The following is a 57,671-nucleotide window of genomic DNA, read 5'->3' on the forward strand; positions in this document are numbered from 1 at the left end:
AAAAGAATACAAATTTACTATATAAAAGCATACATTAAAGGAGGCTACTTCATGTTATCTACACCAATCGGAAGATTAAGAGCAATCGGCTTAATTGAGGGGATTTCTTTCCTATTACTATTATTTGTAGCAATGCCATTAAAATATTTTGCAGGGTTTGCAACAGCTGTTAAAATTACAGGCATGGCTCATGGCGTTTTATTTATTCTATTCATCTTTGCGGTAATTCAAGTAACAATCGTACACCGTAAATCAATTTTATGGGCACTTGGGGCATTCGTTTCATCAGTTATCCCATTTGGTACTTTTGTACTAGATGCAAAACTAAAGAACGAACAACAATAATAAAAAGGTAGTTAACAACTGTTAACTACCTTTTCTATTTATAAATTTGGAATTTCCCAATCAATTTCTCTTTCGCCCATATTAACTAAAATCGTATTTACTTTAGAGTACGGCTTACTTCCAAAGAAACCTCGTCTTGCTGATAATGGACTTGGATGTACGGACTCGATAATATAATGATTCGTATTCGTAATTAACTTTTTCTTCGCCTGTGCATGACGTCCCCATAATATGAAAATAACTGGTTTTTTACGATCATTTAATAACTCGATTACGCGATCTGTGAAATGCTCCCATCCTTTTCCTTTATGAGAATTTGCTTCACCTTGACGAACCGTTAACACAGTATTTAATAATAAAACTCCTTGCTCCGCCCACTTTACTAAATAACCGTTATTCGGAATTTCATAACCATATTCATCTCGAAGTTCTTTATACATATTTAGCAATGATGGCGGCGTTTTAATATCAGGTTGTACCGAAAAGCTTAAACCATGCGCTTGATTCGGTCCATGATATGGGTCTTGTCCTAAAATAACGACCTTTGTATTTTCATAACTTGTATACTCTAGAGCGTTAAAAATATCTTCTACCTTTGGATAAATCACATGCTCCTCATACTCTTCTTTTAAAAAGTTAGCTAAATTTTGATAGTATTCTTTCTCAAATTCTGGCCCCAGTAATGGTCCCCAATCATTCTGCAAAATGTTTTCCATGCCTTCACTTCCTATCCAATTAATTCACCATATCCTGCCTTGTAAATACTACAAACGAAATGATAAGAGATACTACTGCCCAAACCGTTAAATTTATTAAAGAAAATCCCATTGATAATCCTTGTAATGCAGGCAGTTTTCCTGATAAATAATCCGTTAGCGATAAGTTGACACTAAAAATGTATTTCGCACCTTCCCAAGACGTTGCGAATGAACTTAAAATGCCGCCTGCAATTAACGCAGCTAACATAACGCCCATACCAGCTGGTGTATTACGAATTAAAACAGAGACCATAAATGATATAGTTCCAACAACGATAGCAACAAACCAAGCTAGTCCGTACGCCATTAAAATGTATTGCCACTGCGGAATAAGGTGGACAAAGTTCGTATTTAACGTTTCCTTATCAATGACGAATCCTGTTAACACAGGTAAATTCCATCCAGAGTATCCAAATACAAGCCCTGATAATGCGTAAGCAAACAAACCGACAAGAAGCAATATGAGCGAAATGAAAAATAACATCGTCACATATTTACTAAGGAGTATTTTCCAGCGCCGAATTGGCCTCGTCAGAAGCATTTTCATCGTACCATCGCTTCGTTCTCCTGAAACAATATCAATGGCGACAATCATAACGAGCAATGGAATAAATAACGTTATTCCTTGTTCAATAAACGCCCTCACAAATGTCGGTGCTCCTGGCGCAGTCGGATTAATATTATGATCTAAATAATATTGTTGTTGTTCCACTCTTACTTTTAACCAATCCCGCCATTCTTCTGGCAATCTAGAATTGTTCAAGCGGTTTTGTGAATCAACAATTTGTTGCTGTAATGATACTTTCCAATCGGTCGTACCAAGCCTTTTTTGCGTCGTTTCTATTTCACGATACTGAGCATACACAAAAAGTGGAATCAAGATTGCTAAAATAAGCATGACAACAACAATTCGTTTCTTACGATAAATCTTTTCTGATTCATTTAAAACTAGATTCGCAAATTCACGCATGTTGCTCACCCCTTGTGAGTTCAATAAATAAATCTTCTAGCGTAAATACAAGCTCTTTGACGCTATGTACATCTATCCCGTTTTCTACAAAATGCTTATTCCAAACATTAATAGACGCAACATCCATACGACATAATAAACGCTCATCTTCTACACTAACTTCCTCTATCTCTTCAGCAGCGTCTAACATGTCTTTCGCTTTGGAAATCGGTGTAACGACCCATTCCACACGATCACTCGCTGTTTTGATCAACTCTTCAATAGGTGCAACTGTTATCATTTTTCCTTTATGAATAATAGCAACACGGTCGCATATCAGTTGCACTTCACTTAGCAAGTGACTCGAAATAAATACACTCATATTTTCTTCTTTTACAAGCTTATGTATAAATTCCCTAAGTTCTCTAATCCCAGCTGGATCTAAACCATTCGTCGGTTCATCTAATATGAGCAATTTCGGGTTTCCAAGCAGCGCCTGTGCAATTCCAAGACGCTGCTTCATACCAAGGGAATATGTTTTTACCTTATCGTGAATACGCTCATCTAAATGAACCATTTTTGCAATTTCAATAATACGTTCATCTGATATATCACCAAGCATGCGCGCAAATTGCTTTAAGTTTTCCCATCCCGTTAAATATGTATAAAGCTCTGGGTTTTCAACTATACTTCCAATTTGACGCATCGCTTCTCTGAAATTTTCCTTAATAGAATAACCACCGATAGAAATAGTACCTTCTGTCGCTTTAATCAGTCCGACTAACATTCGAATTGTTGTCGTTTTCCCGGCTCCGTTCGGTCCTAAAAAGCCAAACACTTCTCCTTGTTTTACATCAAATGAAATGTCCTCTACAAGCGTCTTCTTTCCAATTACCTTCTTCAAGTCTCGTACAGAAAGTATCGTCGTCATTTTATCCCTCCTTGCTCTAGTTTTAATTTACTTACGACGTTTTGGACTAATCGCTCTGCCATATATGTGTAGCCTACTTCATTCGGATGAAAATGATCGGAGTATAATAAATCTTTCCCACGATTTTGGAATAAATCAAATGTCGGTGTAATATATACATTTTTATCATTTAATGCTAACTTCTCTAAAGAAGCATTCCAATCAACAACAATATTTGATGAACCTCTTAAATCTTCTACATCCTCAAAAGGATTGTATAAACCTAGCCAAAAAATAGGACTATCTGTGTTTAATTTACGAATTTCTTCTATAATTTTCTTCGCTTCATTTTGAAACGTTTCCGTATCAGGACGATACGTCTCTAAATCTATCTTTCCGAGCGATTCCCATCCTGGGAACAAATCATTTCCTCCAATTGTTAAAACAATTACATCTGCTTGCTTAATTGAATATTGAGCTCCGCTGCTTTCGATTTGTTTTAATAAATCGGGCATTTTCGCACCACTAACTGCCAAATTGCTTAGTGCAACTTTTTGTTTATAATCTTTTTGTAAATTCTCTTTCATTCGTCCAATATAGCCAATTCCTTCTTTATCACCAACGCCGCGCGTTAACGAATCACCTAAACTAACTACTTGTAACGTTCCTGTTTTCTTTTTCTCTTTTTCCAATACGTCAGTCTTCGTAATTAATTTTGAAGCTTTCGGATTTAATACATCATTTACACCCGAAACAAAACCGTATGCAAATAAACAGAAAGACGCAATTGTAATGAGTAGAATTACTTTTACTAATTTTGATCTCATATCAAAACCCCTTTTAGCCCCTATAGATTGTCCATAATTATACCAAACGAATTTTCGAAAAGCGATTTTCACACCTTTTCTATTATGTCGTTTCCCTATCTACCAAACCTGGTAATAACTCTACATGTTTCACATCTATTTCCTCATCATTAATCTTTTCATATAATAATTCAAATGCCTTTACACCAACATTTTTACTAGAATGCGAAATCGTCGTAATACCTAATATATTTGCCACCTCTTGATCATCACATCCGATAATCGTAATATCCTCTGGGATACGAATTCCTTGTTTTTTCGCCTCCGTTACCATTCCTGCAGCAATATGATTGCAAGATACAAGAAAAGCCGTCGGTTTTACAGACATACGAGCCCATTCCCTGACTACATTGCGCCCATCTTCCACCGTAAAACAGCCCTTAAACTTCCAGGCATCTAACGGTGTTACAACAATCTGTTGAAGTGAATCTTCATACGCCTTTTTTCGCCTCTGGCTATTAATACTATTACTTCTTCCAATGCAATATCCGATACGTGTATGACCAGCATCTATTAAGCTTTTCATCCCGCGCAAAAATACTTTGTAGTAATCAATATGTACACTCGAAATGAATTTTGAATCTATTTCTTCACACATCACAATTGGACCAAACTTCGTATACTCTTCAAGTTTTTCCTTACTATTTGTCCGTGAACATATAATTACTCCATCAAGCTTTTTCATTTTTAACATATGTAAAATTTCAAGCTCTTTTTCCTCGCTATAATTTGTCTGGCAAAGCATCATATTATAATTGTTCTTTGCGGTTTCCTTTGATATCCCCCCAATAATGGCACTGTAATATTGATCATTTACGTGCGGCAATAACACGCCAATTACATTCGTTTTTCCTTTCACTAAATGAATCGCATTCACATTTTGCGTATAATTTAATTCTTCAATAATCGCTAAAATCTCTTTTCGTTTCTGTTCATTCACATACGGATGATTATTGAGTACACGTGAAACAGTTGAAACAGATACACCAGCAAGTTCAGCAATCTTTCTTATATTAGTCATCTCATTCTCCCCTTCCCCTCAAAAATTCTCGCTTGACCTGGTAAGCTTTCCACAGTATATCCTTTCTTAGCAAATACATTTTGAAAGGATATACAACTATGCTTCGATTCAAACTAGAATATATATTTTTCATTGGCGGTTTACTCATTCTCGCCATCGGTATTAATATGATGACGACAATTACTTCCTTTGGACTTAGCCCTTATGATTCCTTCTTTATTGCACTATATCAAAATTTTGGGATAAGTATTGGTTTTTGGATTTTCATGATTAACTTTGTTTTTACCCTGATCGTACTCTTTTGGGACAAAAAACAAATTACAATCGGCACAATTGTCACAATGATTCTTATTTCTCTTTTTGTTGATTGGGTTGGTTCTATTACGACTATTATGGACATTATCCGCTCTCTTCCAAAATATATAACACTTGTTTGCGGAAATCTATTTGTCGGAGCCGGAATTGGTCTTTACGTCTCTACTAACCTTTGCGCAGCACCTCAAGAGGCTTTCGTTTTAACTGTTGCTGAGAAAAAGAAATGGACATTTAGAAGAACAGAAATTTCATTAGCTTTTTTATTTTTAACATTAAGCTTCTTATTAGATGGGCCAATCTATTTTGGAACAATTATCTTATCCTTTACAACAGGTTGGATTATTCAAGCTTTTATTCAAGTTGGTACGCAAATTTTAAATAGAAAAAAACCTATTAAGCAAGCCGCTTAATAGGTTTTTTCGTTTTATTAGAAGAGATACTACTTAGCATCTCCTTCAATTCGATAATTTGCTTTCACACAATCTATTTCTTCATACGATTGCAATGTATGTAGAATGTACTCATAATCCGCAAGAGAAGCACGATGCGTTACGATTACGATTTCTGCTTTCCCTTTCTCTTCAAGTGGCATTTGAATAATCTTTTCAAAACTAACACCGCGCTCAGAGAACAATGATGTGATTTTTGCAAACACACCAATTTCGTCTTTCACATGAAGTCTTAAAAACTTTTTCACAACAATTTCATCTGGCTCTTTTAGTACCTTTTGATATTGCGGGACTACCGCACTATTTCCGTTTACACCAAGCCTAATATTTTGCATTACAGCAACTAGGTCAGAAACAACAGCTGTCGCTGTCGGTAAACTTCCTGCTCCCGGTCCATAAAACATCGTTTCTCCTACCGCTTCACCATACACATAGACAGCATTATATTCATTTTGCACTGCCGCAAGAGGGTGTGCATTTGGAAGTAAAGTTGGCTCAACTGTAACCTCTAATTTCTCGCCATCTCGCTTTGCAAGACCAATTAATTTAATTGTATAGCCTAAGCTCTTACTATATTCAATATCTTCTGCTGTAATAGAAGTAATTCCTTTTACCTTCACATCTCCAAGCTCTACATTTGTAGAGAAACCGAGGGTAGCCAAAATCGTCATTTTTCTTGCTGCATCTAAACCTTCTACGTCTGATGTTGGATCTGCTTCTGCAAATCCAAGCTGCTGAGCTTCTTTTAACACGTCGTTATATGCTCTCCCTTCGTCTGACATTTTCGTCAAAATAAAATTTGTCGTTCCATTTACAATTCCCATTACTTTCGTAATAAGATCTGAGGAAAGTCCTTCTACGATGCTTCGTAAAATTGGAATCCCTCCAGCTACACTTGCTTCGTAAAATAAATCAGCCTTATTATCTTTTGCTACCGCTAAGAGTTCCGCTCCGTGTAACGCCATTAAATCTTTATTTGCAGTCACAACGTGCTTCCCGCTTTTTAAAGCTTGTAAAATATATGCTTTTGCATCATCAATGCCGCCCATTACTTCAATGACAACATCAATATTAGGATTATCTAAAATTTCATTCACATCTTGTGTTAATAGAGTAGAAGGCACGTCTACTTCTCTCTCTTTCTCAATGTTTTGCACCAATACTTTCGTTACTTTCACTGGACAACCTACTTGGTGTATAAGTCGTTCTTGATGATCTGTAATAATACGAACTACACCACTACCAACTGTCCCAAGACCTAATAACCCCACTTGAATGTCTTTCATAATACTGTCCACCCCTCAAAAATTGTGTTTAGATGCCATTATATAGACAAAAAATCTGAAAAACAATGTATTTTGAATATTAAGAAAAATAGAGGTTAATCTTTACAAATAAAACGCTACCACGTGTTATACAATCATTATTTACAATATATAAGGGGTTTCTTGATACACATAATAATTCAGCCAATTAGAGAATAATAAATTCCCATGACTCCTCCACCTAACAAGTGGCTTCTCATCTGGATTATTATGTTTAAAATAATTTTTTGGCACATCAATATTTAACCCTCTTTGGCAGTCCCGTTCGTATTCTTGCTTTAACGTATCACAACTGTATTCACTATGTCCGAGTGCGAAAACTTGCCTTCCCTCTTGCCCAATAGCAAGATGAACACCTGCTTCTTCAGAATTGGCTAATAACGTTAATTCTTTCACCTTTTCAATATCACTCTCTCTTACTTCTGTATGACGAGAATGCGGAGCAAAAAACACTTCATCAAACCCTTGTAACAATTTAACATGTTGCTCGCGAACCTCATGTTCAAATACACCAAACATTTTTTCCGCAAGAGGATACTTCGGCACACCATAGTGATAATACAAACCTGCTTGTGCCCCCCAGCAAATATGAAGCGTAGATGTTACATTCGTTTTTGAATACTCCATAATACGTCCAAGCTCTTCCCAATAATCTACCTCTTCAAAAGAAAGAGTTTCAACTGGTGCTCCTGTAATAATGAGTCCATCAAATTTTTCATCCTCAATATCACGAAATGTTTTATAGAAGCTCGTTAAATGGTCCTGCGCTACATTGCGAGACAGATGCGATTCCATATGAAGTAAATGCACATCTAATTGCAACGGCGTATTTCCAATTAAACGAAGTAATTGCGCCTCTGTTTCTTGCTTTGTGGGCATTAAATTTAATATAGCAATTTTCAAAGCACGTATATCTTGTGTTACTGCTCGCTCCTTCGTCATTACAAAAATATTTTCCTTCTGCAATACTTTGCGAGCTGGTAAATCTTTATCAATTATGATCGGCATGTTGTTTGCCTCCGACTAGCGCCGCTTCTAAATCTGCAATAATATCAGAAACATCTTCTATACCGACCGATAAACGGATTAAATCAGATGTAACGCCAGCTAAACGCTGATTTTCTGCGCTTAATTGTCTGTGCGTCGTACTAGCAGGATGTATTACACAAGTTCTTGCATCAGCTACATGCGTTACAAGAGTTGCAAGCTTTACATTTGCGATAAATTCTTTTGCTGCTTCTAATCCGCCCTTAATACCAAATGTTAAAACTCCACTAGCACCTTTTTTCAAATACTTTTGTGCTAACGAGTAATTTTCATTACTATCTAATCCTGGATAATTCACCCATTCAATGCGATCATGATTAGCAAGCCACTTAGCAACTTCGAGAGCATTTTCACTATGACGCTCCATTCTTAAATGCAATGTTTCCAGGCCAATGTTGCTAATATATGCATTGAATGGGCTCATACAGTTTCCGTAGTCTCTTAATAACTGAACGCGTGCTTTCACAATATACGCTGCTGCTCCAAAATTTTGAACATAGCTTACGCCATGATAACTCGGGTCAGGTTCGACAAGCTCAGGGTATTTTCCATTTGTCCAATCGAAGTTCCCTCCATCTATTACAATCCCGCCTAGAGAACTTGCATGGCCATCAATATATTTCGTTGTAGAATGGACAATGATATTTGCCCCATGTTCAAACGCCTGGCATAAATAAGGCGTCGCTAATGTATTATCAACGATAAAAGGTACTTCTAATTCTTTTGCTGCTGCTGAAAGTTCTTTGAAATTCAAAACGTTCATTGCTGGATTTCCTAACGACTCTGCATAAACGAGTTTTGTCTTATCATTAGCAAGTGCCGCAATTTCATCTGCCGTTAAATTAGGATTAAAGAACGTAACATCTATGCCCAGCTTTCGCAAACTCACTCCAAATAAATTAAACGTTCCTCCGTAAACAGTTGAAGAACAAAGCAAATGGTCTCCACTACTGCAAATATTTAAAACCGCAAGCATAATGGCTGCCTGCCCAGAAGCTGTTGCAACAGCCCCTACACCGCCTTCTAAATCTGATAACTTCTGCTCAAATGCAGCTAGAGTAGGATTTCCAATACGCGTATATATATATCCTTCTGCCTCTAAATTAAATAGTGCCGCTAAATCATCTGACGTATCGTATTTATACGTTGTACTTTGATAAAGTGGCAAAACACGCGGTTCACCATTTTTTGGCGTATAGCCACCTTGCACACAAATCGTTCCTTTCCCCCATGACTCTCCCATCTCTCATTCTCCTTTCTTTTATCCCGCTATTTGCGGGTAGTAAGACTCCCACCTCCAAATTCGGCAAATGCGAGGAAGTTAGGCGGGAGATAACTGCCCGATTGATGAAGGCCAATAATTAGCGGGGGAGGGGCAAAACCCCCACTGATTAAAGTTTCACTTTATCCAAAATAAAAAACTGCCCCTTCCCTGAAAACAAGAAAGGAGCAGTTTGAAAACACGCTCTAAGGCTCTTTCTTATCTCTCAGGACTATTACCTGCAGGATTTGGCACAATTCCGTTATACGGCTGTTGCCAAGGTTTCATCGGGCCTGTCCCTCCACCTTTTCTTGATAAGACTATGCAATTACCGTTGATTTTATAGCAATAATTTCCTGATGTCAAATAGTTTTTCTGAATGTTCTAAATTAAATGCAAGGAATTTAATACAAACAATAAAAGAAATATATTCCATATTCATTTGAAAAAGACCTTTTAAAAACTCCAATCCATATATAGAATTAAATAGGTGGTTTAACCGCGTTGGTTTCAAATTTTCATGAGATCCCAATATATTGAATAAGCCACCCTCTCAAAAAGATACTATATATATTCAATTCATTTCACACTAGCATATTTAATCCTTTCTACAGGAAAACTTACATAACGGAGGTAGAACATGACAAATAAAAAAGACATGCACCATATACTCGTCCTATATGGCATTCTTTTAGGCTCTATAGTAGGAGTCACGGTCTGGTCATTTTTAGTCACAATAAATATCGGAATTCACTTTATTTGGGGATACTTACCTACTCTTTTCTCTTCTCCCCCTTATTACACCATTTGTGTAACAATCATCGGTGGTATCCTCGTTGGTTTAACACAAAAATACTTCGGTACATATCCACGTCTTATGCCGGAAGTGATGGCTGAATATAAAAAAACAGGTAGAATTGAATACCGTTTTGTACATAAAGCTACTTTAACTGCGATTATCGTTTTAATATTTGGAGCTAGTTTAGGACCAGAAGCTGCACTTGTTGGAATTATCGGTGGACTTTGTACATGGGTAGGAGATCGCTTTAAATTTGCTTTAAAGGGAATGAATGAACTAACAGAGGTTGGAATTGGTGCCACTTTAAGTGTTATTTTTAATGCACCATTATTCGGTTATTTAGCTCCCAATGAAAATGAGGATAAGCAAATTAATGAATTTTCGAAAGGAAAAAAAGCAATCGTATATTTAGCTACCACTTTTGCTGGTTTTTCCGTTTATTTATTGCTTAGTAAACTCGATAATCGTGGATCCTTTATTGTTGATTTTGGGGAAGGGTCTCTTGCTCTTAATGAATGGATCGCCTTTCTACCACTTGCTAGCATTGGTGCTATAGTTGGTTTCTTTTACTTCAAATTAGAATTCACATTAGAGAAATTAATCCACCCCTTCAGGGAATACAAGGTATCACTTGGAATTATAGGCGGTATTTTATTAGGGGTTACAGGAACTTTTCTCCCGTACACGTTATTTTCAGGGGAACATCAATTAAAAGATTTAGTCGTTGAATGGAGCCATTTATCCTTCTGGGTACTACTTCTTTCAGGAGTTTTAAAATTATGTATTACTGCCGTATGTTTAAATACGGGTTGGCGCGGCGGACATATTTTCCCAATTATATTTGCTGGATCAAGTATCGGATATGCTATAGCTTCTATTATCCCTATAGATCCAATAGCTTCTGTAGCCATCGTCACGACAGCTATTTCAAGCTATGCATTAAGAAAACCAATAGCTATAACATTACTATTACTCATGTTTTTCCCGCTCAATTTATTATTACCGATGCTCGGGGCAGCAGCGATTGGGAATGCATTTCCGCTTCCTAAACATAACGAAACTACAAATTAATATAAAAAAACAGCATTAACATTTAAATGTTAATGCTGTTTTTTCGAGTGACGATTATATTTTTAATTAAAATTTACTTGCTACTTTAGCCGCTTCTTCAAGACCTGCTGCAATGATCTCTTCTGCTTGATCTGGGAATTGGTTATGTCCTTCAATAACTACCGTTTCCATATTTGTTGCGCCGAAGAAGCCCATCATGCTCGCTACATATTTTACAGCCATTTCCATTTCAGCTGCTGGTCCTTCAGAATATACGCCGCCGCGTGCATTTAATAACGCAATCTTCTTATCTCCAATAAGCCCAACTGGACCTTCTGGTGTATATTTAAACGTTTTACCAGCACGGTTTAAATAATCAATATACGTGTGTAATACGGCTGGAATCGTTAAGTTCCATAATGGGAAACCGAAAACTACTTTATCAGCTTCTAGAAATTGATTTAAATACTTATCAGCAACTGCTACCACTTTTGCTTCTTCTTCTGTTAAATCAAATCCTCTACCTGCTTTGAATGTACCATTAATCATATCTACGCCTACATATGGTAATTCTTCTTTATATAAATCAAGTTCTACCACTGTATCATTTGGATGCGCTTCTTTATAGTTTGCTAAAAATGCCTCGTATAATTTCACACTAACTGCTTGTTCCGCTGGGCGGTTGTTTGCTTTTACAAATAAAACTGTTGCCATTGTTTTTCCTCCTACTACTCACTCTTATGTTGTTATATATCACTTACGAAAAAGGGTACTCCCTTATAATTATTGTTGCTTACAAATACATTTTATCTTTATATCAAGACAATTACGTCCTCACATAGACGTATTTTTCCATAAAAAAAGTCCACCTTCTAAAGGCGAACTAGGTCTTACGACTTTTGTCTTATACAATTCCATTTTTCACTGCATATAATGCTGCTTGTGTGCGATCGGATAAATGTAACTTACTCAAAATACTACTCATATGAGCTTTTACCGTTTTTTCTGTAATAACTAAAACAGAAGCAATTTCTTTATTACTCATCCCTTTCGCCAATAACTGCAATACTTCATTTTCTCTCGCTGTTAATACATCCACTTGAACGGAAGGTTCTTCTTCTTTCTCTTCCTGTGGTAATGTTTGAGAAAGAAGGGCATTTGCTATATCTGGATGTAATTGAATATTACCTTTATACGCGCTTCGAATAGCTTCAACAAGCTGATCTGGTTCGATATCTTTTAAAATATAACCGCTCGCCCCAGCTTTTAGTGCCGGCAATACATGAGCTTGATCAGAAAAACTAGTCAATACAATTACTTTCACGTTTGGATATTCTTTTTTAATACAAGCTGTTGCCTCAATTCCATCCATCTCAGGCATATATAAATCCATTAATACGACATCTGGACTCGTTTCGCCTACTTTCACTAGCGCCTCTTTCCCATTATTTGCTTCACCAACTAATTCAAAATCTTCCTGTGTGCTTAGAAAAAATGCTAATCCTTTTAAAACAACTGTATGATCATCAACTAACAATACTTTTATTTTCACAAACTTCCCTCATTTTCACATCATAATGGTACGTTTACTTTTATACTCGTTCGTTTCTTACTACTTACAATTTTAATTGTTCCACCAACTAATTCTACTCTTTCACGCATCGTAGTCATACCGAGTGATTTCTTCTCTTTTATATCCTTTTCTACAAACCCATTTCCTTGATCGACTATTTCTAATGATACATTTTTCTCCGTCACTTTGAAATAAATCGTCGCTTCTCTTACATTCGCATGCTTACTTACGTTATTTAAAGCTTCTTGTCCAATTCGCCATAGCGCTTCTTCTACTACACGCGGCAAATCACGTACACCTGTAACTTGTTCCCGAATTTTCAATCCTAAACTTTCACCATATTGCTTTAAAGCTGGTAATAACCCTTTCTCTAATCCAGCCGGACGGAGCTGCCAAATTAATGTCCTCATTTCTTTTAAGGCACCTTGTGCTAATTCACGCATCTCATACAAAGACTGATCTACCTTTTCATTTTGACCCTTTAAGACAGCTTCAGCGCCTTTCGTCATAAACGTTAATGAAAACAACTTTTGTGAAACAGAATCATGTAAATCTCTAGCTAAACGATTACGCTCTTCCATTCGTACAAGTTCGCGGCGTTTTTCATTTAATCTTAAGTTCTCTATCATTAATGAAATATGATTTGCTAACGCTTGTACTACATCTATCGTATTTATATCAAATTCTCCATTATTAGAACTTACACTTAATACTCCAAATATATGATCTTGAATATGTATCGGAATAGCGATAACTGTCCTATTGGGATGCTCTATATTACCAACCTGACGCTTCGACAAGACAGATTCTTCTTTTTCCAACGCTTCCTGTGCTACTGCCCTCAAATCATCTTGTAGTTCACCTTTCTTATAAGAAGCTCTCACAGCGAGTTCATTTTCTTCTCTAATAAAGAATACAACTTGCTCCCATAGAAATAAGCTCCCTATTTGCATTACAATCTCTTCTGGTAATGCATTAAATTTATGAATTGTCCTTAAAGCTTGAATAAAGCGTTCTAACTTTACATAATAATGAGCTCTTCTCTTTTCATTTTCATACAGTTTTGTACGCTTTAATGCCGTTCCAATTTGAAAGGCAACTGATTGTAATAGTACTAATTCTTCTTCCGAAAAATGCGTTTTACCTGGGCTAGCTACATTTAACACGCCAAATTCATCTTCTCCCGCTTTTAGCGGTACTGTCGCATGATGTACAATCCCTTCTGTATCTCCCCAGTTGTATTCAATCGCATTATTAATTCTCTTACATTCAATAATATTAACTGCTCGCTCTAGTTTTCCTTCCACAAAGCGGTGTAAGCACCAGCAATTCCCCTCACACATCGGTCGTTTATTTTCGAATTTCAATCCCTCTGGTAATTGGTAATCAATTAATTTTGTATATCTACCATTTTCATCCGCAAGGAAAATCCACCCTGTCGTTAAACCAGTTACATTCAACAGCTTTTCCAGCACAGCTTGAAGTACGTGATATGTATCATTTGAGGTATTCAACGTTTCTGCAATCTCTTTTAATATAACTAATTCATTTGTACGATTCTCTTGAAACATAATTCGTCTCCTACATACAAGATTTTAAATAGTACTTAACATAAATCATCTACTTTTCACTTTGTACTTATTCGTAACATTGATATAATGGTGAAAACATAGTTTTCATTATATCACTTGAGGGGGCTTTCATAATGACATTGAATAAGGCACTTACTATCGCTGGTTCTGACACAAGTGGCGGTGCTGGTATACAAGCAGATTTAAAAACATTCCAAGAACTTGGTGTATACGGAATGACATCTCTTACGACAATCGTAACGATGGATCCACATAACGGTTGGGCACATAACGTATTCCCAATCCCAGCTTCTACATTAAAACCACAATTAGAAACGACAATTGAAGGCGTTGGCGTAGATGCTTTAAAAACGGGTATGCTTGGATCAGTAGAAATTATCGAAATGGTTGCGGAAACAATTGAAAAGCACAATTTCGAAAATGTAGTAGTTGATCCTGTTATGGTATGTAAAGGAGCGGATGAAGCGTTACATCCTGAAACAAATGACTGCTTACGTGACGTTCTTGTTCCAAAGGCATTAGTCGTAACGCCAAACTTATTTGAAGCATATCAATTAAGTGGTGTGAAAATTAATTCTCTTGAGGACATGAAAGAAGCTGCAAAAAAAATCCATGCTTTAGGCGCTAAATACGTACTGATTAAAGGTGGTAGCAAACTAGGCACAGAAACTGCTATTGATGTGTTATATGACGGCGAAACATTCGATCTTCTAGAATCAGAAAAGATTGATACGACAAATACACACGGTGCAGGTTGTACATATTCTGCTGCAATTACAGCAGAACTTGCAAAAGGAAAAACGGTGAAAGAAGCAGTAAAAACTGCGAAAGAATTCATCACAGCTGCAATTCGTCATTCATTTAAGATTAACGAATATGTAGGACCAACACATCACGGTGCATACCGCAAATTCGTTGCACCGAAAGAACTTGTCTAACATAACGCTTTTTATTAATAAATTTAAAAATAGATTAAAACCCACAGAACCTTTATTGTTCTGTGGGCTTTAATTACTTTACAGAAATCTTTTAAAGTACTCCCCGAATTCCTATGATGCTGAACTAACCTTGTTTCTACCATTTCTTTTTGAATAATATAACGCATCATCCGCTGATTGAATAAATTGCTCAGGTGATTTTTTATATTCTGAAAGCCCAACAGAAACTGTAATTTTAATTTTTTCCCCATTTTGCAGTTGAAATGAATGCTTTTCAACTGCTAGTCGAATTTGTTCCCCTATACGAGTTCCAAATGCTACTCTCTTTTTTGGTAACAACAGAGCAAACTCTTCGCCACCCTTTCGAAAGACTAAATTTGGGAATGGTGCATTTTCTAACAAAATACGCCCTAGTTGTTTTAACACTTCATCTCCAGCAGGATGACCGTACGTATCATTTACATACTTAAAGTGATCAATATCGATAAGTAATAAACAAAGTGAATCATTTTTCATATGCTTGCTACCAATATGACGATTCATCTCGAAATCAAACTGTCTTACATTTCCTAGATTCGTTAATGCATCTATCGTTGCATAATGCTTCATCGTTTGAAATAATTCATTGGATTGCAATACATAACTTGCACTTACAAATGTGACGTATGCCGCTACAATACAACAAACTAAATATAATGCCACTACATATATATCCTTAAATAAAATATAAAGTGGTAGTATTAAAATAGATAAACTATATACATTAAACCATATCCATTTTGTAAATATAGAAATCTTCATCCGCCAAATGAGAGTAACACCAATCCCTATTGCCACGATAGTATAGCAAGCCAATTCAGAGGCTAAAGAATACTCAGTAAAAAATACCCGTGTTATTAAAGTGATCATAACTGTTATACTACTAGCTATCGGGCCACCGATTATAATCGCCAAAACAACAGCTAAATAACGTAAATCCAACATAATATCTTCAATATGTACACCAAAATGCATCAATAATATACTTAATATCCCAGTTAAAATACCGACCAAACATTTCTGCCAAAAAGAGAATCCTTCTTTTAATGGCTTATCTCTTAAAAGCTGAGCACCTACAAAGATAAAGGACAGAATGATTGTCATATTTACAAATAGATCTCTAAACATAAAATAATCTCCCTACTTTTTCTTTTCCTTCTATCCCTTTCTATATGTTATTGTATTACGAAATCCCTATAATTCCCAAACTTTTTATTTTATTGTTCCACGTGGAACAGCAAAATAAAAAAGGAGACGAAATTTCGTCTCCTCCATTAACAACATCGTGATATCTTTCCGCCTTTTGCATTAAATCTAGCTTCTTGTGCCTCAGCAAAAAATTGCTTTTGACATAGAATTTTCTCTTCTGGATGATTTATTTTCATGTGATTTACATACGTTTCATAACTTGGAACTCCGACAAGTAAACTAATAAATTGCTTTCTCTTTCCCCATACGTTCCGTAAATTTTTAAGCATAGTTCCTCGACTCACTTTCATCTTTTGGAATATATGGTGCCTCTTTTAACGGCATTGGCTTATTTCTTAATACTTGAATCCAAATTCGAAGTGCAGAAATTAATACAGCAATTACAACTATCATAAAAATTCCACAAAGTGCCGCATCAATATAGTCATTAAAAATAATTTGTTTCATTTGTGCAACATTTTTAGCTGGAGCTAATACCTTACCATCATCTAATGCTCCCTGAAATACTTTCGCATGTGATAGAAATCCTATTTTAGGATTTTCATGAAATAACTTTTGATAACCAGCTGTCATCGTTACAATAAGTAATCCTATAGTCGGAATAAGCGTTACCCAAACGTATGCCTTTTTCCCCATTTTGAATAAAATTGTCGTTCCAAGTAATAGTGCAATCCCCGCTAACATTTGATTTGCAATACCGAAAAGTGGCCATAGCGTATTAATTCCACCGAGAGGGTCAACCACCCCTTGATATAAGAAGTACCCCCAGCCTAATACGCATAACGTTGTAGCAACCACATTCGCTATTGTGGAATCTGTTTTCGCAAACGGCTTGTACACATGCCCTAAAATATCTTGAATCATAAATCGTCCTACACGTGTTCCAGCATCAATCGTTGTTAAAATAAATAGTGCTTCAAAAAGAATGGCAAAATGGTACCAAAATGCCATCATCGCCGTTCCACCTATTACTTGTGAAAATATATGTGCCATACCAATTGCTAATGTTGGTGCGCCACCTGTACGTGATAAAATGGTCTGTTCTCCGACGTTAACAGCAAGTTCTTTTAATTCATTCGGTGTAATAGCAAATCCCCACGAAGAAATAACTTGAGCCGCTTGTGATACATCTGTTCCGATCAGCGCTGCTGGACTATTAATTGCAAAATAAGTTCCTGGTGTTAATACACAAGCTGCAATCATAGCCATCGCTGCTACAAATGATTCCATTAACATTGCCCCATAACCAATTGGCTGTGCATGACCTTCTTGCTCAATCATTTTCGGCGTCGTACCTGATGAAACGAGAGCGTGGAATCCAGAGACAGCACCGCAAGCTATTGTAATAAATAAGAACGGAAATAAATTCCCGGAGAAGACAGGGCCTGTTCCATCAATAAACTTAGATACTGCCGGCATCTTCAAATCTGGAGCTACAATTAAAATACCAATTGCTAATCCAAGTATCGTTCCTATTTTTAAAAATGTACTTAAATAATCACGTGGTGCAAGGAGCATCCAAACTGGTAATGCCGATGCAATGAATCCATATACGATAAGCATAATAGCAATTGTTTCACCACTAAAAGTAAACATACTTGCAAGTGTTGGATTTTCTGCTACATACTGTCCACCACTAAGCGATAGGACTAGTAGAACAATACCGATTACTGATCCTTCCCCTACTCGCCCTGGTCTAATGTAACGCATGTAAACTCCCATTAAAATAGCAATTGGAATTGTTGCTGCGATTGTAAACATTCCCCATGGGCTTCCAACAAGTGCCTTCACAACTACTAAAGCTAATACTGCTAATAAAATTATCATAATACCTAAAATACCAATCATCGCAATTAATCCTGTAACAGGACCAATTTCATCTTTAATCATTTCTCCTAATGATTTACCATTACGTCTCATTGAAGCAAATAAAATTACAAAATCTTGTACAGCTCCGGCAATAACTACCCCAACAATAATCCAAATAGTCCCAGGTAAATATCCCATCTGCGCCGCCAAAATTGGTCCTACTAAAGGACCTGCCCCTGCAATCGCAGCGAAGTGATGTCCGAATAAAACCCATTTATTTGTTGGAACATAATCCTTCCCATCATTTAACGTATGAGCAGGCGTTTGCCTATTATTATCTAGGCCAAAAACTTTCCTTGCTATAAATCTACTATAAAAGCGATAAGCAATCGCATACACTGATACAGCCGCAACTAATAGCCATACAGCATTAATTGTCTCACCTTGTGATAAAGCTATTACACCAAAAGCAGATGCTCCTACTGCTGCAATAACTCCCCAAAGTAAAATTGATTTCAATGTTTTCACGTACAATCCCCCCATTACTACTTCTTAGAGGAGATTGTACTAAATTTTCTGAATATTTAATTTGAATCCTCCTTATCATGAAGGATTTCTAGGCTATTATGTTAAAATTCTCTCATTACTTGTCATAGCTCAATTTTATTTCGAAGCCGTTTTACATAATTACGGCTTACTGGAATCGGTTGCTCATCGTACCTGTCTAAATGCAAATTATACGTGCCATTATAATAAGGTTTAAGTTCTTGTACATATGACATATTAATTAAATAGCTTTTATGTACACGTAAAAAATCATATGCATTTAGTTTATTTTCTAATTCCTGGAGTGTGTATGTTGAAATATACTGATTATTCGTTGTATAAATTGAAACGGTTTTATTTTCCTTATTTTTACTAATATATACAATATCCTCCGGGAGAATATATCTAATCCCCTCATGGCCTTCTATCGGCAGTTTACGCAGATGACTCTTTGCTTTCTCACCTTGTTCTTTTCCCATTTTATATAAAATGAATTGTAAATCTTCTTCACGAAATGGTCGTAATAAATAATAAAACGCTTGGAAACGAAAAGCTGTAATTGCCTCTTCTATATCCTCACCAATAAAAATAAATTTCGTATAACAATTCACTTCTCGTAACAAACTCGAATATTCAAAACCAGTACCATCCATTAATTGCGAATTTAAAAAAACAAAATCAGGTGTATGTTTTTTCATTATTAGCAAAGATTCTGTTCCAGTTTTCGCTTCAAAACATTCTACATTTCGAATGTTTTCAGTAAAGTTCTCAACTAATTTTCTTCGCTCTTCTGTTTCTTCCATGATAAGTAAGATTTTCATTTATCCAGCCACCTAATTCCTTTGTCCATATGTCTTGTTGTATACATTCGCTTTAGTAAGAAACATTCCCTTTTTCTTACTATACCATTATTTATCTAAAAAAACAGAAAAAAGGAAACCACTTTGGTTCCCCTTTTCTTTTATCCCGATTGGTGCGGGCTAATAATCAGTGGTTGATGGACAAAACACCACTGATTAAGGTTTCTCTTTATACTAATTCCCTCTGTTTCGTTTCTTGACCAAGTATAACTACAGCAAGTGCCCCAATTAAAATTGATCCACAGAAAATCGTAAATATTAGCGATAGTGAAGCTTGTGAAGCAACTAAATACCCTACTAATAGTGGTCCAAGAATACCACCAATACGCCCAAATGCAGCTGCCATTCCTGCACCTGTACCGCGAATAGTTGTTGGATACTGTTCCGGTGTATAAGCGTATAATGCACCCCAAGCACCTAAATTAAAGAAGGATAGTAACATACCCGCCACTATTAATGCTGTTAATGAATCCGCAATTCCGAACACATAAGCACTACATGCTGTACCAATTAAATACGTAACCAATACAAATTTACGACCAAGACGTTCAATAAACCATGCAGCTGTGAAATATCCTGGAAGTTGAGCTAAAGTCATAATGAGCACGTACTGAAAACTTTTTATTAAACTAAAGCCTTTCAGTACCATTACACTAGGTAACCAAAGGAACATTCCATAATAGGAAAAGACCACACAAAACCATAGAATCCATAACATAATTGTTGCTTTACGATATTCTCCAGACCAAACCGATTTTATATTTTCAATAACAGATGGCCTTTTTGCAACCTTTTGGAATCTTGGAGAATCGGGTAAATTCCATCTTAAATATAAAGCATATAACGCTGGAACTGCACTTAATACCATAGCAACTTCCCAACCGTATTTAGGAATAACAAAATATGAGATAAGAGCTGCGATTAACCAACCACCAGCCCAAAAGCTTTCTAATAGTACAACTATTTTTCCACGTTCGTGCGCTTCAACACTTTCTGATACAAGAGTAGATGCAACTGGAAGTTCCCCGCCAAGTCCCATACCAATTAAAAAGCGTAAAACGAGGAACATCGCGAATGTCGTCGTTAAAGCAGTTAAACCACTACCGATAGAAAATAGTAATAATGTAATAATAAAGACCGATTTCCGTCCTATTTTATCTGATAGTATCCCAAAAAGGAGCGCTCCTACTGCCATACCAATTGAATTAACGCTACCTATCCAACCCATTTCTTGAGTACTTAATCCCCAATCTTTTTGGAGTGCTACGATTACAAATGAAAGCATTCCAACATCCATTGCATCAAATAGCCAGCCAAGCCCTGCTATACCAAGTAGCTTTCGCTTCGAAATTTCTTTTACCTTGCTCACAAGAAGTCCTCCTTACACAGGTGTCTTTACACATCATTTTACATGTGTGTATTGCATAAGTAAAATACTTTCTTATAAAAATTCTCCTTCATCATTCCCAAAAAGTAAAATGTTTATCAAAAATAAACAAATAAAAAAAAGTAGCGATGTTCCGCTACTTTTTTGAACGCATTACTTCTTTTAAAAATTCAGCTAATACTAACTGACGACGCCAACGTGTTGGATTACTACATAATCTGTAAAACCACTCTAAATGAATAGATTGAATCCATTTTGGCGCACGCTTTACCTCTCCAGCCCACACATCTAAACTACCGCCTACTCCAACAGCCATTTTCGTTTCTAAACGATGCTTATTGTTTTGGATAAAGTTTTCTTGTCTTGGAAAGCCAAGTGCAACAAGTAATAGATCTGGTTTTGCCTCTTGAATACGTGAAACAATATTCTCTTCTTCTTCTTGTTTAAAATATCCATCTTGTATCCCCACGATAGATGCAGCCGAATATGTCTTCGTTAAATGATCAGCCGCGGCTTGTACAACATGTGGTTTTGCACCTAATAAGAAAACAGATACTGGTTTATTCTCTTCTGATAACTTCGCAAATAAATTACACATTAAATCAAAACCTGCTACACGTTCTTTTACAGGTGTACCAAGCATACCACTTGCTTTTACAACCCCAATACCATCAGGTGTAATTAAATCGGTATTTAGTAATGTTTTATGGAACTCTTCATCCTTTTTTGCACACATAACAATTTCAGGATTTGCTGTTACTACCTGAAAAGTATGAGTTTGCTCCAATTCTAGTTGTTCCTTTAAATATTGGACCGTTTCATCCATTGTCATTGTAGAGAAAGGAACACCTAGAATATCAACCGTTTGTACTGCCATAATTAACTATCCTCTCTATCATTAAAGGTTTTTTGCTATTAATTGCTTATATGTTTCTTTCGTATCTTCATATAATTTTTGAAGTGAGAAGTTCATAGTAGCATGCTCATAAATATGCTTGCCCATTACTGATAACTCTCCAGTTTTCCACTTATCATACGCCTCTTCTAATGCCGATGCCAATGCTTTTCCATCACCAGTTGGTACAATCCACCCATAAGTTTCATCTGCAATTAACGGTTCGATTTCTCCAGCTCTAGTCACAATTGATGGTACACGTTGATTTGCCGCTTCTAATAAAACTAATGGAAATCCTTCACTATGGGAAGTTAACAAATTGACATGTGATGAAGCAAATAATTGTTTCACATCTTGACGATGCCCTAAAAATTCAACTTTATCATTAATCCCTTTTTCAGTAGCTAACGCCTTTAGTTCTCTTTCTAACGGCCCATCACCAACTAATAACACTTTAATTTTCTCCAATTTTGTTTGTTGTAACGCATCGAATAAAACTTCATGTCCTTTAACAGGATGCAAACGCGCTACTTGGATTGCCGTAAACACATCTTCATCAATATTAAACATTTCCTTTTTATTATAGCCATCTGCTTTTTCCTGATCATATTCAATCCCGTTATAGATAACATGCATCTTTTCATTTGAAATACCTAATGCGGCTAAGCTTTTTTTCAACCTATTCGTTACAACAAAAAATAAATCTATATTTTTTAAAGCTTTCAAATTTAATTTAGTAAAAATCCAGCCTTTTAAGCCTTGTTTAGTAAAGTCTTGAAATGGATCACTATGAATTGTCGTAACCCATTTTGCCACGAATTTCTTCTTCATTAGAGAAACAAAGAAATTCGCCCTAGGACCGTGTGTATGAACTACATCAAATTTTTCTTTATTAATGAATTCACTTATGTTCTTTAAAATGGATAAATCATAGCGAGATTTTTGTGAAAACACATGAACTTTTATTCCTAGCTCTCTTGCTTCTTTCGCAACAATTCCATCTTCAAATACTGCTAATTCTACTTCACCATCCGGAAACTGATCGAGCAGTGAAATAATATGTGTTTTTCCTCCACCATCTTCTGCCCCTGCATTCATATGCAATATCCTCATATTTTTTCCTCCTTTAAATCCTCGCTACATTTCCATCTATCTTTATTTTACTGTACTAAAAAATAAAAGCTAACAAAAGTTAGCTTTTATTTTTATCATTCAATTTCTAAATCTACAATTAGACAAGCTAACACCACTACAAAGTAAATCCCTACTCCTGGTGCTGTCAAAATATGTCCTGCAATATATGCAATACCTAATGCTAATACTAAGCTTGCTGTAATCATTCCATATTTCACATTAAATATTTCCTTAAATCTTGTAACAAATGCTAGTAGGATTCTTACGCCGTAATAAATAAATGGAATCATCATTAACGCAAAACCAATAATTCCGAAATCATAAAACCAATCATGGAAGTCCATTTCGATTAGCTTCGGATCTGGCTCTTTTTGTTCATTATACTTAAAGTTACCTGCGTAACCCATTCCAAATAATTTTTGTGACATTGGCGCTTCTTTAAAGAACTGCTTATGTCTCTCTTCATATACTTGACGTCCACTGAAAATAAGATTTTCTTGATTTTCTTTCTTTTGCTCTTTCTCAAGCTCTTTCTTAACTTCAGCTTCTACCTTCGCCTTTTCTTCTGGTTTTTCAACTTTATGTTGTTTTTCTTCTTTTTTAATTTTCTCTTTAATTTCTTTTTCTTTTTGACCTTGCTGCGCTACATTTTGTTCTGATAAATAGTTGTTATGAATACCCATATTTTGTGCTAATGGCGTCATTTTAAACGTTCCAACAACACCAGCCAATAGGACAATAGCAATTAATCCATTAAGTACAAGAGACATTTTGTTTGGATTTCTTCTATCAAATAATAATTGTAGTACGATAATCCCGATTGCTGCTGCTAACGTAGCACCAATTGAGCCCATCCCTACTTTCGTACCGACTTGAATTAACGAGTAAATCATTAGAAGCGATGGAATCCAATATAAAACGTGTTTCACGCTCTTTGTTTTTTGAATAGAATATAGTACCACAATAGGGAAAATAATAGCTAAGATTGACCCTAGTTCATTACCTGCATAGAACCACCCTCGGGAACCAACTTTCATCCATTGATAACTACCAAAGTCTGTAGATGTCGAAATAGAAATAACCATAATAGCGTTAATGATTAATGTTGAATACACAATACTATTTCTGACTTTGTCACTAATATTTACTTTCTTTTTCAATGATTTTAAAGCTAAAATGTATGATCCTAGCATGATATATATATATAATGCCTTCGCAACAAACTTAACTTCTTCACCAAGTACAATAGGATTCTTAACTAGTTTATTATTAATAAACCCTATCCCTAAAACTACTGCTAATAGTATTAAGTAAATTAAAAACTTCCTATTTTCCTTCTCTTTTGCCTGAATTAAAATGTAAATACCACCAACAGCCATAATAAGAAATCTTACCAAAATTCCAACAGTGGCATTTGACTTTAATAAAACGATGCTAAGAGACGTTAATAAATCTAAAACAGGCTGTAAAATAATAAAAAAGAGCAAAAAATGCTCAAATCTAACCCTAGCTTGATTTGCTAACATTCCAAGACCTCCATACAAAATCTTCACATTATCTTTTAATCATAGTTTTCTACTGTTTAAACACACCTAGCAATTATAACATAACTCATATTTAAATTGAGAACTATTTTTCATGCCGAAACTAGTCAAATCCAGCATTATTAGTAACCGAAAACATTGTCCTTTAGCTATCCTTCCCTATCCCTATAAAAACTATCTAACACATATGCACTTATTTTCGACCGTACAGAAATATTTTTTTATCATTTTATACAAATGTACAAAGCGGACTTATCTTATTGTACCATCCCTCCAACTAAGCTACATCAAAAAACTATACTATTAATCTTTCCACACTTTTTCGCTTTACTTTATTGCTACTTATCAAGCATTTTCAAACGCTTTCTTTAGCTATTTCATCCATTTTTCTACATGTAGCGAAAAGTAATTGTTATTTCCAAAACTTTAGTGTATATTTTTTCTCTGGAACATCTTTAAGAGGAAGGAATTAAAGCCATGTTATTAATCGATATATTTACGTTTCTTGGCATTATCGCCGCTGCCATTTCTGGTACATTAGTTGGTTTAAAAAAAGATCTAGATTTATTTGGTGTCCTTTGTTTAGCTGTAGCTACTGCGCTCGGCGGCGGTATTATTCGTGATATTATGATTGGTAACCTGCCTCCTGTCGCATTTGTAAAACCCATTTACTTTTTCGTAAGTGTACTATCAGCATTATTCACATGTATGTTTTTCGAGCGCATTAATAAACTTCAAGTCGTTATTATGCTTTCTGATGCTGTTGGTTTAGGGGTATTTACAGCTATTGGTGCAAATGCAGCAATGTCACATCACGTTGACGCCTCGTTTTTAGTCGTTTCAATGGGAGTTATTACAGGTATTGGGGGCGGTATTTTACGTGACATTTGCGCTCAAGATATCCCGTATGTATTCCGAAAAGAGATATATGCAATTGCTTCTATTCTAGGAGCAGTTAGTTTCTTAATTACACATGCAATGGGGGCACACATATTAGCTTTCTATGTCTGTTTATTAATAACATTCGTTATTCGTGTAGTCACCGTAATATATAATGTACATTTCCCAGTTTTCTTTAAAACACATGCAAAAATTAATAAAGGCCATTAAGAGAATTCTACATAGAATTCTCTTAATTTATATGCAATTCCATATACTATAGAGTAATTGTATATAAAAATATATAATTACATTAGAATAAAAAAATGAAAACGTTTTATAAACAGGGGGAAGAATGATGCTTGGGGTTTTTAAAAAAAATAAAACAAACACCAGTATAATTGAATTAAGCAAAGGCCAACAAATCATATTTAACGTGCCTGCTAATTCTGAACTAAAAACTCAAATGGATATGCTACATATTTCAAAGGAAGATTTACAAATTGTTAAAGTATTACAGCCATTTATTTATGAGGAAATAGATTGGATAACAGAAAAATTCTACACCAACATCACAAAACAACCTAATTTAATTGCTGTTATTGAACGCTACAGCTCTATTCCTAAATTAAAACAAACTTTAAAGACACATATTAAAGAATTGTTCAGCGGGAATATGAATGAAGATTTTATTGAACAACGTGTTAGAATTGCAAAAAGGCACGTACAAATTGGTTTACATAGAAAATGGTATACCGCTGCTTATCAAGAATTATTCCGCTCCGTCATAAAGATTTTGCAAACGAAAATTTCAACGATAGACGATTTTTCTTATTCTATAAACGTAATAAATAAATTATTCACATTAGAACAAGAACTTGTTATTGCAGCTTATGAATCCGAATATGAAAGAATCCAAAAAGAACATGAAAAAGAAAAAGAACTGACAACTATGACGATTACACATATTGCAACAGAACTAGCGGCAGTATCTGAAAAAACAAGCTCTTCTATTCAACAGTTAACATCTAAATCAGAAAGTATCGTAGGAATTGCAAAAACAGGTACATCATTAGCTACGACATCAGAAGAAAAGGCCAATAAAGGAAAAGAACAATTAAATCTGCAAAACAAACGAATGGAAAGCATCCAAACGAATATGGAAACTATCATTACTGATACTCATGAACTTCTTGATATTTCTAACAAAATTAACGAAATCATTGATATTGTAAAATCAATCGCCGAGCAAACAAATTTACTAGCATTAAATGCTGCTATTGAATCTGCACGTGCTGGCGAATTTGGTAAAGGTTTTTCAGTCGTAGCGGGAGAAATCCGAAAGTTATCAGAGCAAACGAAAGAATCAATTTCCAACGTTACAAAACTCGTTGAAAAAACTAATGAACAAATTATACACGTCTCTTCTTCCGTGGAACAAATAAGCTCTCTCGTATCTGAAGGGACAGATAGTATGCATGCGACAGATCAATATTTCCAAGAAATCGTAAAAGATATGTCTAACTCTAAAGAACAAAATAAAAAAATTGAAAATGAATTAGAGACTATCTCACAAGTAATGAAGAGTATTCAAGACGATTCCTCAACAATGGCCTTAACAGCGGATAATTTACAACTAGAACTAAACCGATAAGACAAATCGATACAAAGTGGAGATTCGTCATCTCCGCTTTGCATTCATCCTTATCATCCATCTACAAAAAAAGAATCCAAAATGGATTCTTTTATTTTCTGAAAAATATTTTTTGGCAATAAAAATAACTCATATAAACACCAAAGCTTTGTAAAATAAACAAAGCTGGCATAATAATATTATAATATGCCATATCTACTCGGAAGAGCCTTAACGACACGTATCCGATAATTAATAATACAAACAACATATATCCTTCATTTTGCTGTTTCTTAATTAGAAAATGTAATAAAGCTATGGCCATAAATAATGTCACCACTATATATATAAGCTTTTCACATTTAAAAATAATAGAATTTATTCCCTCGTCTGAAAGCTGGTTAATAACTGGTTTTAACAGTTTAAATCTTTCTACTTCCATTTCTTTTAACTCTTGATCAATGTGCTCTTTTACACTTTTATTTTTGGATGTTTTTTCTTCATTTTGACTTTTTCCAATTAAAACAGATTGAACATAAGTCTGATTAGAAATCGTATACTGTGACATTCCCATCATCTTGATACCATAGCTCACACCAAAATGAGTACTATAAAACAGAATAAGTATTCCCATCATTTTTAATAGTAATTTTTGTTTCGTTGCTGATTGAAATAATTCAATTAACAGCACATATACAACTATAAAAATAGGTAAAAATAACCCCATTGGGAAAATCATATTGCTAAGCGCAAATAAAATGGCTGAAATTACCCACATATAAGGATGGTCTAATCCCTTATATAAAAATATGTAACAAGCACAATAAAATAAAAATATTGCGAGTGATTCCGCCGTTAATACAGAACTCATAAATATATTTGGAATATATAAAGCGTAAAACATTGATGCAATACGACCACACTCTTCTCCAAAGACCATTGACGCAATGCGATAAATGAAAAATGCAGTTCCTGTACAAAATAAAATATTAAATAATTGTAAAGCGAATACCGTATCACCAAATATACGAATGATGATCGATTCATAAATAATAAAAGGTAACTGTGCTATATTTTCTATATTATTGCCAATTGCAATCTGCTTTGCAGACTCATACATAGCCTTCATATCACCTATCATTGGAACATCTACAAATAGAACTGTGATAAGTCTTACAACTATAGATATGCTCATAAGAAAAACAAGAAATTGTTTATCTGTAAAACGATATTGCAAAATTGATGCTACTAACAAAATAAGAATAACAAAAATCACTAATACAATTGTTATACTTGTTGTGCTTCCTCCAAAAAATTGCTTACTTGTTTCAAAAGCCGACCAACAACTATAGACAAAAAATGCGAGCATCGCACCAATCATTATTTTACTGAAGAAAGACGAAAAATTTGTTCTTATATGATTCATATGTCCATTGCACCTCTACTTCCATTCATAACAAAACGATTCTATCATGAATAAGCACAAGGTTAATAGGGAATTTCTATGACAAATACATAGTCATTACTTTTTCACTTGCAATGTAAGCGAATCCTCTTTTACACTACATTTTATATATGATAAATTTTCTTTCAGTTACATGAATACAAATACAGAAATTTCAATAAAGTGAAACTTTAATCCACGGGGGTTTTGTTCATCCCCCACTGACTATTAGCCCGCAAATAGTGGGATAATCCTCTTTTGGAACACTTTACTTCATTAAATATCTAATATGGGTACTCCACTTACACATGTCACTCTGATTGAAAACAGAAAATAGGGGATGAATATATGGAAAAGAAATTCATGCGAGAATCAAAAGCAATTAAAACAACACGTGTTTTTCCTAACGATTTAAATAATCACCAAACACTTTTCGGGGGGAAATTATTAGCAGAAATTGATAGTATAGCTTCAATTGCAGCTGCGAGACACAGCCGCAAACATTGCGTAACAGCATCTATCGATTCCGTTGATTTTTTAACTCCAATTCACCAAGCAGATTCTGTTTGTTATGAAGCATTCGTATGTTATACAGGAAAATCTTCAATGGAAGTTTTCGTAAAAGTAATTGCAGAGGATCTACTAGCAGGCGAGCGTAGAATGGCCGCAACGTGTTTCATTACATTTGTCGCATTAAAAGACGGAAAACCTTCATCTGTACCACAAGTAATTCCTGAAACAGAGGAAGAACATTGGCTACATACAACTGGTTCAGAGCGTGCCGAAAATAGAAAAAAAGGACGTTTAAAAAGTAAAGAAATGGCTGAAGTGTTAACTTTAAGTAAGCCTTGGAATATTTAATTGCACTTAGCACAGGCAAACATACCCATATGTTTGCCTGTGTTTTTTAATTTACCTTGAATTAAGATACACATAATCCTTATTGACAATGAGCCACTAACTTGTCCTTTATTTTGCTATACTATTAGTGTTATAGTATATAAGGCTTACTAAAAATGATACTGCCTATTAATGTATAAAGGATGGTGCAATATGTCTGTTGAGGTACCCATTGTAATACCTAAAACTTTAATTATTATTCCCGCTTATAACGAAGAAGAAGCGATTGCAGATACATTAACAAGACTTTTAGAACTAAAAGAACACTTTTCAACGTTAGATATTTGTGTAATTAATGATGGTTCACACGATAAAACTGCCAAGATTGTAACAAAATTCCCAGTCCATCTTGTAAACCTACCCTATAATTTAGGTATAGGATCAGCTGTACAAACCGGCTATAAATATGCTTATGAGAATGATTATGATATCGCTATTCAATTTGATGCCGATGGACAACACAATCCTGAAGATTTATACAAAATTATCCAACCTATCGCTGAAAATCAATGTGATATGGTGCTAGGATCTCGATTTACAGAAAAAACTGCATATAAAGGCAGTCTTTCAAGACGAATTGGAATATTTTACTTTACCGCTTTATTAAAATTACTAACGAAACAAACTTTTATGGATCCAACATCTGGATACCGTGCTATCAATCGGGAAGTCATTAAAATTTTCGCGCACAACTATCCGAAAGATTATCCAGAGCCCGAAGTTCTCATTCACTTAAAAAAGAAAAACCTTCGCATTAAGGAAATATCAGTTAATATGCAAGAAAGACAGGGTGGACAATCTTCTATTACACCTTTAAAATCTGCATATTACATGATTAAAGTAAGTTTAGCTATATTAATGCAAAAAATTGTGAAAGGTTGATAATATATGCCTATAATTACCTTTTCATTTATCTTTATCCTATTGTTATTTTTCTTAATTATTAACTCAATACGTCGTGGTGCTTTAGACACAAAATATTCGATCTTGTGGATTTTTGTTTGTATCGCGATGGCGGTTCTAAGTTCTACAGATAAAATCATAAATTGGATTGGGAAGCTATTACACGTAGAATACCCACCATCTGTTTTATTCCTGTTCGGACTTTTATTCTGCTTTATTTTAATTTTTGATTTAACCCGCAAGGTTTCTAAGCAGCATCACCAACTTGTAACATTGACACAAGATTATGCACTGCTAAAACAAAAATTAAATAATAAAGAACAAAATGATTCTTTACACGATGCATAATTAAAAATGACCTGCTTTCTAAAAATAGAAAGCAGGTCATTTTTTTAAATATATCTCTTAGATAAAATATTTTTATAAATCCAATCGAATTATATAACTTTCATACAATTTTTTCTTATTATAATTCCTTATTTCATGCAACAAAATATATAAATATTTCTTTTCATGTATCTATTTTAGGAATGGTCTGCTAACCCTCATAACAGTTGCGACAACACCTACACCTATCATTATAAATAGCATTGGCATCAATGGAAGTGCATAACGATCATACGCAAAGTACAAGCTATTAAAATACGTTTGGAATAGAATGTTTATCCATAGGAATGAATACTCTCTCCATCTTCTCCAACAGAATGCAAATGCTAGGATTGAGCAAATTATGAAGCCTGTTTTAATTGGTTCATAAATTTTCTTCATATCTTCTCCAGATATATCAAAAATACTAATTGTAGTTCCTGGATAATAATATGCCTTCTCCCAGAAAATTTGTGGTTTCAAAATTAAATAACTTTTTAGCATTGACCATTTATCTGTATGCCACCATTCCTTAATACGGTCCATCGCTACTTCTTGTTGCTTCTCCATTAATTCATGCGCTTCTATATCTGGATACTTAGCAAGGATTTCCGCATCAATCTCTTCCATACTTTTTCCACCTGGATAACCCTCACCTTGATATGTGCCAAGTAGTAACGGATTCCCTGCACCCGATGTAAGTGGTATAAATTTATGGAATTGAATATAATTACGCGCCCACCAAGGACCCAGTACAACAAATAGCAGCAACACACTAATAAGAGCTTGTTTTATCATTAGACGGAATGGATAACGCTTTGTTAGAAGGTATACAAATAAAAGAATTGGATATAAAGCGATTTGTACCCTGAAATATAATGTTACAAAGTAGAATAATAAAATAATATAAAAATCTTTCATTGAATGCGTATCTGCTAATTTTAAGCTCCAATATAACAGCCCCAATGAGAGAAATAAAAACGGACTTTCTGTCAACGTCAAGTTCTCTACTACGACTTCAGGAGGATATAACGCTAATAACAATGCAGCAATTAATCCTACTGCTGGATTTAAAATATATGTACCAATCTTATAGGTCATATAAATACTTAAAATACCAAAAGTTATCATAACTAATTTGACACATAAAACACCTAAGCTTCCGTGCCCAAATATGAAGAATATGCCCGCTAATAAAAATACTTGCCCAGGCATAATATGGATAGTTGGTTTTGTCGGATCATGATACGTTAACATACCAGTTTCTAAAAAATTGACAGCATTTTTTTGATACATTAAATCATCACTACCAAGTGTTAAATCACTTCCATATGTTGTTAAAGTCATTAACCGAAATATTAGGCCAATAACTAAAATAATACCCAATATTATTAACTCAGGTCTTCGAATATACTTTTGTAACATTCTAAAGTTTCCTCCCTTTTATTACAAAACATTTATTTTCCAAAAGAAAATAGACGCATACATCTTTTCATTATAACTAATTTTAGTATGTGACTTCTATATTTTTAATAATAATTATGATATATATAAAGTTGATTTACAAACTTTATATGCGGTAAACTTATACAGATGTTCTTATGATCTTCTTCCTTACAAAAAGATTTACATAATAAAATTTGAGGAGTTTAAATTCTATGATGGAACAAAACCAACTCGTCTCAGTTGTTATACCTCTATACAATGCAGAGAAATATATTGAAGAGACAATCCAATCGATATTAGATCAAACATATAAAACTATTGAAGTTGTAATTGTAGATGATGGAAGCAAAGATCAATCACCTTCCATCGTAAAAAATCTTGTACAAAAGTACCCAGGACAAATAAAATACGTCCCTCAAGAAAATCAAGGTGTTTCTGTTGCTCGTAATACAGGAATTGAAAATGCTAGCGGAGAATATGTTGCTTTTCTTGATAGTGATGATTTATGGCATCCAACAAAAATCGAAAAACAAGTTGAAAGCATGCATAAAAACAACATGAACGCTTGTTATTGTGGCTATATGAACTTTTACGAAGAGACTGGCGAAAAAGTTGAGCACACGACAAACTTTATTAAAGGTGATATGACAAAAACCTTCTTAACGCATCAAGTTGTTGCGCAAACAAGTACTTGGATTTTCAAAAGATCTATCGTGATGGATCATAACATTCGTTTCACACCAGGATGTAGCTGGGGAGAAGACTTAGAATTTCTATTTAAATTAATGAGTGTAACAGATGTATGCTATGTAGATGAATATTTGACATATTACCGAATCTTATCAGAAGGAAATCTTTCTTCAAAGTATAAAGATTATGAATTAAAAACAGCAAAAGAATTAGAAGTATTTAATCGAATGAAGGATTGGGTTCATAATAAATCAAAAGACTTAATCGTGAATGATTCTACAGAACTTCTTGAAATCCTTGAAACTTATCTATTCCCATATACAGTCATTAATAACGCTTGTATATATATTAAGGGCAACTCTAAATTAGATAAATCACAAGTTCAATTAATCAAGGGCGATATAAATAAATATTGTCGCAAAATTTATTCGAAAAATGGAAAACGAAGCAAGAAGTTATACGCGATGCTTTGGTTTGTACGAATCAAGTTTATGTTTTCTTAAATTAAAGGTACGCTTCTAAACATTCTTTCCGTAAACAAATCAAATTTACAAATAGGACGAAGCGCGTCCTGAAGAATAGAAAGGTCTTGTTCCATGAAAACAAATAAAATCCTTAAAAACGCCTCCTACCTCTTTGTAGGAAATATTACTGTTCGTTTTGTACTTGCTATTGCGACCATTTTCTTTGCAAGATATGTTTCACCAAAGGAGTATGGGATGTTTACAACTGCTTTAGCAGTTTCCGCTGTTATTTGTTATTTTACAGATGCAGGTTTGACACATACATTTATGCGTGAAGGAACGAGAAGCAACGCTAACATTAGCGTACTAATTAGTAGTTATTTACGTATTCGTTTAGTATTAGCTATCGTAATTTCTGTGCTCTTCGCTATTTTCGCTCAGTTCTTCTATCCCGATGCTTACTTACGTGCGATGGTATATTGGGTTGTACTGCCGACAATGTTTGGAGCCACTTTACAAGGTGTTGGGATGGCTTACTTCCAAGTAACAGAACGCATGCAATTTACAGCGATTATTTCTGTAATACAAGGTGTAACAGCCGCAGCTGCTCTTCTACTAGGAATGTCCTTTAAATGGTCACTTATGATGGTTGCTGCCATGTACGGGATATCCAGTCTCGTAACAGGACTCATCGCCTTTATAATGGTAATTCGCCATACAACAGTTCATAAGGGCTGGGATAAAGGTATTTTAGATCAATTGCTTATTTTCACAATCAATGGCATTATCATTATGCTCTTACCACAGTTAGGGCCCATTATATTAGAAAAAGTTTCAACGTATGAGCAAGTTGGATTCTTTGGAGCTGCTTCTAAAATACCTGCTGTCCTTTATCAAATACCTGGTGTAATTGCAGCAGCTTTTTATCCAAAATTATTTGCTTTTGGAAATGAAAAGAATATTGATGAACATAGAAAACTATCTCAGTTTGAATTAAAACTTATGTCTTTCTTAGGAATGGGAATCTCCATTCCATTTATCGCTGATCCAAGCTTTTGGATTGTTACTTTATTAGGTGAACAATATGCACCAGCCGGTGATGCTCTTGCAATTTTAGCCTTTATGGTCATTTTACAATCTATCAACTATCCACTTGCTGATAATTTAACAACTATTGGTCAACAGTGGAAGCGTGCGACAACGATGGGAATTGGATTAGCTGTCGCTATCGTAAGTTACATCGTATTAGGTAGCCAATTTGGAATGATGGGAGCTGCGGGAGCTGCTATCATTACTGAGGTTACTTTATTAATCGGATTTACTTTATTCGTTCGTAAAGGATTTACTTTACTATTCAAAGGGATTGTATTTAATACACTAGCATTTATAATCAGTTACGCCCTATACCGCACAGTATTAATTAACTTACCACCACTGGTAGCTCTAACACTTACTGGTATATTGTACGGTATTATTGGCCTTGCAATTGATCCACAAATACGCGGGTTGATTTTAGGATTTATAAATAAAAAGCTAGGTAAGAAAATAGCATAAAAGCCAAGTTCTTTTTCATCTTTATGAAAAAGAACTTGGCTTTTTATTTATTACCCTCTACATATAAAATCGTTTCTTTTGTTCCTTCATAACACCAGCTCTTCTCGACGACATTTTTCATATCCCACAATGTAATTAAACATCTTTCAATTACACTCTATATTTTCCCAGAAACAATGCAATGTTAATCTTACAAAAAGATACATTTTGAAAGGATAGCATTATACTCAATAATTTAGTATCATGATTCAAGGTACTATTTCAAGTTGGACGGAGGATACTATGAGCTTATTAACAGTAGAAAAACTAGGCCATACATTTGGCGATCGCACATTATTTAAAGATGTATCCATGCGTTTACTAGCAGGAGAACATGTCGGATTAGTCGGTGCAAACGGTGTTGGTAAATCAACATTTATGAATATTATTACTGGTCAACTTATCCATGATGAAGGCCGTGTAGAATGGACACCTGGTACAAATTACAGTTACTTAGACCAGCATACAATTTTAACACCTGGTCGCACAATTCGTGATGTATTAGCTGACGCGTTTTTACCTTTATTTGAAAAAGAAAAAGCTTTAAATGAAGTTGCAGAAAAAATGGGAACGGCAACACCGGAAGAATTAGAGGACCTTCTTGAGCAGATGGCAGAAATCCAAGATGCTCTCGAAGCAGGTGGTTTCTATTTACTAGATATGAAAATCGAAGAGGCAGCAAGAGGTCTTGGAATTGATGCAATCGGTTTAGATCGTGATGTTTCAGCACTAAGTGGTGGACAACGTACAAAAGTATTACTTGCAAAGCTATTACTTGAGCAACCAGAAGTGTTATTACTCGATGAGCCTACTAACTATTTAGACGTTGAACATATTCATTGGTTAACTAATTATTTAAAAGAATATCCACATGCATTCTTATTAATTTCTCATGATACGGAATTTATGAACAAATGCGTTGATGTTATTTTCCATCTAGAATTTACAAAAATGACGCGCTATACAGCGACATACGAAAAATTCCTAGAGTTAGCCGAAATTAATAAAAATCAACATATAAATGCTTATGAAAAACAGAAAGAGTTTATTAAAAAGCAGGAAGACTTTATTGCAAAGAACAAAGCTCGTTATTCAACGACAGGTCGTGCAAAAAGTCGTCAAAAACAACTTGATCGCATGGAGCGTATTGATCGTCCTGAAACAGCAATTAAGCCAGAGTTCTCATTTAAAGAGTGTCGTGCAAGTAGCCGTTTCGTCTTTGAAGGTGAAGATGTAGAAATCGGATATACACATCCGTTATTACCAAAACTAACAATGACAATTGAACGCGGTGAAAAAATTGCCATCGTTGGTTGTAATGGTGTTGGTAAATCAACATTACTAAAAACGATTTTAGGAAAAATTAAACCTTTAAGCGGTAAAACAAGTCTTGGTGACTTCTTAGAGCCTGCATACTTCGAGCAAGAAGTAAAAGCGGATAATATAACACCAATTGATGATGTTTGGAACACATTCCCTAGCATGGACCAACATCAAGTTCGTGCAATGTTAGCGAAATGCGGATTAAAAAATGAGCATATCTCTCGCCCGCTAAATCAATTAAGTGGTGGCGAACAAGCAAAAGTTCGTTTATGTAAGTTAATGGGTGAAGAAAGTAACTGGATCCTATTTGATGAGCCAACAAACCATCTTGATGTTACAGCAAAGGAAGAACTTCAAAAAGCTCTGAAGGCATATAAAGGGACAATCCTTCTTGTATGTCACGAACCAGAATTTTATGAAGGCTGGATTACAAAAACTTGGAATGTTGAAGAATGGTCACAAAATAATTCTTAATTATAATAGAAAATCCTTGCGTTCTATATGCAAGGATTTTTTATATTATAGTATGCCGTAAGCCTCAATCGAAACTCATTTAAACTAGGATATACCGCTAAATTAGCAAGCATACCTCTAATGACTGGAATTCTTGGATTTTGCAATCTCATTTCTGCTTCTAAAACATCTAAAGTTACAAGTAACTCATCATTTTCTAATTGATCAGTTAATGTTCGTTTAAATACAATAATTTCACTTAGAAAATGTTCCTTCACCTGTTCCTTAATAAGCTCGGAACTACAAAGAAATTCTCCTAGTCTCTCTTCATGTAGGACAGGTTCCTCCGAAGATTCTAGAAGCCCCTCTACTAAATTGTCTATCCTTTTTAAAATAAAAGCTGAGACATAGGACAAATCAATTTCTGGTGCATTTAAAATAATTAATTCTAAATACCCACGGCATATCCCTTCCACCATAATTACTAGATCTAACAAGTATGGAATAACCTTTTCACCATAAATGGACAGTAAGCTATTCCGATAAAATGCATGAGACTCTAATTTCATCCTCATCATAAACTCTTCTACTTCTTTATTAAACGGAATTGCATTTTCTCTTGCATGCATAATAATAAATTCTTTATGTTTTTGCACATCAGTAAACTGACAATATAATTGTTTTTCAAATTTTTCACGTGGTAATAAAGATTCTTTTTCAATATCCAGCATTTTCTTCTGAATCTTGTCATAATAATATCGAAGTGTGGCCAATAATAACTCGTCTTTTGATTTGAAATATAAATAAAAAGCTCCTTTTGATATACCACATGCGGTTACGATTTCTTGTACTGACGTTGCATTTACACCCTTAGTTGCAAATAACCTCATAGCCATCTCTATAATTAAGCGCTCTTTTTCTTTCATATTCTCTCTCCTAAATTTAATCTCGCATCTTATGTAAATTCAAACTTGATTTTATTCCACATTAACTGAAAATAAAACTCCCCATCTAAAATTTAATGGAGTAAATGGTTTATATAGAAGCCTCTCCATCTATAAAATTCGGTTAGTAAAAGCCAATGATCAGAAAAAGAATAGGAAACCGACTACTTACAGTTTGATTTTATTATACCATCTCTTTTCATTGACGACTGACCAATCGGTCAGTTATATTATGTATTAGACTGACCGATTGGTCAATATAATAAAAAGGGAGCGCAAACATGAACAAAATCATCAATTTCACGTTAAAAAATAAGTTCGCAGTTTGGCTACTAACCATTATTGTTACTATTGCGGGTATTTATTCTGGACTCAATATGAAGCTGGAAACAATTCCTGATATTACAACACCGATTGTAACAGTAACCACGGTTTATCCTGGTGCTACACCAGAAGAAGTAGCTGATAAAATTTCAAAACCAATGGAAGAGCAACTCCAAAATTTAAGCGGTGTAAACGTTGTTAGTTCATCATCTTATCAAAACGCATCTTCTATTCAGGTAGAATATGATTTTGATAAAAATATGGAAAAAGCCGAAACGGAAATTAAAGAATCGCTCGCAAACGTGAAACTGCCAGAAGGTGTGAAAGACCCGAAAGTCTCACGAGTAAACTTTAATGCCTTTCCTGTTATTTCATTAAGCGTAGCGAGTAAAAATGAATCTTTAGCTGCCTTAACAGAAAATGTAGAAAAAAATGTTGTTCCTGGATTAAAAGGACTTGATGGTGTCGCATCTGTTCAAATCGCAGGTCAACAAGTAGACGAAGTACAGCTTGTCTTCAAAAAAGATAAGATGAAAGAATTAGGTTTAAGTGAAGATACTGTAAAAAATATGGTTAAAGGTTCGGACGTATCGTTACCACTTGGCTTATATACATTTAAAGATACGGAAAAATCAGTTGTTGTCGATGGTAACATTACAACAATTAAAGCATTAAAAGAATTAAAAATTCCAGCTATCCCTTCATCACCGAATGGTCAAGGTAGCCAAAACGCTGGTGCTGGAAAACAAGCACCACAGATGAATCCGGCCGCTATGAATGGCATACCAACGGTTACATTAGAAGAGATTGCTGATATTAAAGAAGTTGGAAAAGCGGAATCCATTTCTCGAACGAATGGAAAAGAAGCAATCGGTATTCAAATTGTGAAGGCTGCTGATGCGAATACAGTTGATGTTGTAAATGCAGTTAAAGATAAAGTAAAAGACCTTGAGAAAAAATATAAAGACTTAGAGATTATTTCAACATTCGATCAAGGTGCGCCTATTGAAAAATCAGTCGAAACAATGCTTAGCAAAGCTATTTTCGGTGCTATCTTTGCGATTGTTATTATTATGTTGTTCCTGCGAAACATTCGAACAACACTAATCTCTGTCGTTTCTATACCACTTTCTTTATTAATTGCAGTTTTAGTAATAAAACAAATGGATATTACCCTTAACATTATGACACTTGGAGCAATGACAGTTGCTATTGGACGCGTTGTTGATGACTCAATTGTTGTTATTGAAAATATTTACCGACGTATGTCTTTATCAGAAGAGAAATTACGTGGGAAAGATTTAATTCGTGAAGCTACGAAAGAAATGTTTATCCCGATTATGTCTTCTACAATTGTAACAATCGCTGTATTCTTACCTCTTGGGCTTGTAAAGGGTATGATTGGTGAAATGTTCTTACCATTTGCTTTAACAATTGTTTTTGCCCTACTTGCTTCCTTACTTGTGGCAGTTACAATTGTGCCGATGCTAGCACATTCCTTATTTAAGAAGGAAAGCATGAGAGAAAAAGAAGTACATCATGAGGAAAAACCAAGCAAATTAGCAAACGGCTATAAACGTATACTTGAATGGGCGTTAAACCATAAAATTATTACATCAAGTATCACAGTCCTCCTATTAGTAGGCAGCCTTGCACTTGTACCAATCATCGGTGTCAGCTTCTTACCATCTGAAGAAGAAAAAATGATTATCGCAACGTACAAACCTGAGCCAGGTCAAACGTTAGACGACGTTGAAAAAATTGCAACGAAAGCTGAAAAGCATTTCCAAGATAAAAAAGACGTCAAAACGATTCAATTCTCATTAGGCGGCGAAAACCCAATGAGCCCTGGTCAAACAAATCAAGCGATGTTCTTCGTTCAATATGATAACGATACGAAAAACTTTGAAAAAGAGAAAGAACAAGTCGTTAAAGATTTACAAAAGATGTCTGGAAAAGGTGAATGGAAAAACCAAGATTTTGGAGCAGGTGGCGGTAGTAACGAAATTAAGCTATACGTTTATGGAGATAGCTCTGAAGAAATTAAGCCTGTCGTGAAAGACATTCAAAATATCATGAAGAAAAATAAAGATTTAAAAGACATAGACTCTAGTGTTGCAAAAACATATGCAGAATATACTTTAGTCGCTGATCAAGAAAAGTTAAGTAAAATGGGGCTAACTGCTGCTCAAATTGGAATGGGACTTTCTAATCAACATGACCGCCCTGTTCTTACAACAATTAAAAAAGATGATAAAGATATAAATGTATATGTAGAAACTGAAAAACAAAACTATGAAACGATCGATGACTTAACAAATCGTAAAATTACAACACCACTTGGTAATGAAGTTGCTGTTAAAGATGTTATGACTGTAAAAGAAGGTGAAACTTCTAACACAGTAACACATCGTGATGGCCGTGTTTATGCGGAAGTTAGTGCAAAACTAACATCTGATGACGTTTCAAAAGCATCTGCCGCTGTTCAAAAAGAAGTAGATAAAATGGATCTTCCTTCTGGTATAGATGTTTCTATGGGTGGTGTTACACAAGATATTCAAGAATCATTCAAACAACTTGGCTTAGCGATGTTAGCTGCGATTGCCATTGTATACTTCGTTCTTGTTGTTACATTTGGCGGTGCCCTTGCACCATTCGCAATTTTATTCTCGCTACCATTCACAATCATTGGTGCACTCGTTGCCTTATTAATCTCTGGCGAAACGTTAAGCGTATCTGCGATGATTGGGGCTCTTATGCTAATTGGTATCGTTGTAACGAACGCAATCGTGCTCATTGACCGTGTTATTCATAAAGAAAATGACGGCCTATCAACACGTGAAGCATTATTAGAAGCTGGTACAACACGCCTGCGTCCTATCTTAATGACTGCAATTGCAACAATCGGGGCTCTTATCCCGCTTGCATTAGGATTTGAAGGTAGCGGCTTAATTTCTAAAGGACTTGGCGTAACAGTAATTGGTGGATTAACAAGTTCAACGTTATTAACACTTCTTATTGTTCCAATCGTTTATGAAGCATTAAGCAAATTTAAAAAGAAAAAAGTAAAATAAAAAAATAACCTCGCTGACTGCGAGGTTATTTTTTATTCCCAAACAAGATTAGGAAATCACCATATCCTTCTTTTTCTAAATCTTCTTTTTGAATAAAGCGTAGCGCTGCCGAATTAATACAATAACGAAGGCCGTTTTGTCCTGGGCCGTCTGGAAATACATGCCCAAGATGTGAATCTCCTTCTTTACTTCTCACTTCCGTACGCGTCATATTATGGCTAACATCCATTTTTTCTTTCACACTAGCTGACATAACTGGTTTCGTAAAACTCGGCCATCCACAGCCGCTATCGAACTTATCGAAAGAAGTAAATAATGGTTCCCCCGAAACAATATCTACATAAAGCCCTTCTTCTTTATGATTCCAATACTCATTTTGAAAAGGCGGTTCTGTCCCATTTTCCTGTGTTACATAAAACTGCATCTCGTTTAATCTTTCTTTTAAATGAGCATTATTCTTTGGCCAATGTTGTTTAATAAAAGCATCTCGACCTGAGCCTTTACGATATAACTCATAGCGAAATGTATTCTTCTTATAATATCCTTGGTGATATTCTTCAGCTGGATAAAACGTAGCAGCTGGCAATATTTTTGTCGCAATTGGCTTCGAAAAATTCCCACTTTTCTCGAGCTCTTCTTTTGAAGCCTCTGCCTTTTTATGTTGTTCTTCATTATGATAAAAAATCACCGTTTCATAAGACTGTCCACGGTCGTGGAATTGTCCCCCTATATCAGTCGGGTCAATTTGTCTCCAATATATATTTAACAACTCTTCATACGGCATTTTATTTGCATCAAATGTAATTTGTACTGCTTCATAATGCCCAGTTGTTTCCGAGCACACTTCTTTATACGTTGGATCCTCTTTATGGCCACCTGTATAGCCTGAAACAACCTGTATAATCCCTTCCATCTCTTCAAATGGCGAAACCATACACCAGAAACACCCTCCGGCAAACGTAGCTAACTCTATCTTTTCATTTACAGCCATTATTTCACCCCTATTCTATCTTCTCCTTACAGTATGGCATAAGGAACGTCATGTTATAAAAGAAAAAGCATCGAACATCGATGCTTTTTCTTTACTTCACTTTATTTTTTTCCAACGTCCTTCTCCATTTCATCACTTGTCACATCTAAGACATCTAATAAGAAAATGAAGATTGGAATACCGATAATAAGTCCCCACACACCTAAGAAATGCTCAGAGAAAATTAATATCATAAATGTGTAGAAGATTGGTAAGTTTGTTTTTTGAGACATAAACTTCGGATTTAATACATAACTCTCAAGTGCATGAATTACTGTTACGATAACTACAATATAAACGACATACATAATACCGCCAATATTGTAAGCAATCATACAGAGTGGGAATAACGAGATAATAACACCCGCCACTGGAATTAAACCAAGCAAGAAAATCATTAACGCTAAACCTAGTAATTGCGGGAATCCTAATATCCATAATGCAATAACAGATAAAACACAGTTAACAATTGCAATTAAAAATTGTGCTTCGATTACTTTTCCAAATGAACGTGCAAATTTCTTTCCGAAATACTCTATTTCGTTATAGAAAATTGCAAGTCGGCTTTCTTTAAATTTTGAAGTAAAAGCAACGATACGTGCTTTTTCAAGTAAGAAAAATAAGCTTAAAATTACAGAAAGTAAAACTTGAAGGCCAAATTTCCCAACATTCGTAATAGATTTATACAAAATGTCTACGCCTTGCCCCACATATTTAGAAAGCTCCATATGATTAACAGCATTAACTGCATACTTAATTAATTCACTATCAGGTGGATTTCTTAAAAATACATTAAATTGATAAATCAATTGTGAAATTTGTATTGTTAATACCGGTAAATATTTAAATAGCGTAATGGCAATTCCTGCCACTAACATTACATATAAAAGCGCTATAATAATTTTTCGATTAATTGGCATGAAATGATCTAATTTACGAGAAATAAACTTTTGGAATCGATCCATTAAATACGTCAACATAAACGTAATTAAAATTAAATTTAACATACTTTGCATCCCATACAATATGAGAGCAAGTAATACTAATACGATTAACCTCTGAAATCCTTTGCTTTGAAACAGGTTTTTTATTTGCATAATCGACGAGTACTCTCTCCTGTCCTATAAAGTAAAACGTTAACAAGTAGATCTCTCTCTATTCTCTACTTATAATTATCCTTTAATATTAAAGCCATTGCGAGCAATTTATATTCAACCCTAACCACCCGTTAATTGTGCTATATATTATGTTACTTCTTATTTTACAATACAATGACCTATTTCAGAACGCATTATACGTAGTATTAATGAAGATTTAAGGAAACTTTTATCCTTCAATAGGTCTTACCACTACTGTAACATAAAAAGCAAGCTATCAGTAGAAATCCGTCCTACAAATAACTTGCTTTTATATTTTTTTTAGTAAGTTTTATCATCCAATAAACGGCATGAACATTGGAATAACCACCACCGTTACGACACCAACCACTGTCACAGCGATACTGGCCATAGCTGCTTCTACTTCACCCATTTCGATACCTACTGCAACCCCTAACGCATGTCCTGCTGTTCCAAGCGCTAAACCTTTAGCAATCGGGTGTTTCACTCTAAATGTTTTTAAGAATAACGCACCTAATGCGTATACGATAACAGCATTAAAAATAACTGCAAATGATGTAATTGCTGGAATACCACCGATACTTTCAGAGATTGGTAATGCAATTGCTGTTGTTGCTGCCTGCGGTAACATTGAGTTCATTACAGCTGTATCTAGACCAATTGCTTTTGCGACAATGAACACAACAACCACTGAACAAATAGATCCAACCACAATAGCCGATAAAATTTGCCACCAATATTTTTTTAACTTATCAACTTGTTTATATAATGGAATTGCAAACGCGATTGTTGCTGGTTCTAAGAAGAAGCTAATCATTTTTCCGCCAGTATTATATTCTTCAAAAGTAAAGTTACCTACTTTTAGAAAGACAATCCCTAATACCATCGCTACGAATAATGGTGTGAATAAGAAGAATCCTTTTGAATGCTTAAATAATAATGTTCCGATTCCGTATGCGATTAATGAAACGACGATTCCGAAATATGGAGTCATTGTGCTTGCCATGTTCATTCCCTCCTAACAATATATACTAAATTGGTTACGCAACTTTTCCGTGCTTGCGTCCTTTATTTACTACTTTCAATTCTTTCGTATCTTCTATTTCTTTATCGTCTTTTCCTAAAATAAATTGTGCAAATAATCCTGTTACAGCGAGTAAAATAATTGTTGCGACAACAATTACAGTTAAAATTTGTATAAAATATTGTCCCATTACACCGAGAGAATTAATAACCGAAATACCTGATGGAACGAAAAGGAATCCGATAATACCTGTTAAAGCCGTTCCGAATGATTCAACTTGTTCCAATTTAATAACTTTTAAACATAATAGGCTAAATAAAATAACTAATCCGATCACCGATGAAGGCATCGGAATTGGTAAATGCGTTGCAATAATATTAGAAACTAACATAATAGCTGAAAATATGAATGCTTGTGATAAGAAACTATATACTTTTTTCGTACTCATTTTGGCCACCTCTTTCGATTTGGTACCTTTATTGTATAAGATAAAAATAAAACTGTAAGCGTTTACATAACAGAACGTCAAATATACAAAATTAGTTACAAAAATAGGCAGACGAAATACAAAAAGCTGCTTCTTAAATACGAAGCAGCTTTTTAAGTTCTTTTGCATATGTACGGCTAACCGGGACTTTGGATCCCTCTTTCATAATTAAGTTATAAGTCGAATTAAACCACGGCTGTATCTCAGAAATATGATTAATATTAGCAACGAAACTACGATGAACACGCATAAAAATTGTTTGTGGTAATTTCTTTTCCAAAATGACAAGCGTATCATGTGTTACATATGTTTCTTTCATTGTTTTTACAGTTACTTTCCCATCTACAAGCCCTACATAAATAATATCTTCAATGTTAACAAGTACAATTGATTCCTCAATTGGTAATGCTAATTTATGCATCTCGGCCGTTACATCTACACTCTTTACATCTTGCTTTGTTTCTAACTTTATTTGCTTTTGTTTTTTATATTTCTTTAATGTCTGTACGATACGTTCTTCATCAAATGGCTTTAAAATGTAGTCTAACGCATCTACTTCAAATGCTTGCAATGCATATTGATCATAGGCAGTAGCAAACACAATTGAAGGTGGATTTTTCATTTTCTTTAATATATTTGCGATTTCAAATCCATTATCATCAGATAACTGAATATCTAGAAAAACAATATCTGGTTTGTTTTTCATTAATTCTTCTAATGCATCCTCTACACAATCCGCCTCACCAATTATCTCTACTTCTTTTGTTTTCTCTAATAAATATTTCAATTCATCCCGTGCTAACATTTCATCATCAACTACTAATACTTTTAACACTCCGTTTTTCCTCCTCTACTTTTTTCGGAATCACAAAGAGGATCTTTGTCCCTTGCTCTAATTCACTTTCAATTTGAAGCATTGTCTCTTTCCCAAATAACCCGATAAGTCGTTCATTAATATTATATAAGGCTGTTCCCGTCCCTTTCTTTGATGGAACTACCATTTTTCCTAATTGCTCTAGACGTTCACTCTCAATCCCTTGTCCATTATCCTTTACTTCAAAGTGAACCATCCCTTCTTTTTCAAACACATGTACCTCGACTTGGCACACTGGCTGCTTTTTCGGAAAAGCATGGCGCAATGCATTTTCAACTAATAGCTGAAGCACAAATGGTGGAACTAAAGTCACCTTTAGTGCCTCTTCAATGTACATCTTCACTTCATACTTATTCGGAAACCTCGCTTGCTCTAACGATAAATATGCATGTACATGATTCAACTCTTGTTCTAATGGAATAAGTAATTGTCGTGCCCCTTGCAAATTACAACGAAAATAAACGCTAAGCTGCAATAATAATTTTCTCGCTTTCTCTACATCTGTTCGGCATAAAGCTGATACTGTATTAATTGCATTAAATAAAAAATGCGGATTGATTTGTGCTTGCAACGCTTTTATTTCGGCATCTTGCAATAACTTACTTTGTAACTCAGCTTCACCTAACTCAAGCTGTGTGGAGAATATTTTCGCTAGCCCTTCCGCTAACTCTTCTTCAACACGACTTAATTGATTAGGGTTTTTAAAATAAAGTTTTAATGTTCCTATCGTATTTCCATGTGAAGTTAATGGAATAACAACTGCCGCTTGTAATGGACACCCTTCATGTTGACAATTAATAATCTCACGTGATTTTGCCTTCATTATTTTCCCTGTTTTTAATACTTCTTTTGATAAACCTGTTATTAAACTGTGTGAAGGAATATGATGATCTGATGCTAATCCAACGTGAGCTAAGATTTCCTCTGTATCTGTTAAGGATACCGCATCTGTTCCCGTAAAGCGGTGAATAATTTGTGCCACATGTTTACAAGACTCTTCTGTTAACCCTTGGCGGAAATATGGTAACGTCTTATCAGCAATTCGTAATACTTTATGCGTTTGCAAAGCTTTTGCGTTTTCTTCTTGTCGTAAAATAGCTAGTATCATCGAAAGTAAAATGAAACTGCCAAAACTATTTACAAGAATCATCGGTAGCGCAATTGTTTTTACAACACTAAGTCCATCTTCTATAATTAATAGAATCATAAGCATTTCTAAAGTAACGATAAAAACACTTAAAATCGCAGAAAATTTAGGCGTAATTACACGATTATATTTTTTGAAAATGTATCCAATATACCCCGTTATAACACCTGCTAAAATTGATGAGATTGCACAACTGAGCGCTGTCGTCCCGCCAAGCATATAACGGTGAATACCCGCAATCGATCCCACTCCAATACCGACGATAGGACCACCAAGCAATCCACTAATTCCAACACCCATAATACGTGTATTCGCAATTGTACTAGATGACGAAACACCTTGTAGCCAATTTTCTTTCATAATTGTATTCCCGGCAATTTCAATTCCTGTGTAATTGCTGACAATTGTAAACACTGAAAAAATACAAATAAGCTTAAGCTTATCTACATACCCATCTTGTCTATGAAGAAGGCGCCTGAACGTTTTAATATGAGAAAGTAAAAATCCTAAAATAACAATAAGTCCGACACGTTCAATCATCATAAGTACTAAATTTAGCATCTGTGATTCATTCCTTTTTATATTAGTTAGTTTTATTATGGGAAAATAATGAAGTGGGCGTCAAGAAGAATGCAATATCTTTTGAAATATTTTACACATAACTATCCCCTCTTTATTTGACAATCTAACAGAAGAGTGCTAAAAATAAAGTAATATAATACAGTCCTTTAACCCAACCCCGTGAGGTTGAGAAGGAAGTCGGAATATACTATACGTATGGTCTTTTTTAGGGATACGTATGCTTTTTTGGCCTTCTCATCATATCAGGTGAGAAGGCCTTTTGTTATTCTTCCATAGCGACTGTAGAAGAAAATAAGGAGGAGTAATGATGAACGTCACTACTGATGTACAATCAACAACAGAGGAAACGAAGGAGAAAAGATATAAAACATTGTTTGGTTCTGCGCTAGGATATGCAGCAGAAGGTTTAGATATGTTGCTCTTATCTTTCGTACTCGTCTACATTTTAAAAGAATTTCATTTAAGCCCTGTTGAAGGTGGAAACTTAACATTAGCTACCACAATAGGAATGCTAACCGGGTCTTATTTATTTGGATTTATTGCTGATTTATTTGGGCGTATCCGTACGATGGCCTTCACAATCTTACTATTCTCACTAGCAACAGCACTTATTTATTTTGCAACAGATTATTGGCAATTATTAATTCTTCGCTTTTTAGTTGGAATGGGGGTTGGTGGTGAATTCGGAATTGGAATGGCCATCGTAACTGAAACATGGTCTAAAGAAATGCGCGCTAAGGCGACATCCGTTGTTGCACTTGGATGGCAATTTGGCGTACTAGTCGCTTCACTCCTTCCGGCATTTATCGTCCCGCATTTTGGATGGAGAGCTGTTTTCTTATTTGGACTCATTCCCGCTCTATTAGCTGTTTACGTCCGCAAAAGTTTAAGTGAACCGAAAATATGGGAACAAAAACAACGATACAAAAAAGAATTGTTACAAAAAGAAGCTGAAGGTAATTTAACAACCACTGAAGCAGAACAACTAAAGCAAATAAAAAAGTTCCCACTTCGAAAGTTATTTGCCAATAAAAAAGTAACGATAACAACCATTGGTCTTATTATTATGTCATTTATCCAGAACTTCGGATATTATGGAATTTTCACTTGGATGCCAACTATTTTAGCAAATAAATATAATTACACGTTAGCAAAAGCGAGCGGTTGGATGTTCATCTCTACAATCGGCATGCTAATTGGAATTGCAACTTTTGGTATTCTAGCCGATAAAATTGGCCGCCGTAAAACTTTTACAATCTATTACGTCGGTGGTACTATATACTGTCTCATTTACTTCTTCTTATTCACAGACTCAACATCATTGTTATGGGGAAGTGCACTGCTTGGATTCTTTGCCAATGGCATGATGGGGGGATTCGGAGCAGTTTTAGCTGAAAACTATCCTGCTGAAGCTCGCTCGACAGCAGAGAACTTTATTTTCGGTACAGGACGTGGGTTAGCTGGATTTGGACCTGTTATTATCGGCTTACTTGCTGCAGGTGGTAATTTAATGGGAGCATTATCTCTCATCTTCATTATCTATCCAATCGGTTTAGTTACAATGCTATTATGTGTCCCAGAGACGAAAGATAAAGTATTAGAATAGATTGAAACTGTACGAAATGTTTATCCAAATACTGTCCCCTCAGGAAAAGTATTTGGATAAATAGCAAAGAGGAAGCATCTCAAATGAAATGCTTCCTCTTCTTATATAAATACAATTATTTATTTTGATTTACTAGCTTTTTGGAACAAGAAGCTAGTTTTATCTTCTTCTTTTACAATACCTTGTTTTAACGCTAATTCCCCTGCAACTTTAGGCGCTAGCCATAGCATTGGGAATAACAGAATAGATACCGGAACAGCCGTCACTACAATGAAGGATTGTAAGGCGTTAATACTTCCCTCACCCATATATAAAAGAATCGCCGCAACTGCGCCCATAATAAGCGACCAAAAAACTCGCAAACTAATTCTAGGATCTCCATCTCCAGTCACTGCCATTGAAATCGAATAAGCCATTGAATCTCCTGTTGTCACTACAAATAAAATTGTTAATAAAAGAAATGCAGGTCCAATAATATTAGATAGTGGCAGTTGCTCTGTAATTGCAATCATAGCCGCTGGCATACCAGATTCACTTAATGCGGTCGAGATAGAACCAGGATTCATTAACTCATAAAACACACCTGATCCCCCTAGTATAGTAAACCAAAACGTTGTAATAATAGGTGCAATAATTCCAATTGCAACGATGATTTCTCGGATTGTTCTTCCTCTTGAAATTCGGCTCACTAAAATTGCCATCATCGGTCCATATCCAATAAACCATCCCCAGAAAAAGATTGTCCACGATCCTAACCAAGCTGTATCACCACGATATGTGCTCATTGGAATAAATTCATTTATATAAAATCCAAACGAAGAAACAAATGAATCGATAATAAATCCACCTGGTCCAAATAGTAATACAAATACCATTAATAGAACTGCTAACCTAACATTTAAATTACTTATAATTTGAATCCCTTTATCAATTCCTGTTACCGCAGATATAGTAGAAACAGCTACTACACAAACAATAATGGCTAATTGAGTAGTAAACACATCAGGAATGTTAAACAATGCTTGTAACCCATAACTTGCTTGTAGTCCTAAAAATCCGATTGGACCAATCGTCCCTGCAGCTACCGCAATAATGGCAAATACATCGATCATTGTTCCAAGCCAACTCTTTCGCAATTTCTCTCCAAAAATAGGATATAAAAGCGTTCGAGGTTTTAACGGCATATCTTTATGATAATGCCCGTACATCATAACTACCGCACTAATTGTACCTAAAATCGTCCAAGCCAGGAAACCCCAGTGCATATAACTTTGTGCTAAAGCCGGCATTACCGCTTCTTTCGTTCCAGCAGTTATACCTTCATGTATTGGTGGCACCGTCATCAAATGGTACATCGGCTCTGCGGCTGCCCAAAAAACGCCACCTCCAGCAAGTAATGTAGACATAATAATAGCGAGCCATTTTGTCGTACTAATCTCAGGTTTTTCTAGCCCCCCAAGTTTAACTCTCCCATATTTTGAAAACGCCATACACATTGCAACAACAAATGTACCAATTAATAAAACCTGCCAAAAGGCACCAAAATATTTAATTGAAGCTGCAAAACTGCTATTAATGGCTCCCTCTACGTAACTTTTATTTAAAATAACTGCAATTACAAATAATAAAAGTGAGCCACCACTAATAAGAAATACAGGCCAATCCGTTTTTCGACTCTTCATCCTCATTTACACTTCCTCCTTCCTCAGCAATCTAAAAAAACAACTTTATTATGTTTTCTTGTTTACACCCAAAACACAATGATTATATAAGTATAATAATCCATCAATTTCCTACACACTTATGTTGTCCCTGAAAATATGCTAAATCCCTTATTTAAAAGAAAATTTCTATTCCTATTACATAAAAAAGCAAAACAAAAGACCTTATATTTCTATAAGGTCTTCGAAACAGAAATTTGATTATAACATAAGGAACTCCTTGGTTCAAAAAGTCCTTTCCAAAAATAACCGATAGTAAAGGCTTCCATTTGCTACGTAACAGTAATTAAAAAAAATTATATTTTGCAGAAAAAAAACTATACTAGCTATTATTTATGAAAGAAATTCGGCTTCAAAATTTCATTTGGATACGGTTTATGATAAATATGAGTGGTAGCTGGCGACAACGGTGGAATGAGCCACACCCAATTACCTGTTACAACCCGTCCACATGCCGCTTCCTGCTTCTCAAATTGTTGAAATTGTTGTGCAGCTGTATGGTGATCCACAATACTAACTCCTTGTTTTTTAAAAGAATGTAAAACAGCCACGTTTAATTCAATTAGCGCCTTGTCTTTCCATAACGTACCGTTTCTCGATGTATCGAGCTTCATCATCTCCGCAACAGCCGGAAGTAAATTATAGCGATCATGATCCGCTAAGTTACGAGCCCCAATCTCCGTTCCCATATACCATCCATTGAACGGGGCTGCCGTATAAGAAATACCGCCAATTTCTAAGCACATATCTGAAATCATTGGAACCCCATACCATTTTGCTCCAAGTGACGAAATCGGGTATTCTGGGTGTTCAATTGGCACTTCTTTTACTTCTTCTCTCGGAATTTCTTTATATATAGGTGCCTTCCCGTTTATAGAAAACACAAGTGGCAATACATCGAAATTCGTACCTTCTCCTTGCCAGCCAAGTTCCTGACAAAAATCTGTAAACGCAGTGGAATGAGAGTCACCAATCACTCCCATTTCTGTTTTATATCCTGCATATCGAATCAATTGGTGATTATAAATTCGTATATTATTTTCTTCACCTTGATATTGCTTAAAAATTGTAATTGTCGGTTTAACTTTCCCATCGTTCGTTGCATATTTAATATGATGAATTAATGCATTGTATACACCTTCCTCATCATTTACTTCACGTGCATCTAATATGTGCATCTTACTCCAAAATAGTCTTCCGATACATCGATTACTATTGCGCCATGCCATTCGTGATCCATGAACAAGTTCTTCAAATGTATGCTCATACGTCCCCGTCTTCTCTATCTCAACTTGAATTTCTTTTATTCTCTCTTCTATGAATTGTTCTTTATTAAGCTCTTTATAGCAAACCGTAATAAAATGACTCGCTTCCTCTATTAATTGTTTCGTTTTACTCATAAACGATCTCCTTCTATTTCAACAAAACGTTACTACTTTACAGTATAAGCAAAAAGAATAAGAGTCACAAATGAAAGTCGAAGTGTTACTTTTATTGTAATATTTTTCAGAAAATTAAAGAGATTACTATTGACTTGTATAAAAAATAGGTGTATTTTTGACTCAGGTAAATTATTTTTACCTAGACCAACTTTTTTAATAAGAAAGGAGGGAATGTTATGTCTTCATTTCAATTGCCAAAGCTTTCATATGACTATGATGAACTAGAGCCATATATCGATAGCAACACGCTTTCTATTCATCATGGAAAGCACCATGCGACATACGTAAATAACTTGAATGCCGCTTTAGAAAACTATACGGAATTACATAATAAATCTTTAGAAGAGTTACTATGTAATTTAGAAACTTTACCAAAAGAAATTGTTACAGCTGTCAGAAATAACGGTGGTGGACATTATTGTCATAGTCTTTTTTGGGAATTAATGAGCTCGCGAGGTGGCGGTGAGCCTAATGGAGACGTTGCAAAAGTAATTGATTATTATTTCAATACCTTTGACAACTTAAAAGATCAACTTTCCAAAGCAGCTATTAGTCGTTTTGGAAGTGGCTATGGATGGCTTGTTCTGGACGGTGAGGAACTTTCCGTTATGAGTACACCCAATCAAGATACACCTTTGCAAGAAGGTAAAATTCCATTACTCGTCATCGATGTATGGGAACACGCCTATTATTTAAAGTATCAAAATCGGCGTCCAGAATTTGTTACCAACTGGTGGCATACGGTGAACTGGGACCGGGTAAATGAAAAGTATTTACAAGCAATTCAATCACAAACACATTAGTCGTGCGTATAAGGTAAATTTGGTAATGTAAAATTAGTATTGTCGAAATCCTCCAGAATCCCCCGGATTGCCACCGGGGGATTTATGATTATTTCATTGTATTTATGTAATAACGTAAAACTTTTTCCGTCTCTAATTTCAACTCTCGGAACGGGAACCCTAATTCACGAGCCTTTCCATTATGTAACGTACAATTAATCACTCCATTATAAGGAGCAATATTATCTCCTACTTCTTGAATGAGCGCTTTTATCCCGGTATTCTCTTCTATGAAACGAATAACTTCTCTGGTAGAAATCACCCCGTTACTACAAGCATTAATTGGCCCTTCTATGTTTTCCATCCCGCACCAAGCTAAAAACTGTCCTGCTTCCTTTTCATGTATAAATGACAACTCTCCATCTACATGATCCACAACGATAGACTCTTGTTTCACAACATGTTCAACGTAAAATTGTAATCTTTTCGTATAATCGTTTTCTCCAATAACAACGGGAAATCTTACCGCAACGACTGGGAATGTTGCATGTTGAAATAAAACTGCTTCAGCTAATCGCTTGCCTTCACTATAATTGAAATCATTCCTACCTCCATACGTAATTGTATACTCGTACGGATTGAAGTTTTCTTCTAATAGGCCTAACGCAGGCTCATAGACAGCCATTGAAGATGTCATAATGTATTTCTTCGTTTTTCCTTTTAGCACTTCACATATTATCTTCGCTGCATTCGAGCTATAGCATAAATTATCGTATACGATATCATAACTTTTATCTTCAAAATGCTCTTCTAGTATCCTCTCATCTTCTCTATCTACAATCAGTCTTTTTACTGCACTTCCAAAGGAATCTTCAGTAACTCCCCTCGTCGCAATCGTTACATCATGTCCAGCTTGCAACAGTACTTCTACTAAATGTTTACCAAAAAATCTTGTTCCCCCTAGCACCAATACTTTTTTCACCTTCATCATCCCCGTTTTTACAAATTGTAAAATACTACCTCTATTATTATAAACGCTAAAATAAAAAAACATGGAATCAGTTTAACGATTCCATGTTTTTTCTACACACGATACATTAACGTACTCGATATTTAAAAATACAATAGCAGCAATATAAAATAGAAATTACTGATACATAAACCCATAGTTCATATATGAATCCCTCGCCCCATACTCCCATAAAATAAAAGAGTGAAGGCAACGTCAATGTTACCCATGATTGTACAAAGGCAATTCTGCCAAGATATTGATTGATATTCTTTTTTTGTGCATTTAATACAAAGAATAAATACCAAAGTAATGCCCACATAAACCATGTTAACGCATTAACAACATCGTGGAATTGAACAAATGAAACAATCATATAAAATAAAGCAATAATTGCTACCCAAATACAGAACCAGCCTAGTCCACTACTATCCATTCCTTTAATAAAAGTAACGCCTACATATAAATAAGTTAAACCAAATAAAAAAGTAGCCGCATATGAATATACCGTCCAATTACTTTGATCAGAAATCATAATCAAATAGAACGGAATGATAATTTGTAATGCCCCCACAAATAAATTAAAGACACCTGCACTTTTCATCTCTACTTTGCCTAATATGACAAGACTATTTAAAAATAAAGCTGCACCTGAAAGTAATAATCCTACGTAACCCATATATATTCGTGTGAAAATCTTTCCCTTTCACACTTTTAACCTCCCCACAATATAAAGTGATGCTTTATCCCGCATTAACGAGCAGTAAAACTCCCACCTCAAAATTCAGCTAGAGCAAAGAAGTTAAGTGGGAGATCAACTGCCCGTAAAGCCCGATTGGTGAAGGCTAATAATCAGTGGGGATGAACAACCCCCACCCACTGATTAAAGTTTCACTTTATTATTTTTCTTCCTATTTAAAACTACATACATAATTTTTAACCTAAATAAGTTAGACTTCCTACCTTAAAAAATAACAAATTTAAAACGCTTTCAATAATAAATAACCCTATCAAAACATGAAATAGGATTCCTTGATTATAAACGTACTCTAACAATGATACAAGTGTTGGAATACTTTTCAATACTACGTTTTGAATTTCTATAAAAAATTAGTAGAATGATACATTTTCCCTATCTCATTCTATTAATTATTTGCATAGAATATCGTACACTCATATTAATTTAGAAAGGTTTGATATTTATGCCTCTTCATTATCCAAATCATTTTGTTTTTCACTCCACAGGTGTATTAACAAGAGAGCCTGCAACTGTTTCAGCAGTAGTAAACATTGTAAATTTAGATGCATATTACACACACCATGTAACTATAGAGGTTTGGGATTGGTCTAACTATTCTAATCCTGTAAAATTACCTGTACTAATTGGTGAAAATACGGAAGTAGCATTCCCATATATTTTACAAGGCAACCACTTAGCAGTTTTTTATGCTGATTTAGATGACTCTATTGATTTGTATGAAATTCGTATTTCTTATCCTGGCCACTCCAATATTGTTGCAAATTGTTTTGGGCGAAGTATCCCGCCATATACAAGCCAAGAAGGTAATACAGTATACCATAAACAACTCGTTCGAATTCATTAAATCTCCCCTATTATGTGAAAGGGGCTGGTCAGTAATACATTTATCTTTATAAGATAATCGTATTACTGACCTAAAGCGTGATAGTCAATCTTGATAGTATCTCATTTTGAACACTTGCTATTTATCATAAATATCATTCGGATTTATTGTAGGAACAAATCCATTTGTAGAACTATATTTTTTAGATACATTATCTGGGGTCACGGTAAACGTTACAATTTTATTGCTTTGTTGTTTAAAATAACGCATCCACTTTTGACTCCATTCATCTTTCGCAATAACTTGTTTATTGAAGTCTTCCCACAATACACCATGTATAAAATTCAAGGATGTATTTTTGATTGTGTCAAATCCCCAATTCTGTATAAGAAGCAGGTTGGAATCAACACTTTTAATTTCTTTTAATAAATTTACATATGCTTCTCGAAATTTCCCTTGTGTAGACGGCTGATCATAAAAATAGTCATCAATATCACCAGCTGTATCTAAAAACACCCCATCTATTCCTTTTCCAATAACTTGCTGTTTCACCTTATTCACAACAATCCCACGGTAGTGTTCATCAGCTAAATTCATAATATATGTATCCCACTGCTCAATCTTCATTTTCTTACCATCTCTATAATAATAGTCTGATTCAACTACTTGCGATTTATGCCACGATTCTAATTCTAAAACACTAACATAGCCAAGAACTACCGTTCCTGATTTTTTTAATTGCTGAACCTGTTCTTTCGTAAATGCATATGGCTCTATAATAACCATGTCATACTTTGAAAGTCTCTCAATTACTTGCTCATTTGCTTCACCATAATAAATTTTATAACTTCGTACATTTTTTAAAACTGGTTCCACAACATTTGCTTGTGCGGATGTACTTGAGGAAAAAATAAAAGAAAATATAGCTAAAAAGCATACGGAACGTTTCCACTCCATAATAATATTACCCCCTATACAACTGTAATTTTCTATTGTTTTAAATGTTAATACAAATATAGTAATACCATAACATTCTACATTTTTTCAAACTCGATTTTTTATAAAAATCCCAATAAATTCAATACATTAACAGAAATTAGAATTTATTTCACTTGAATTTACTACATCTCTGTTGATAAAATGATTTGGGCTTTATATATTATATATCTTAAAATAATTCTTTTAAATTATGTATTTTATTTCAGTGTACTATTCCTCAAAATTAAATTTGCAAACGAAAGAAGGGGTTTTTTATGCACTATAGACAATCTAATATATTCCAAAAGATGATTGAACCTACGATTCTCTTTATTGCACTATTTTTTCTATCAATACTAACTGATTTTCTTACACCAACGTATGAATACTTCCTACTCTTATTTATTACATTAATTATTTCTAGCCGGTATGGCATATCTATTGCCCTTTTCGCCTTTCTGGAAGCAATGATTTATATTTTTATAAGCGGTATATATAAAGAAAATGATGTATTACTGTACTTTTATTCATTAGATTACTGGATAAGTTGGATTTTCTTACTTGTTATTAGTTTATGCTGTGGACTGATGAGCACTGCACAAAAAGAACGTTATGAAGATGTACATATGATAAATAATGAGTTGAAAGCTGAAAATAAAGAATTAAAATATGTCGTGAAACAATTGGATGAAACACGTATTACACTACGTTCTCGTGTACTTGAGTCAAATAACCACTTATCTAAAATGTATCATATGTTTAAAGCTTTAAATCATACACATCCTGAAATTGTACTCGATGAAGGAATGAATGTATTAAAAATGTATTTTGGAGCAAAAAAAATTGGTATCTATCACGTTGATAACAATAAACAATCGCTTCGTATTAAATTAAGAGCTGAAACTGGTAAAAATACATTATCTCAATCTATTTTCGTTAAAAACGCTTCCTTAGTCATCAAAAATGCGCTAGCACATAATCGACCTTTTTTCCGTACAGATGAGGATTTTCAAGACGCTCCACTTTTAGTTGGTCCCGTCCTATTCCAAGATGATGTACAATACGTCATTATATTAGACGAAATCGAATTTTCAAAAGTAACTTCTGAGCAATTCGAACTTTTCACATGGTATTTACGCTGGATGGGTGATCGTTTACAAAACGCTTCTAATCTTTGGCTATCCAGTCAAGAGGATCGCACATTCCCTAAAACAAGCATTTATTATGAAGA

50 protein-coding genes, 2 pseudogenes and 1 riboswitch (1 of these 53 running past the window's edge) are annotated in these 57,671 nt (G+C 34.8%); of the genes and pseudogenes, 18 read left to right on the top strand and 34 right to left on the bottom strand.

Annotated features, from left to right (window positions below):
* Positions 1 to 51: 51 nt before the first annotated feature.
* Positions 52 to 345, top strand: coding sequence for a DUF3817 domain-containing protein (locus DN408_RS06730; protein ID WP_000953390.1), 294 nt, complete (start codon positions 52 to 54; stop codon positions 343 to 345).
* Between the two features lie 38 nt (positions 346 to 383).
* On the opposite strand, the gene DN408_RS06735 is transcribed toward DN408_RS06730, so the two are convergent.
* The 5 genes from DN408_RS06735 to DN408_RS06755 are packed head-to-tail and all read right to left on the bottom strand — an operon-like array spanning position 384 to position 4,849.
* Positions 384 to 1,061, bottom strand: coding sequence for a uracil-DNA glycosylase (locus DN408_RS06735; protein ID WP_002130117.1), 678 nt, complete (start codon positions 1,059 to 1,061; stop codon positions 384 to 386).
* 19 nt (positions 1,062 to 1,080) lie between these two features.
* Positions 1,081 to 2,073: an ABC transporter permease gene (locus DN408_RS06740; protein WP_002089839.1), complete on the bottom strand. Its 993-nt coding sequence runs from the start codon at positions 2,071 to 2,073 to the stop codon at positions 1,081 to 1,083.
* The gene (locus tag DN408_RS06745) at positions 2,066 to 2,983 is read right to left on the bottom strand and encodes an ABC transporter ATP-binding protein (protein ID WP_002089840.1); all 918 of its coding nucleotides are present in this window, start codon (positions 2,981 to 2,983) and stop codon (positions 2,066 to 2,068) included. Before DN408_RS06745 ends, DN408_RS06740 begins: the two co-directional genes overlap by 8 nt.
* Entirely contained in the window at positions 2,980 to 3,861 is an 882-nt protein-coding gene (locus DN408_RS06750) for an SGNH/GDSL hydrolase family protein (protein WP_002167306.1), read from the bottom strand. Before DN408_RS06750 ends, DN408_RS06745 begins: the two co-directional genes overlap by 4 nt.
* Before the next feature lie 10 nt (positions 3,862 to 3,871).
* The gene (locus DN408_RS06755) at positions 3,872 to 4,849 is read right to left on the bottom strand and encodes a LacI family DNA-binding transcriptional regulator (RefSeq protein WP_002167305.1); all 978 of its coding nucleotides are present in this window, start codon (positions 4,847 to 4,849) and stop codon (positions 3,872 to 3,874) included.
* Positions 4,850 to 4,947: 98 nt separating this feature from the next.
* Here DN408_RS06755 and DN408_RS06760 point away from each other — a divergent pair, with 98 nt between their 5' ends.
* A complete protein-coding gene (locus DN408_RS06760) occupies positions 4,948 to 5,574 on the top strand; it encodes a YczE/YyaS/YitT family protein (protein WP_002130121.1) in 627 nt (208 codons plus the stop codon).
* A gap of 29 nt (positions 5,575 to 5,603) precedes the next feature.
* Here DN408_RS06760 and DN408_RS06765 read toward each other — a convergent pair whose 3' ends face one another.
* The 3 genes from DN408_RS06765 to DN408_RS06775 all read right to left on the bottom strand — a co-directional run bounded on the left by DN408_RS06765 (position 5,604) and on the right by DN408_RS06775 (position 9,228).
* Complete coding sequence (locus DN408_RS06765) at positions 5,604 to 6,899, bottom strand: homoserine dehydrogenase (protein WP_002130122.1); 1,296 nt, start codon at positions 6,897 to 6,899, stop codon at positions 5,604 to 5,606.
* Positions 6,900 to 7,040: 141 nt separating this feature from the next.
* Positions 7,041 to 7,946: a homoserine O-acetyltransferase MetA gene (gene metA, locus DN408_RS06770; protein ID WP_002143920.1), complete on the bottom strand. Its 906-nt coding sequence runs from the start codon at positions 7,944 to 7,946 to the stop codon at positions 7,041 to 7,043.
* Positions 7,930 to 9,228, bottom strand: a complete 1,299-nt coding sequence (locus DN408_RS06775; protein ID WP_002068601.1) for a bifunctional O-acetylhomoserine aminocarboxypropyltransferase/cysteine synthase — start codon at positions 9,226 to 9,228, stop codon at positions 7,930 to 7,932. The genes metA and DN408_RS06775 overlap by 17 nt, the downstream gene beginning before the upstream one ends.
* A 234-nt stretch (positions 9,229 to 9,462) precedes the next feature.
* Positions 9,463 to 9,567, bottom strand: a riboswitch (SAM riboswitch).
* A 319-nt stretch (positions 9,568 to 9,886) separates the two neighbouring features.
* On the opposite strand from DN408_RS06775, the gene DN408_RS06785 reads away from it, so the two are divergent.
* Positions 9,887 to 11,116 carry a chloride channel protein gene (locus tag DN408_RS06785; protein ID WP_002167304.1) on the top strand — a complete coding sequence of 410 codons (1,230 nt, stop codon included), beginning with the start codon at positions 9,887 to 9,889 and terminating at the stop codon, positions 11,114 to 11,116.
* A gap of 66 nt (positions 11,117 to 11,182) precedes the next feature.
* Here the strand turns inward: DN408_RS06785 and DN408_RS06790 are convergent, their stop codons facing one another.
* From DN408_RS06790 to DN408_RS06800, 3 genes are all read right to left on the bottom strand, one after another.
* A complete protein-coding gene (locus DN408_RS06790) occupies positions 11,183 to 11,809 on the bottom strand; it encodes an FMN-dependent NADH-azoreductase (RefSeq protein WP_078178094.1) in 627 nt (208 codons plus the stop codon).
* Positions 11,810 to 11,999: 190 nt separating this feature from the next.
* A complete protein-coding gene (locus DN408_RS06795; protein ID WP_002016393.1) occupies positions 12,000 to 12,647 on the bottom strand; it encodes a response regulator in 648 nt (215 codons plus the stop codon).
* 20 nt (positions 12,648 to 12,667) lie between these two features.
* Positions 12,668 to 14,239 (bottom strand): GAF domain-containing sensor histidine kinase, encoded by a 1,572-nt coding sequence (locus tag DN408_RS06800; protein WP_002130130.1) that lies wholly within the window; start codon positions 14,237 to 14,239, stop codon positions 12,668 to 12,670.
* 134 nt (positions 14,240 to 14,373) lie between these two features.
* Here DN408_RS06800 and pdxK point away from each other — a divergent pair, with 134 nt between their 5' ends.
* Entirely contained in the window at positions 14,374 to 15,198 is an 825-nt protein-coding gene (gene pdxK, locus DN408_RS06805) for a pyridoxine/pyridoxal/pyridoxamine kinase (RefSeq protein WP_002016397.1), read from the top strand.
* Between the two features lie 111 nt (positions 15,199 to 15,309).
* Here the strand turns inward: pdxK and DN408_RS06810 are convergent, their stop codons facing one another.
* From DN408_RS06810 to DN408_RS06845, 8 genes are all read right to left on the bottom strand, one after another.
* On the bottom strand, positions 15,310 to 16,365 hold the full coding sequence (locus tag DN408_RS06810; RefSeq protein WP_002192230.1) for a GGDEF domain-containing protein: 1,056 nt from the start codon (positions 16,363 to 16,365) through the stop codon (positions 15,310 to 15,312).
* A gap of 146 nt (positions 16,366 to 16,511) precedes the next feature.
* Positions 16,512 to 16,715: a YbdD/YjiX family protein gene (locus DN408_RS06815; protein ID WP_002130134.1), complete on the bottom strand. Its 204-nt coding sequence runs from the start codon at positions 16,713 to 16,715 to the stop codon at positions 16,512 to 16,514.
* The gene (cstA, locus tag DN408_RS06820) at positions 16,708 to 18,783 is read right to left on the bottom strand and encodes a carbon starvation protein CstA (RefSeq protein ID WP_078178095.1); all 2,076 of its coding nucleotides are present in this window, start codon (positions 18,781 to 18,783) and stop codon (positions 16,708 to 16,710) included. The genes DN408_RS06815 and cstA overlap by 8 nt, the downstream gene beginning before the upstream one ends.
* 122 nt (positions 18,784 to 18,905) lie before the next feature.
* Entirely contained in the window at positions 18,906 to 19,622 is a 717-nt protein-coding gene (locus tag DN408_RS06825; protein WP_002089871.1) for a LytR/AlgR family response regulator transcription factor, read from the bottom strand.
* A gap of 208 nt (positions 19,623 to 19,830) precedes the next feature.
* Entirely contained in the window at positions 19,831 to 21,030 is a 1,200-nt protein-coding gene (locus tag DN408_RS06830; RefSeq protein ID WP_002016404.1) for an MFS transporter, read from the bottom strand.
* Positions 21,031 to 21,184: 154 nt separating this feature from the next.
* A complete protein-coding gene (locus DN408_RS06835; protein WP_002016406.1) occupies positions 21,185 to 21,925 on the bottom strand; it encodes a WecB/TagA/CpsF family glycosyltransferase in 741 nt (246 codons plus the stop codon).
* A gap of 21 nt (positions 21,926 to 21,946) precedes the next feature.
* The gene (locus tag DN408_RS06840) at positions 21,947 to 23,056 is read right to left on the bottom strand and encodes a glycosyltransferase family 4 protein (protein WP_078178096.1); all 1,110 of its coding nucleotides are present in this window, start codon (positions 23,054 to 23,056) and stop codon (positions 21,947 to 21,949) included.
* A gap of 95 nt (positions 23,057 to 23,151) precedes the next feature.
* The gene (locus DN408_RS06845) at positions 23,152 to 24,603 is read right to left on the bottom strand and encodes an O-antigen ligase family protein (protein ID WP_002167300.1); all 1,452 of its coding nucleotides are present in this window, start codon (positions 24,601 to 24,603) and stop codon (positions 23,152 to 23,154) included.
* Between the two features lie 495 nt (positions 24,604 to 25,098).
* Here DN408_RS06845 and DN408_RS06850 point away from each other — a divergent pair, with 495 nt between their 5' ends.
* The 3 genes and pseudogenes from DN408_RS06850 to DN408_RS32425 all read left to right on the top strand — a co-directional run bounded on the left by DN408_RS06850 (position 25,099) and on the right by DN408_RS32425 (position 27,154).
* Positions 25,099 to 25,731, top strand: coding sequence for a trimeric intracellular cation channel family protein (locus tag DN408_RS06850; protein ID WP_002016412.1), 633 nt, complete (start codon positions 25,099 to 25,101; stop codon positions 25,729 to 25,731).
* Between the two features lie 241 nt (positions 25,732 to 25,972).
* Positions 25,973 to 26,353, top strand: a pseudogene (locus tag DN408_RS32420) (protoglobin family protein); the annotation flags it as partial.
* Positions 26,348 to 27,154 (top strand): methyl-accepting chemotaxis protein, encoded by an 807-nt coding sequence (locus DN408_RS32425; RefSeq protein ID WP_370458378.1) that lies wholly within the window; start codon positions 26,348 to 26,350, stop codon positions 27,152 to 27,154. The pseudogene DN408_RS32420 and the gene DN408_RS32425, both read left to right, overlap by 6 nt.
* Positions 27,155 to 27,245: 91 nt before the next feature.
* Here the strand turns inward: DN408_RS32425 and DN408_RS06860 are convergent, their stop codons facing one another.
* On the bottom strand, positions 27,246 to 28,559 hold the full coding sequence (locus tag DN408_RS06860; protein WP_078178097.1) for an ArnT family glycosyltransferase: 1,314 nt from the start codon (positions 28,557 to 28,559) through the stop codon (positions 27,246 to 27,248).
* Between the two features lie 366 nt (positions 28,560 to 28,925).
* Here DN408_RS06860 and DN408_RS06865 point away from each other — a divergent pair, with 366 nt between their 5' ends.
* The 3 genes from DN408_RS06865 (at position 28,926) to DN408_RS06875 (ending at position 30,728) form a co-directional block, all read left to right on the top strand.
* Complete coding sequence (locus DN408_RS06865) at positions 28,926 to 29,438, top strand: acyl-CoA thioesterase (RefSeq protein ID WP_002068622.1); 513 nt, start codon at positions 28,926 to 28,928, stop codon at positions 29,436 to 29,438.
* A 192-nt stretch (positions 29,439 to 29,630) separates the two neighbouring features.
* The gene (locus tag DN408_RS06870; RefSeq protein WP_002068620.1) at positions 29,631 to 30,359 is read left to right on the top strand and encodes a glycosyltransferase family 2 protein; all 729 of its coding nucleotides are present in this window, start codon (positions 29,631 to 29,633) and stop codon (positions 30,357 to 30,359) included.
* Between the two features lie 6 nt (positions 30,360 to 30,365).
* Positions 30,366 to 30,728 (top strand): DUF2304 domain-containing protein, encoded by a 363-nt coding sequence (locus DN408_RS06875; RefSeq protein WP_002138947.1) that lies wholly within the window; start codon positions 30,366 to 30,368, stop codon positions 30,726 to 30,728.
* A 171-nt stretch (positions 30,729 to 30,899) separates the two neighbouring features.
* Here the strand turns inward: DN408_RS06875 and DN408_RS06880 are convergent, their stop codons facing one another.
* Positions 30,900 to 32,171 (bottom strand): glycosyltransferase family 39 protein, encoded by a 1,272-nt coding sequence (locus tag DN408_RS06880; protein ID WP_078178098.1) that lies wholly within the window; start codon positions 32,169 to 32,171, stop codon positions 30,900 to 30,902.
* A 233-nt stretch (positions 32,172 to 32,404) separates the two neighbouring features.
* Between DN408_RS06880 and DN408_RS06885 the strand changes: the two genes are divergently transcribed.
* The 3 genes from DN408_RS06885 to DN408_RS06895 all read left to right on the top strand — a co-directional run bounded on the left by DN408_RS06885 (position 32,405) and on the right by DN408_RS06895 (position 36,736).
* Complete coding sequence (locus DN408_RS06885) at positions 32,405 to 33,385, top strand: glycosyltransferase family 2 protein (RefSeq protein ID WP_078178099.1); 981 nt, start codon at positions 32,405 to 32,407, stop codon at positions 33,383 to 33,385.
* Positions 33,386 to 33,478: 93 nt separating this feature from the next.
* Positions 33,479 to 34,900: an oligosaccharide flippase family protein gene (locus DN408_RS06890; RefSeq protein WP_078178100.1), complete on the top strand. Its 1,422-nt coding sequence runs from the start codon at positions 33,479 to 33,481 to the stop codon at positions 34,898 to 34,900.
* 282 nt (positions 34,901 to 35,182) lie between these two features.
* The gene (locus tag DN408_RS06895) at positions 35,183 to 36,736 is read left to right on the top strand and encodes an ABC-F family ATP-binding cassette domain-containing protein (RefSeq protein WP_002130147.1); all 1,554 of its coding nucleotides are present in this window, start codon (positions 35,183 to 35,185) and stop codon (positions 36,734 to 36,736) included.
* Positions 36,737 to 36,759: 23 nt separating this feature from the next.
* Here the strand turns inward: DN408_RS06895 and DN408_RS06900 are convergent, their stop codons facing one another.
* Positions 36,760 to 37,641, bottom strand: a complete 882-nt coding sequence (locus DN408_RS06900) for a TetR/AcrR family transcriptional regulator (protein WP_050000796.1) — start codon at positions 37,639 to 37,641, stop codon at positions 36,760 to 36,762.
* Between the two features lie 299 nt (positions 37,642 to 37,940).
* Between DN408_RS06900 and DN408_RS06905 the strand changes: the two genes are divergently transcribed.
* The gene (locus tag DN408_RS06905) at positions 37,941 to 41,057 is read left to right on the top strand and encodes an efflux RND transporter permease subunit (RefSeq protein ID WP_078178101.1); all 3,117 of its coding nucleotides are present in this window, start codon (positions 37,941 to 37,943) and stop codon (positions 41,055 to 41,057) included.
* 25 nt (positions 41,058 to 41,082) lie between these two features.
* Here the strand turns inward: DN408_RS06905 and msrB are convergent, their stop codons facing one another.
* The 7 genes and pseudogenes from msrB to lytS all read right to left on the bottom strand — a co-directional run bounded on the left by msrB (position 41,083) and on the right by lytS (position 47,298).
* The gene (msrB, locus tag DN408_RS32430) at positions 41,083 to 41,535 is read right to left on the bottom strand and encodes a peptide-methionine (R)-S-oxide reductase MsrB (RefSeq protein ID WP_370458379.1); all 453 of its coding nucleotides are present in this window, start codon (positions 41,533 to 41,535) and stop codon (positions 41,083 to 41,085) included.
* A 45-nt stretch (positions 41,536 to 41,580) separates the two neighbouring features.
* Positions 41,581 to 42,048: pseudogene (gene msrA / locus DN408_RS32435) on the bottom strand (peptide-methionine (S)-S-oxide reductase MsrA); the annotation flags it as partial.
* 101 nt (positions 42,049 to 42,149) lie between these two features.
* Positions 42,150 to 43,184 (bottom strand): AI-2E family transporter, encoded by a 1,035-nt coding sequence (locus DN408_RS06915; protein ID WP_002016425.1) that lies wholly within the window; start codon positions 43,182 to 43,184, stop codon positions 42,150 to 42,152.
* Positions 43,185 to 43,518: 334 nt separating this feature from the next.
* Complete coding sequence (gene lrgB, locus DN408_RS06920; RefSeq protein ID WP_000168872.1) at positions 43,519 to 44,211, bottom strand: antiholin-like protein LrgB; 693 nt, start codon at positions 44,209 to 44,211, stop codon at positions 43,519 to 43,521.
* Positions 44,212 to 44,245: 34 nt separating this feature from the next.
* Positions 44,246 to 44,677 carry an antiholin-like murein hydrolase modulator LrgA gene (gene lrgA, locus DN408_RS06925; RefSeq protein WP_002138935.1) on the bottom strand — a complete coding sequence of 144 codons (432 nt, stop codon included), beginning with the start codon at positions 44,675 to 44,677 and terminating at the stop codon, positions 44,246 to 44,248.
* A 133-nt stretch (positions 44,678 to 44,810) separates the two neighbouring features.
* The gene (locus tag DN408_RS06930) at positions 44,811 to 45,551 is read right to left on the bottom strand and encodes a LytR/AlgR family response regulator transcription factor (protein ID WP_002130151.1); all 741 of its coding nucleotides are present in this window, start codon (positions 45,549 to 45,551) and stop codon (positions 44,811 to 44,813) included.
* Entirely contained in the window at positions 45,529 to 47,298 is a 1,770-nt protein-coding gene (gene lytS, locus DN408_RS06935; RefSeq protein WP_002130152.1) for a two-component system sensor histidine kinase LytS, read from the bottom strand. The genes DN408_RS06930 and lytS overlap by 23 nt, the downstream gene beginning before the upstream one ends.
* Positions 47,299 to 47,626: 328 nt before the next feature.
* Between lytS and DN408_RS06940 the strand changes: the two genes are divergently transcribed.
* Positions 47,627 to 48,925 carry an MFS transporter gene (locus DN408_RS06940; protein WP_002167291.1) on the top strand — a complete coding sequence of 433 codons (1,299 nt, stop codon included), beginning with the start codon at positions 47,627 to 47,629 and terminating at the stop codon, positions 48,923 to 48,925.
* A 119-nt stretch (positions 48,926 to 49,044) separates the two neighbouring features.
* On the opposite strand, the gene DN408_RS06945 is transcribed toward DN408_RS06940, so the two are convergent.
* Together DN408_RS06945 and DN408_RS06950 are read right to left on the bottom strand one after the other, a co-directional pair.
* The gene (locus DN408_RS06945; protein WP_002089904.1) at positions 49,045 to 50,613 is read right to left on the bottom strand and encodes a BCCT family transporter; all 1,569 of its coding nucleotides are present in this window, start codon (positions 50,611 to 50,613) and stop codon (positions 49,045 to 49,047) included.
* A gap of 362 nt (positions 50,614 to 50,975) precedes the next feature.
* Positions 50,976 to 52,046, bottom strand: a complete 1,071-nt coding sequence (locus DN408_RS06950; RefSeq protein WP_002089906.1) for a nitric oxide synthase oxygenase — start codon at positions 52,044 to 52,046, stop codon at positions 50,976 to 50,978.
* Positions 52,047 to 52,264: 218 nt separating this feature from the next.
* Between DN408_RS06950 and sodA the strand changes: the two genes are divergently transcribed.
* Positions 52,265 to 52,891, top strand: a complete 627-nt coding sequence (sodA, locus tag DN408_RS06960; protein WP_098632849.1) for a superoxide dismutase [Mn] — start codon at positions 52,265 to 52,267, stop codon at positions 52,889 to 52,891.
* Between the two features lie 88 nt (positions 52,892 to 52,979).
* Here sodA and DN408_RS06965 read toward each other — a convergent pair whose 3' ends face one another.
* On the bottom strand, positions 52,980 to 53,924 hold the full coding sequence (locus tag DN408_RS06965) for an NAD-dependent epimerase/dehydratase family protein (protein ID WP_179957885.1): 945 nt from the start codon (positions 53,922 to 53,924) through the stop codon (positions 52,980 to 52,982).
* A gap of 43 nt (positions 53,925 to 53,967) precedes the next feature.
* A complete protein-coding gene (locus DN408_RS06970; protein ID WP_002068662.1) occupies positions 53,968 to 54,558 on the bottom strand; it encodes an AmiS/UreI family transporter in 591 nt (196 codons plus the stop codon).
* Positions 54,559 to 55,081: 523 nt separating this feature from the next.
* On the opposite strand from DN408_RS06970, the gene DN408_RS06975 reads away from it, so the two are divergent.
* Positions 55,082 to 55,483, top strand: a complete 402-nt coding sequence (locus tag DN408_RS06975; protein ID WP_002192217.1) for a hypothetical protein — start codon at positions 55,082 to 55,084, stop codon at positions 55,481 to 55,483.
* A 117-nt stretch (positions 55,484 to 55,600) separates the two neighbouring features.
* Here the strand turns inward: DN408_RS06975 and DN408_RS06980 are convergent, their stop codons facing one another.
* The gene (locus DN408_RS06980; protein ID WP_002130160.1) at positions 55,601 to 56,419 is read right to left on the bottom strand and encodes a glycoside hydrolase family 191 protein; all 819 of its coding nucleotides are present in this window, start codon (positions 56,417 to 56,419) and stop codon (positions 55,601 to 55,603) included.
* Between the two features lie 296 nt (positions 56,420 to 56,715).
* Between DN408_RS06980 and DN408_RS06985 the strand changes: the two genes are divergently transcribed.
* Positions 56,716 to 57,671 carry the 5' portion of a GAF domain-containing protein gene (locus DN408_RS06985; RefSeq protein WP_147740017.1) on the top strand. Its footprint extends 268 nt past the window's final position, so 956 of the gene's 1,224 nt are visible here — the first part of the coding sequence; its start codon is at positions 56,716 to 56,718; the stop codon falls past the right edge of the window.

Source organism: Bacillus sp. AR13-1 (assembly GCF_008042285.1).
Taxonomy (GTDB): domain Bacteria; phylum Bacillota; class Bacilli; order Bacillales; family Bacillaceae_G; genus Bacillus_A; species Bacillus_A mycoides.

Coding starts and splice junctions, on each gene's coding strand:
- DN408_RS06790 (WP_078178094.1), bottom strand. CDS start 11,809: ATGGCAACAGTTTTATTTGTAAAAGCAAACAACCGCCCAGCGGAACAA.
- DN408_RS06940 (WP_002167291.1), top strand. CDS start 47,627: ATGAACGTCACTACTGATGTACAATCAACAACAGAGGAAACGAAGGAG.
- lytS (WP_002130152.1), bottom strand. CDS start 47,298: ATGCTAAATTTAGTACTTATGATGATTGAACGTGTCGGACTTATTGTT.
- DN408_RS06895 (WP_002130147.1), top strand. CDS start 35,183: ATGAGCTTATTAACAGTAGAAAAACTAGGCCATACATTTGGCGATCGC.
- DN408_RS06915 (WP_002016425.1), bottom strand. CDS start 43,184: ATGCAAATAAAAAACCTGTTTCAAAGCAAAGGATTTCAGAGGTTAATC.
- DN408_RS06975 (WP_002192217.1), top strand. CDS start 55,082: ATGCCTCTTCATTATCCAAATCATTTTGTTTTTCACTCCACAGGTGTA.
- DN408_RS06885 (WP_078178099.1), top strand. CDS start 32,405: ATGATGGAACAAAACCAACTCGTCTCAGTTGTTATACCTCTATACAAT.
- DN408_RS06965 (WP_179957885.1), bottom strand. CDS start 53,924: ATGTTTTTTTATTTTAGCGTTTATAATAATAGAGGTAGTATTTTACAA.
- DN408_RS06785 (WP_002167304.1), top strand. CDS start 9,887: ATGACAAATAAAAAAGACATGCACCATATACTCGTCCTATATGGCATT.
- DN408_RS06765 (WP_002130122.1), bottom strand. CDS start 6,899: ATGAAAGACATTCAAGTGGGGTTATTAGGTCTTGGGACAGTTGGTAGT.
- DN408_RS06800 (WP_002130130.1), bottom strand. CDS start 14,239: ATGTTTCAAGAGAATCGTACAAATGAATTAGTTATATTAAAAGAGATT.
- DN408_RS06845 (WP_002167300.1), bottom strand. CDS start 24,603: ATGTTAGCAAATCAAGCTAGGGTTAGATTTGAGCATTTTTTGCTCTTT.
- metA (WP_002143920.1), bottom strand. CDS start 7,946: ATGCCGATCATAATTGATAAAGATTTACCAGCTCGCAAAGTATTGCAG.
- DN408_RS06825 (WP_002089871.1), bottom strand. CDS start 19,622: ATGAAAATCTTACTTATCATGGAAGAAACAGAAGAGCGAAGAAAATTA.
- DN408_RS06810 (WP_002192230.1), bottom strand. CDS start 16,365: ATGTTTAGAGATCTATTTGTAAATATGACAATCATTCTGTCCTTTATC.
- DN408_RS06835 (WP_002016406.1), bottom strand. CDS start 21,925: ATGGCAGTACAAACGGTTGATATTCTAGGTGTTCCTTTCTCTACAATG.
- DN408_RS06945 (WP_002089904.1), bottom strand. CDS start 50,613: ATGAGGATGAAGAGTCGAAAAACGGATTGGCCTGTATTTCTTATTAGT.
- DN408_RS06740 (WP_002089839.1), bottom strand. CDS start 2,073: ATGCGTGAATTTGCGAATCTAGTTTTAAATGAATCAGAAAAGATTTAT.
- DN408_RS06875 (WP_002138947.1), top strand. CDS start 30,366: ATGCCTATAATTACCTTTTCATTTATCTTTATCCTATTGTTATTTTTC.
- DN408_RS06900 (WP_050000796.1), bottom strand. CDS start 37,641: ATGAAAGAAAAAGAGCGCTTAATTATAGAGATGGCTATGAGGTTATTT.
- DN408_RS06745 (WP_002089840.1), bottom strand. CDS start 2,983: ATGACGACGATACTTTCTGTACGAGACTTGAAGAAGGTAATTGGAAAG.
- lrgA (WP_002138935.1), bottom strand. CDS start 44,677: ATGAGTACGAAAAAAGTATATAGTTTCTTATCACAAGCATTCATATTT.
- pdxK (WP_002016397.1), top strand. CDS start 14,374: ATGACATTGAATAAGGCACTTACTATCGCTGGTTCTGACACAAGTGGC.
- DN408_RS06775 (WP_002068601.1), bottom strand. CDS start 9,228: ATGGGAGAGTCATGGGGGAAAGGAACGATTTGTGTGCAAGGTGGCTAT.
- DN408_RS06840 (WP_078178096.1), bottom strand. CDS start 23,056: ATGAGGATATTGCATATGAATGCAGGGGCAGAAGATGGTGGAGGAAAA.
- DN408_RS06870 (WP_002068620.1), top strand. CDS start 29,631: ATGTCTGTTGAGGTACCCATTGTAATACCTAAAACTTTAATTATTATT.
- DN408_RS06980 (WP_002130160.1), bottom strand. CDS start 56,419: ATGGAGTGGAAACGTTCCGTATGCTTTTTAGCTATATTTTCTTTTATT.
- DN408_RS06880 (WP_078178098.1), bottom strand. CDS start 32,171: ATGTTACAAAAGTATATTCGAAGACCTGAGTTAATAATATTGGGTATT.
- DN408_RS06865 (WP_002068622.1), top strand. CDS start 28,926: ATGGAAAAGAAATTCATGCGAGAATCAAAAGCAATTAAAACAACACGT.
- DN408_RS06850 (WP_002016412.1), top strand. CDS start 25,099: ATGTTATTAATCGATATATTTACGTTTCTTGGCATTATCGCCGCTGCC.
- DN408_RS06860 (WP_078178097.1), bottom strand. CDS start 28,559: ATGAATCATATAAGAACAAATTTTTCGTCTTTCTTCAGTAAAATAATG.
- DN408_RS06760 (WP_002130121.1), top strand. CDS start 4,948: ATGCTTCGATTCAAACTAGAATATATATTTTTCATTGGCGGTTTACTC.
- DN408_RS06735 (WP_002130117.1), bottom strand. CDS start 1,061: ATGGAAAACATTTTGCAGAATGATTGGGGACCATTACTGGGGCCAGAA.
- DN408_RS06970 (WP_002068662.1), bottom strand. CDS start 54,558: ATGGGTTACGTAGGATTATTACTTTCAGGTGCAGCTTTATTTTTAAAT.
- DN408_RS06890 (WP_078178100.1), top strand. CDS start 33,479: ATGAAAACAAATAAAATCCTTAAAAACGCCTCCTACCTCTTTGTAGGA.
- DN408_RS06950 (WP_002089906.1), bottom strand. CDS start 52,046: ATGAGTAAAACGAAACAATTAATAGAGGAAGCGAGTCATTTTATTACG.
- DN408_RS06755 (WP_002167305.1), bottom strand. CDS start 4,849: ATGACTAATATAAGAAAGATTGCTGAACTTGCTGGTGTATCTGTTTCA.
- sodA (WP_098632849.1), top strand. CDS start 52,265: ATGTCTTCATTTCAATTGCCAAAGCTTTCATATGACTATGATGAACTA.
- DN408_RS06730 (WP_000953390.1), top strand. CDS start 52: ATGTTATCTACACCAATCGGAAGATTAAGAGCAATCGGCTTAATTGAG.
- lrgB (WP_000168872.1), bottom strand. CDS start 44,211: ATGGCAAGCACAATGACTCCATATTTCGGAATCGTCGTTTCATTAATC.
- DN408_RS06815 (WP_002130134.1), bottom strand. CDS start 16,715: ATGCTTAAAAATTTACGGAACGTATGGGGAAAGAGAAAGCAATTTATT.
- DN408_RS06905 (WP_078178101.1), top strand. CDS start 37,941: ATGAACAAAATCATCAATTTCACGTTAAAAAATAAGTTCGCAGTTTGG.